This is a genomic window from Paenibacillus sp. FSL H8-0175, assembly GCF_045040615.1.
Classification (GTDB): Bacteria; Bacillota; Bacilli; order Paenibacillales; family Paenibacillaceae; genus Paenibacillus_AQ; species Paenibacillus_AQ odorifer.
In genome coordinates this window covers 1326444-1383942 of the sequence record NZ_CP150299.1, presented here as the reverse complement: position 1 = coordinate 1383942, position 57499 = coordinate 1326444, and the positions used below count along the sequence as shown (strand labels likewise).

The 57499-nt window shown below is 43.7% G+C and carries 61 protein-coding genes, 5 tRNA genes and 1 pseudogene (2 of these 67 only partly in view); 11 read left to right on the top strand and 56 right to left on the bottom strand.

What is annotated here, in order from left to right; genetic code table 11:
- From MHH46_RS06045 to MHH46_RS05985, 13 genes are all read right to left on the bottom strand, one after another.
- Positions 1-1506 carry the 5' portion of a PKD domain-containing protein gene (locus tag MHH46_RS06045; protein ID WP_076194737.1) on the bottom strand. Its footprint begins 753 nt before the window's first position, so only the first 1506 of its 2259 coding nucleotides appear in the window; its start codon is at positions 1504-1506; its stop codon lies off the left edge, out of view.
- Between the two features lie 13 nt (positions 1507-1519).
- A complete protein-coding gene (locus MHH46_RS06040; RefSeq protein ID WP_076194735.1) occupies positions 1520-2164 on the bottom strand; it encodes a hypothetical protein in 645 nt (214 codons plus the stop codon).
- A 35-nt stretch (positions 2165-2199) separates the two neighbouring features.
- Positions 2200-2697 (bottom strand): hypothetical protein, encoded by a 498-nt coding sequence (locus MHH46_RS06035; RefSeq protein ID WP_076128182.1) that lies wholly within the window; start codon positions 2695-2697, stop codon positions 2200-2202.
- Between the two features lie 20 nt (positions 2698-2717).
- Complete coding sequence (locus MHH46_RS06030; RefSeq protein WP_036681716.1) at positions 2718-3098, bottom strand: hypothetical protein; 381 nt, start codon at positions 3096-3098, stop codon at positions 2718-2720.
- Between the two features lie 15 nt (positions 3099-3113).
- A complete protein-coding gene (locus tag MHH46_RS06025) occupies positions 3114-3257 on the bottom strand; it encodes a hypothetical protein (protein ID WP_162636675.1) in 144 nt (47 codons plus the stop codon).
- 5 nt (positions 3258-3262) lie between these two features.
- Entirely contained in the window at positions 3263-3472 is a 210-nt protein-coding gene (locus MHH46_RS06020) for a hypothetical protein (protein ID WP_076128184.1), read from the bottom strand.
- A gap of 57 nt (positions 3473-3529) precedes the next feature.
- A complete protein-coding gene (locus MHH46_RS06015) occupies positions 3530-4399 on the bottom strand; it encodes a hypothetical protein (RefSeq protein ID WP_076194733.1) in 870 nt (289 codons plus the stop codon).
- Positions 4400-4410: 11 nt separating this feature from the next.
- Positions 4411-5460, bottom strand: a complete 1050-nt coding sequence (locus MHH46_RS06010) for a hypothetical protein (protein WP_076128188.1) — start codon at positions 5458-5460, stop codon at positions 4411-4413.
- A gap of 13 nt (positions 5461-5473) precedes the next feature.
- Positions 5474-6817 (bottom strand): ATPase, T2SS/T4P/T4SS family, encoded by a 1344-nt coding sequence (locus tag MHH46_RS06005; RefSeq protein ID WP_405132577.1) that lies wholly within the window; start codon positions 6815-6817, stop codon positions 5474-5476.
- A 98-nt stretch (positions 6818-6915) separates the two neighbouring features.
- On the bottom strand, positions 6916-7980 hold the full coding sequence (locus MHH46_RS06000) for a hypothetical protein (RefSeq protein ID WP_076128191.1): 1065 nt from the start codon (positions 7978-7980) through the stop codon (positions 6916-6918).
- Between the two features lie 12 nt (positions 7981-7992).
- Positions 7993-8742: an SAF domain-containing protein gene (locus MHH46_RS05995; RefSeq protein ID WP_076128193.1), complete on the bottom strand. Its 750-nt coding sequence runs from the start codon at positions 8740-8742 to the stop codon at positions 7993-7995.
- Positions 8743-8917: 175 nt separating this feature from the next.
- Positions 8918-9817, bottom strand: a complete 900-nt coding sequence (purU, locus tag MHH46_RS05990) for a formyltetrahydrofolate deformylase (protein ID WP_076128195.1) — start codon at positions 9815-9817, stop codon at positions 8918-8920.
- A 65-nt stretch (positions 9818-9882) separates the two neighbouring features.
- Positions 9883-10992, bottom strand: coding sequence for a deoxyribonuclease IV (locus MHH46_RS05985; RefSeq protein WP_036681702.1), 1110 nt, complete (start codon positions 10990-10992; stop codon positions 9883-9885).
- A 172-nt stretch (positions 10993-11164) separates the two neighbouring features.
- Here MHH46_RS05985 and MHH46_RS05980 point away from each other — a divergent pair, with 172 nt between their 5' ends.
- Together MHH46_RS05980 and MHH46_RS05975 are read left to right on the top strand one after the other, a co-directional pair.
- Positions 11165-11626 carry a DUF2621 domain-containing protein gene (locus MHH46_RS05980; RefSeq protein ID WP_076128197.1) on the top strand — a complete coding sequence of 154 codons (462 nt, stop codon included), beginning with the start codon at positions 11165-11167 and terminating at the stop codon, positions 11624-11626.
- A gap of 48 nt (positions 11627-11674) precedes the next feature.
- Positions 11675-12577: a TIGR01777 family oxidoreductase gene (locus tag MHH46_RS05975; protein WP_305953557.1), complete on the top strand. Its 903-nt coding sequence runs from the start codon at positions 11675-11677 to the stop codon at positions 12575-12577.
- Between the two features lie 27 nt (positions 12578-12604).
- Here the strand turns inward: MHH46_RS05975 and MHH46_RS05970 are convergent, their stop codons facing one another.
- The 15 genes from MHH46_RS05970 to MHH46_RS05900 form a co-directional block, all read right to left on the bottom strand.
- On the bottom strand, positions 12605-14182 hold the full coding sequence (locus MHH46_RS05970; protein WP_076128201.1) for a DUF6382 domain-containing protein: 1578 nt from the start codon (positions 14180-14182) through the stop codon (positions 12605-12607).
- Between the two features lie 16 nt (positions 14183-14198).
- On the bottom strand, positions 14199-14708 hold the full coding sequence (locus MHH46_RS05965) for a prepilin peptidase (protein ID WP_076128203.1): 510 nt from the start codon (positions 14706-14708) through the stop codon (positions 14199-14201).
- A 25-nt stretch (positions 14709-14733) separates the two neighbouring features.
- Positions 14734-15720, bottom strand: coding sequence for a pilus assembly protein (locus tag MHH46_RS05960; protein WP_076128205.1), 987 nt, complete (start codon positions 15718-15720; stop codon positions 14734-14736).
- An 18-nt stretch (positions 15721-15738) separates the two neighbouring features.
- A complete protein-coding gene (locus MHH46_RS05955; protein ID WP_076128207.1) occupies positions 15739-17967 on the bottom strand; it encodes a hypothetical protein in 2229 nt (742 codons plus the stop codon).
- A gap of 27 nt (positions 17968-17994) precedes the next feature.
- Positions 17995-18666 carry a TadE family protein gene (locus tag MHH46_RS05950; RefSeq protein WP_076128208.1) on the bottom strand — a complete coding sequence of 224 codons (672 nt, stop codon included), beginning with the start codon at positions 18664-18666 and terminating at the stop codon, positions 17995-17997.
- The gene (locus MHH46_RS05945; protein ID WP_076128210.1) at positions 18663-18851 is read right to left on the bottom strand and encodes a Flp1 family type IVb pilin; all 189 of its coding nucleotides are present in this window, start codon (positions 18849-18851) and stop codon (positions 18663-18665) included. Before MHH46_RS05945 ends, MHH46_RS05950 begins: the two co-directional genes overlap by 4 nt.
- A gap of 13 nt (positions 18852-18864) precedes the next feature.
- On the bottom strand, positions 18865-19740 hold the full coding sequence (locus MHH46_RS05940) for a type II secretion system F family protein (protein WP_076128212.1): 876 nt from the start codon (positions 19738-19740) through the stop codon (positions 18865-18867).
- Between the two features lie 10 nt (positions 19741-19750).
- Entirely contained in the window at positions 19751-20554 is an 804-nt protein-coding gene (locus MHH46_RS05935; RefSeq protein ID WP_076099050.1) for a type II secretion system F family protein, read from the bottom strand.
- 30 nt (positions 20555-20584) lie between these two features.
- Positions 20585-21817 (bottom strand): CpaF family protein, encoded by a 1233-nt coding sequence (locus MHH46_RS05930; RefSeq protein ID WP_076099051.1) that lies wholly within the window; start codon positions 21815-21817, stop codon positions 20585-20587.
- Positions 21810-22973, bottom strand: a complete 1164-nt coding sequence (locus MHH46_RS05925) for a hypothetical protein (RefSeq protein ID WP_076099052.1) — start codon at positions 22971-22973, stop codon at positions 21810-21812. The genes MHH46_RS05930 and MHH46_RS05925 overlap by 8 nt, the downstream gene beginning before the upstream one ends.
- A gap of 185 nt (positions 22974-23158) precedes the next feature.
- Positions 23159-23593 carry a DUF6526 family protein gene (locus MHH46_RS05920; protein WP_076128213.1) on the bottom strand — a complete coding sequence of 145 codons (435 nt, stop codon included), beginning with the start codon at positions 23591-23593 and terminating at the stop codon, positions 23159-23161.
- Positions 23594-23628: 35 nt separating this feature from the next.
- Positions 23629-24534, bottom strand: coding sequence for a copper amine oxidase N-terminal domain-containing protein (locus MHH46_RS05915; RefSeq protein WP_076128215.1), 906 nt, complete (start codon positions 24532-24534; stop codon positions 23629-23631).
- Between the two features lie 79 nt (positions 24535-24613).
- Complete coding sequence (locus MHH46_RS05910; protein ID WP_076128217.1) at positions 24614-25033, bottom strand: thiol-disulfide oxidoreductase DCC family protein; 420 nt, start codon at positions 25031-25033, stop codon at positions 24614-24616.
- 94 nt (positions 25034-25127) lie between these two features.
- Positions 25128-25406, bottom strand: a complete 279-nt coding sequence (locus MHH46_RS05905) for a hypothetical protein (RefSeq protein ID WP_036681678.1) — start codon at positions 25404-25406, stop codon at positions 25128-25130.
- 190 nt (positions 25407-25596) lie between these two features.
- A complete protein-coding gene (locus tag MHH46_RS05900) occupies positions 25597-26019 on the bottom strand; it encodes an organic hydroperoxide resistance protein (RefSeq protein WP_076194731.1) in 423 nt (140 codons plus the stop codon).
- A gap of 180 nt (positions 26020-26199) precedes the next feature.
- Between MHH46_RS05900 and MHH46_RS05895 the strand changes: the two genes are divergently transcribed.
- Both MHH46_RS05895 and MHH46_RS05890 read left to right on the top strand, forming a co-directional pair.
- Positions 26200-26679, top strand: a complete 480-nt coding sequence (locus MHH46_RS05895) for a glutathione peroxidase (RefSeq protein WP_038569095.1) — start codon at positions 26200-26202, stop codon at positions 26677-26679.
- A gap of 79 nt (positions 26680-26758) precedes the next feature.
- Positions 26759-27268: a GyrI-like domain-containing protein gene (locus MHH46_RS05890; protein ID WP_076194729.1), complete on the top strand. Its 510-nt coding sequence runs from the start codon at positions 26759-26761 to the stop codon at positions 27266-27268.
- A 66-nt stretch (positions 27269-27334) separates the two neighbouring features.
- On the opposite strand, the gene MHH46_RS05885 is transcribed toward MHH46_RS05890, so the two are convergent.
- Positions 27335-27417 (bottom strand) — tRNA-Leu (locus MHH46_RS05885).
- Positions 27418-27505: 88 nt separating this feature from the next.
- Positions 27506-27871, bottom strand: coding sequence for a helix-turn-helix domain-containing protein (locus MHH46_RS05880; protein WP_036681672.1), 366 nt, complete (start codon positions 27869-27871; stop codon positions 27506-27508).
- Positions 27872-28097: 226 nt separating this feature from the next.
- Here MHH46_RS05880 and MHH46_RS05875 point away from each other — a divergent pair, with 226 nt between their 5' ends.
- Positions 28098-28721, top strand: coding sequence for a hypothetical protein (locus MHH46_RS05875; RefSeq protein WP_076128220.1), 624 nt, complete (start codon positions 28098-28100; stop codon positions 28719-28721).
- 87 nt (positions 28722-28808) lie between these two features.
- On the opposite strand, the gene MHH46_RS05870 is transcribed toward MHH46_RS05875, so the two are convergent.
- From MHH46_RS05870 to MHH46_RS05805, 14 genes and pseudogenes are all read right to left on the bottom strand, one after another.
- Positions 28809-28891: transfer RNA gene (locus MHH46_RS05870), tRNA-Leu, on the bottom strand.
- A 6-nt stretch (positions 28892-28897) separates the two neighbouring features.
- Positions 28898-28969 (bottom strand) — tRNA-Glu (locus MHH46_RS05865).
- 137 nt (positions 28970-29106) lie between these two features.
- Positions 29107-30297 (bottom strand): ABC transporter substrate-binding protein, encoded by a 1191-nt coding sequence (locus MHH46_RS05860; RefSeq protein ID WP_076099058.1) that lies wholly within the window; start codon positions 30295-30297, stop codon positions 29107-29109.
- A 71-nt stretch (positions 30298-30368) separates the two neighbouring features.
- Positions 30369-31070 carry an ABC transporter ATP-binding protein gene (locus MHH46_RS05855; RefSeq protein WP_076128224.1) on the bottom strand — a complete coding sequence of 234 codons (702 nt, stop codon included), beginning with the start codon at positions 31068-31070 and terminating at the stop codon, positions 30369-30371.
- A gap of 6 nt (positions 31071-31076) precedes the next feature.
- Positions 31077-31859 carry an ABC transporter ATP-binding protein gene (locus MHH46_RS05850; protein WP_076195260.1) on the bottom strand — a complete coding sequence of 261 codons (783 nt, stop codon included), beginning with the start codon at positions 31857-31859 and terminating at the stop codon, positions 31077-31079.
- Positions 31828-32796 (bottom strand): branched-chain amino acid ABC transporter permease, encoded by a 969-nt coding sequence (locus MHH46_RS05845; protein ID WP_076128228.1) that lies wholly within the window; start codon positions 32794-32796, stop codon positions 31828-31830. Before MHH46_RS05845 ends, MHH46_RS05850 begins: the two co-directional genes overlap by 32 nt.
- A 10-nt stretch (positions 32797-32806) precedes the next feature.
- Positions 32807-33634 carry a branched-chain amino acid ABC transporter permease gene (locus MHH46_RS05840; RefSeq protein WP_370511630.1) on the bottom strand — a complete coding sequence of 276 codons (828 nt, stop codon included), beginning with the start codon at positions 33632-33634 and terminating at the stop codon, positions 32807-32809.
- Between the two features lie 548 nt (positions 33635-34182).
- Complete coding sequence (locus MHH46_RS05835) at positions 34183-34644, bottom strand: DinB family protein (protein WP_076128231.1); 462 nt, start codon at positions 34642-34644, stop codon at positions 34183-34185.
- A 34-nt stretch (positions 34645-34678) separates the two neighbouring features.
- Positions 34679-34976 (bottom strand): annotated as a pseudogene (locus MHH46_RS05830) (macro domain-containing protein).
- Positions 34977-35242: 266 nt separating this feature from the next.
- Entirely contained in the window at positions 35243-35848 is a 606-nt protein-coding gene (locus MHH46_RS05825) for a class I SAM-dependent methyltransferase (protein ID WP_076128233.1), read from the bottom strand.
- A gap of 102 nt (positions 35849-35950) precedes the next feature.
- Positions 35951-36397, bottom strand: a complete 447-nt coding sequence (locus tag MHH46_RS05820; RefSeq protein WP_038574166.1) for a hypothetical protein — start codon at positions 36395-36397, stop codon at positions 35951-35953.
- 177 nt (positions 36398-36574) lie between these two features.
- A tRNA-Ser gene (locus MHH46_RS05815) sits at positions 36575-36663 on the bottom strand.
- A gap of 7 nt (positions 36664-36670) precedes the next feature.
- Positions 36671-36746: transfer RNA gene (locus MHH46_RS05810), tRNA-Asn, on the bottom strand.
- Between the two features lie 143 nt (positions 36747-36889).
- Positions 36890-37642, bottom strand: coding sequence for an MBL fold metallo-hydrolase (locus MHH46_RS05805; RefSeq protein WP_076129514.1), 753 nt, complete (start codon positions 37640-37642; stop codon positions 36890-36892).
- Between the two features lie 129 nt (positions 37643-37771).
- On the opposite strand from MHH46_RS05805, the gene MHH46_RS05800 reads away from it, so the two are divergent.
- Positions 37772-38200 (top strand): Lrp/AsnC family transcriptional regulator, encoded by a 429-nt coding sequence (locus MHH46_RS05800; protein ID WP_076129515.1) that lies wholly within the window; start codon positions 37772-37774, stop codon positions 38198-38200.
- 421 nt (positions 38201-38621) lie between these two features.
- Here MHH46_RS05800 and MHH46_RS05795 read toward each other — a convergent pair whose 3' ends face one another.
- Positions 38622-45467 (bottom strand): S-layer homology domain-containing protein, encoded by a 6846-nt coding sequence (locus tag MHH46_RS05795; RefSeq protein WP_076129516.1) that lies wholly within the window; start codon positions 45465-45467, stop codon positions 38622-38624.
- Positions 45468-45670: 203 nt separating this feature from the next.
- On the opposite strand from MHH46_RS05795, the gene MHH46_RS05790 reads away from it, so the two are divergent.
- Positions 45671-46309: a pentapeptide repeat-containing protein gene (locus MHH46_RS05790; RefSeq protein WP_076129517.1), complete on the top strand. Its 639-nt coding sequence runs from the start codon at positions 45671-45673 to the stop codon at positions 46307-46309.
- Here MHH46_RS05790 and MHH46_RS05785 read toward each other — a convergent pair.
- Complete coding sequence (locus tag MHH46_RS05785) at positions 46299-46760, bottom strand: SprT family protein (protein WP_081383508.1); 462 nt, start codon at positions 46758-46760, stop codon at positions 46299-46301. The genes MHH46_RS05790 and MHH46_RS05785 overlap by 11 nt on opposite strands.
- A gap of 120 nt (positions 46761-46880) precedes the next feature.
- Between MHH46_RS05785 and MHH46_RS05780 the strand changes: the two genes are divergently transcribed.
- The 3 genes from MHH46_RS05780 to MHH46_RS05770 all read left to right on the top strand — a co-directional run bounded on the left by MHH46_RS05780 (position 46881) and on the right by MHH46_RS05770 (position 48021).
- Complete coding sequence (locus MHH46_RS05780) at positions 46881-47243, top strand: hypothetical protein (protein WP_036686808.1); 363 nt, start codon at positions 46881-46883, stop codon at positions 47241-47243.
- Between the two features lie 64 nt (positions 47244-47307).
- Complete coding sequence (gene cmpA, locus MHH46_RS05775; RefSeq protein ID WP_094903512.1) at positions 47308-47439, top strand: cortex morphogenetic protein CmpA; 132 nt, start codon at positions 47308-47310, stop codon at positions 47437-47439.
- A 96-nt stretch (positions 47440-47535) separates the two neighbouring features.
- Entirely contained in the window at positions 47536-48021 is a 486-nt protein-coding gene (locus MHH46_RS05770) for a hypothetical protein (RefSeq protein WP_076129519.1), read from the top strand.
- A gap of 26 nt (positions 48022-48047) precedes the next feature.
- Here MHH46_RS05770 and MHH46_RS05765 read toward each other — a convergent pair whose 3' ends face one another.
- From MHH46_RS05765 to MHH46_RS05735, 7 genes are all read right to left on the bottom strand, one after another.
- Positions 48048-48242, bottom strand: coding sequence for a hypothetical protein (locus tag MHH46_RS05765; protein WP_036686806.1), 195 nt, complete (start codon positions 48240-48242; stop codon positions 48048-48050).
- Between the two features lie 121 nt (positions 48243-48363).
- Positions 48364-49254: a carbohydrate ABC transporter permease gene (locus MHH46_RS05760; protein WP_076129520.1), complete on the bottom strand. Its 891-nt coding sequence runs from the start codon at positions 49252-49254 to the stop codon at positions 48364-48366.
- A gap of 13 nt (positions 49255-49267) precedes the next feature.
- Positions 49268-50149, bottom strand: a complete 882-nt coding sequence (locus tag MHH46_RS05755; RefSeq protein ID WP_036686803.1) for a carbohydrate ABC transporter permease — start codon at positions 50147-50149, stop codon at positions 49268-49270.
- A 101-nt stretch (positions 50150-50250) separates the two neighbouring features.
- Positions 50251-51573 carry an extracellular solute-binding protein gene (locus MHH46_RS05750; RefSeq protein WP_038569072.1) on the bottom strand — a complete coding sequence of 441 codons (1323 nt, stop codon included), beginning with the start codon at positions 51571-51573 and terminating at the stop codon, positions 50251-50253.
- A gap of 111 nt (positions 51574-51684) precedes the next feature.
- Positions 51685-52473: a response regulator gene (locus MHH46_RS05745; RefSeq protein ID WP_076129521.1), complete on the bottom strand. Its 789-nt coding sequence runs from the start codon at positions 52471-52473 to the stop codon at positions 51685-51687.
- On the bottom strand, positions 52470-54230 hold the full coding sequence (locus MHH46_RS05740; RefSeq protein ID WP_076129522.1) for a sensor histidine kinase: 1761 nt from the start codon (positions 54228-54230) through the stop codon (positions 52470-52472). The genes MHH46_RS05745 and MHH46_RS05740 overlap by 4 nt, the downstream gene beginning before the upstream one ends.
- A gap of 300 nt (positions 54231-54530) precedes the next feature.
- Positions 54531-55025 carry a DinB family protein gene (locus tag MHH46_RS05735; protein WP_036686798.1) on the bottom strand — a complete coding sequence of 165 codons (495 nt, stop codon included), beginning with the start codon at positions 55023-55025 and terminating at the stop codon, positions 54531-54533.
- A gap of 220 nt (positions 55026-55245) precedes the next feature.
- Here MHH46_RS05735 and MHH46_RS05730 point away from each other — a divergent pair, with 220 nt between their 5' ends.
- The gene (locus MHH46_RS05730) at positions 55246-55809 is read left to right on the top strand and encodes a CGNR zinc finger domain-containing protein (protein ID WP_076129523.1); all 564 of its coding nucleotides are present in this window, start codon (positions 55246-55248) and stop codon (positions 55807-55809) included.
- Between the two features lie 310 nt (positions 55810-56119).
- On the opposite strand, the gene MHH46_RS05725 is transcribed toward MHH46_RS05730, so the two are convergent.
- From MHH46_RS05725 to MHH46_RS05715, 3 genes are all read right to left on the bottom strand, one after another.
- On the bottom strand, positions 56120-56647 hold the full coding sequence (locus tag MHH46_RS05725) for a GNAT family N-acetyltransferase (RefSeq protein WP_076129524.1): 528 nt from the start codon (positions 56645-56647) through the stop codon (positions 56120-56122).
- 61 nt (positions 56648-56708) lie between these two features.
- Complete coding sequence (locus tag MHH46_RS05720; RefSeq protein WP_076129525.1) at positions 56709-57194, bottom strand: DUF6933 domain-containing protein; 486 nt, start codon at positions 57192-57194, stop codon at positions 56709-56711.
- A 61-nt stretch (positions 57195-57255) separates the two neighbouring features.
- Positions 57256-57499: the end of a translation factor GTPase family protein gene (locus MHH46_RS05715; protein ID WP_076129526.1), read on the bottom strand. The gene runs 1736 nt beyond the window's last position; 244 of the gene's 1980 nt are visible here — the last part of the coding sequence; its start codon lies off the right edge, out of view — the gene reads right to left on this strand; the stop codon is at positions 57256-57258.

Sequence of the window (57499 nt, the reverse complement as noted above, 5' to 3'; positions counted from 1 at the left end):
ATCGTCCATTACAGTCAAAGCAAGTGTTTGTTCCCCCAAATGGTCTTTATCATACCAAACCGTTCCCCTTGGCAAAGTGCTCATTTCTCCCTTAGCATTAGGGGTATCCCAAAAGTAATCCGTAATATAACCATCGGGGTCATACGACCCTGCTGCACTGGCTACAAACTCTTGTCCTGCTTTTACAGTTTTCGGTGCATTTATAAGAGCTACTGGAGGTTTTAACTCTCTCGGTAGTTCTGGCGGTGATGTAGGACCTGGAAACCCTCCTCCCGGAGGACCTGAGGTTGTATACACTCCTGCTTTGACTGTAAAAGATTCTTTTAACGAATCGAACTTACTTCTTTTGGTCACGACTTCATTCTTAAATCTCACTACTATACTTAGTTCGTACTCTTGACTGTAGTTACTTTTACCTGCCACTTTCTCCTTCGGAATTTCAAACTTGAAAGTTTCGTTTGCCGTTAGAGTTTTGGTATACACCGTTTTTGTCTGGAGTGAACTGTCATTGCCTTTCTCTTTGGCATAAAAAATCCATTCTGAAATATTCGAAATATCTTTATAGGATAGCAGTTCACCCTTCAAAGCGATTTTAACTGGCACATTCTTATTATCAAACTTAATTGGGTTTGGATTAGGTTGTTCTAGAATTGCAGAACCTGTGAGTGTAGCTTCATCTGGGAGACCATATTCAAAGCTGACTGTTCCCCCGTAGCTGTAGGTGGTGACTTTAGCGTCTGCAGTGTAATAATAGGATGCGAATGCTTTATACTTTCGTCCTTCCGCTTTACCAGATAATCCGTCATTACTTTCTTTATCCCAAGGAACACCGTCAGGGATCATATAATTCAATATAATTCTCCCATTTTTAAATTTAGGATCGTCTGCATATGATGATTTTTTAAAAGGAATAACTTTTATAGTAGATTGAATGATATCTTGATCATTAATAACATCATTTACCGATCCGTTATACCATTTTAGATATTCTTTATCTTGATAAGGTCCTGCCGTTACCTTTGTTCTAGGTGGATTTTTTGAGGGATACCCATCAGTGGCAATTTTATCATCTGTCACCATCCGATCATTTCTTTCATCGTATTGATTTATTTGCCATCTTCTTCCGTCTGAATACAACCAAATCGAGTTGTATATGTCTGTTCTATACATTGCTTTCCAAGAAGCTTTATATCCTACTACATTACTAATATATTTTTGATTAGGCACTCCTTTAAGTGCAACTTTGATTTTCCCATTTTCCAACGAGATGCTTATTTTTCCATTAGATCCAGTATATTTTAAAGTGCCTGTTTTGATAGAAGAGCCAGTTATACCATTAGGTAGCTCCAAATAAAAATCTTTAGCTGAATTGTTAGATCCAAGCAAACCAGTCGTAATAGGAACAGAAATTGAAGTTAATTTTGTTTCAGCAGCTTGCACAGATGTGGAGAATGCAAAAGGAACAAGTAACAAAAAGCACATACATATTAAAATATCTTTTTTCATATTGATTGTCCTTTTAATAGTTGACTATTAATTTTTCATCAAATCCACCAGCATGATACATACGAATTGCAAAATAGTCAAAATCTTTTTCATATAAAAATGCTTGATAAGTGGATAGTTGTTCCCCTGGCTTGAGCGTGTAGTAATAGAATGCACTTTTATTGTTGATTTTCTCTTCATTTACCTTCGGCCAAATCGGGTCTAATTCCCCCCCATCTTTTAGTGATAAAACCCATTTATCTTTTTGATCATACAATGCTCTTTTCACAATACTTTTGCTGTTGTTTTTAATTATTATCTTAGTCCAAACCAAGTATTTAGGATTGCTAACCATTACTCCAAATGAGTCATATTTAAATTGTTTCACTAAATTTTGTGCATCTTTTGACTTGAAATCATAAATCATAAACTTCTCCAGCGTATAACTAAGCCCACCCGCCGTAACCGTAACCGGCAACTCTAAATCCTTTTTCAAACCATATTTACTTAAGTTATCCCTCATAATGGGTGCTGGTGTAGCAGCAGGTTTTGCTGTAACTGATGGTGTAGCTGCGGCTATTGGTGTAACCGCTGCTGCGTTAGTAATCACGTTTTGCCCCGATACCATGCTAAGTAACATTGTTGTAGTCAAAGCTGCTCTTAAAATGTTCTTCTTCATCACTGAATCTCTCCCTTTTCTTTAATTGGCTTTTCTTACTTATTGAACTTATACTCCTGAACTGCTGGCACCCTGATGGGCTGTTGTGTTTTGGATCTGAAGATCAGAACCGGGTGTTCCGTCTCTATGACGGCAATAACCGAAGGACCTGCGATGTATTTGGTTATGCCATATTCGCTATCCTCGTATAAAAGTGGAAAATTCACGCCATCGGAATCGTCAATAATATCGAACTTCACAATCTTTACTTGTGTCTTAAAACGACTGCCCCCTTGGGGGGAAAGGCCGCTATCAAGGCCTAGATTGTTCTGTAGGGTTTGCTGAAAAGTATCGTACGCATCTTCGGGATCTATAATCAGACGACCACGAGTCAATTCGGTCTCATCTAATTCCTGTGCGGCATCGTGAACAGCGATATTATTTGCGTCTTTTAACATGCTGCGCAGCTGGTCCCACTCCTGATTCTGGATCTGAAAGAACCAGGAGTAGATAAAGATCAGTAGGACAAATGCCAGCTTAATAATGTAATCCATAAATTACGCTCATCCCTTAGTCAATCGAGATACTCACTCATAATTGATCCATGCCCATAATATCGAGTCGGCTGCGAAACCGTAGAAAAATTATAAGGAAACAGATTTATCCGCGGCGCGGTTACATACACATCAATTCGTTGCTTTCGCTCTTGAACGGTGTCTGTACTGCTAGTAATTTCTATCGAAGCTTCAGAAAATCCAATCGCTTTCAGATTTGAAATTACTTCATTCCGCATAGAAGCTGTAACCATCCCCTCTGTTGCTGCTTTTTGTGTGATATAGGACGTATTAGCTTTGACCTGTAAATCTAGCAGATAATCTATGTAGGTAAAGATAGGCTGCAGGATAATAAACAGGACTAGCCACATGAACAATGCCCGGAGGACGGTCTCCTTCATTAGACACGCCTCCTTCTAATACTGTTCCACTTGCTTAGTATGTGAGATGATATCGTCCTGACTGCTGCCGATCATATGCGTAGCTACCGTGACAAACATCCCCGCAATTACAAAGCCAATGGCCAAAAACATAGCGACGGAAATAGAGTCTTTTTTCATCTGACTTATACCAAAACGTGAGTCATGGACATAGTTAGTGCAGTCTGGCTGGAATCCAGCGGTTGAGTTAGAGATACCCCCGGGATCGTCGGTCTATTATCATCGGCAGCATTAATCACGTCACGCACCAGAGGAATCAAAATGGCAATTACGATGGCCACACACAAAAAACCGATAGCGATAAACAAACCTGTAGAAATAGCGTCTTTTTTCATTGTTAATTTCTCCCTTTTTATTTTAGGTTTTAAAAATAAGGTTGAATATACAATTTTTCACTGGAACATGCCGACTCCATTAAAATTTCCTTTGATTAGCAAAATGTACTGCATCGCCATGGCAACGATCATCAAAAAAGTAGCAATCGATGGAATAACATTAATAATCGTCGATAGATCACCGATGAAAGACCATTTTTTCAAATACTGATCGCTGGAGATTTTGGAGATAATCTTGCCTTGTTCACGCAAATAGTTTGCAGCTTCCGTGTCATCATCCATGCCTTCTGTCGCCAGTAAAATGGACCGGATGTCATTAATAAAGTGATGGTTATCCGGAAATTTGGCACAAAACCATTCAATCGCCCCCTCCACACCCTCATCTACTGCCCGTTCTGACAGCTCATACAAATCCTGACGTATATATTGAAAATGTCCCGCTGTACTCCCACAAAAAGCACCAAACTGCACATATCCGCGCTTACGTAGGCGATTATTCTCATAGAGACGAATGAAGGAGATCAACTCGCCATCTTTTTGAATATTCGTCTTTTGGTGAAGCCACGCCAACACCCAACCAAGCGGAAGATAACGCATCGGACTGCTGATTACGAGAATAAGTAGAGCAATTAGAGGGTCATAGAATGAAAAAGGAACAGATCGGATGAAATCGCTGACGACTTGGCTAAATAAATAGATGATTGCCGCTGAATAACGAAATAGCGTAACTTTTCGAGCCGAAATTGATAAATTGCATTCATTCAACAATTGCTGAAATCTATCACTCTGCACGTGTTCACCCAGCGAATTCCACCGGATGCCCAGTCGGACAAGATATCGTTCCTGCTTACTGCTGCTGCTCACAAACACAAGTAATGCGACATACACGATTCCGATCACTGTAATTAGTAGCAATAATCTATCCATAGTTCATCACCTTAGTGGTAGTCCAGTTTGGGCCTGGCAAGAATAGTACTGATCACAAAAGAGATAAAAAGACCGGAGACGATCACCATCAAAAAGGAAAGGCCTACCGTAGTTTCGAACTGCAGTTGAAAATAGACATCGGGCTTCAGCATATACATAAAGGTTCCAACCGTAGATACCAGCACCAGAAGATTCCCATATAAGCCAAGGCTGATCGCATCTCTGCTTCCTGCTTTTACAGTTAAAATCGTCTCTCTCTGCTGCTCCATAGAACGATTCAACAGCATTAGCGAGCTTTTTAAATAACGGGTTCCCTCCTTCTCGGCATAGAGCAGATCTGATATAAACTCTAAAGCGAAGGTGGTGCCAATCGCGCTGGAGAATCTCCCTGCCTCCTCAACAAGCTCCTTCTCATTACTGTAATTAGAAAATGCGGCACCTAGCAGCTTCAGAGGGCTTTTTAGTACATTTTTATCTGTAAGAAAATCCGCTGTCCGATCAAGGATCGAATCTACCGACAAATGTGTGAATTTAGTGGATATTTTGACTACATCGAGGAGATCGTAGCTTCCATGTACCTTCCGCTGTGCATAGATGTATCTCATACGAAAATAAGGAATCGTCGCAGATATTACAGCTATAAAAAGCGGAAATCTCCACGCCCCCTGAATCGGCTGTCCTTCATTAAAAGTAATCCCCTCCAAAAAAGGATTGTTAAAACTCAACCTTCCAGGGAGCTCACTAAGTGTCAGTAGTCCTGATAAGAAAACCGCAATAAACAAAATGGCTGTACGCATAACAAAACGCATAACGCTAATACCCGGTTCATACTTCCGGTGTACGAAATACAGAAGCTTGTCCAGATGGCGGTAGAGCCACAGCCTTTTTTTAACCGAGCTAACTCTTTTGCCAAAAATACTCATCTTATGTTTAATTCGAAAATCGAATTTCTGGACTACCTGCCGTAAATGCCTTTCGATGAGCAGTTTGGTGAGTAACCACAGTCCCCACACAATCCATAAATGAAGGACAAAACGAAAAATATAAAATAGTAAATCCATAGCTGTACCTCCTTCACTCATTAAGTACTATCTTAGATTTCAAGCTTTCTTTAAGCGGCTGATCCATCGGCTTTGTTGATGCAAGTCGCCCCAGCTCTTTCTGGACAATCTGTGTAGCCTCCGCATTTTTCTTAGTCATTTTCAGCATCAGATTTTTCGTCAGCTTGTCATTATAAGACCAACACATTTCCTCCGGCTCCCAGCGCATAAGATCATTAGCAAACACTGAATTTCTATCCTCTTCGTAAAAGATTTCTGATATTCGCGCCAGCCGCTTCTTCCCGTTCGGGACACTCTCCAAAATAAACACCAGCTCGCATGATTTCAGCGCAGAAATCAAATGCCCCTTTAGACTCCCGCCAATTCTTGTCGACACAGCAAACGCACCTTGATAAGGAATGTCCTCCGAATCCACGGTGTGGAAGGTTCCGGTGATCCCGTCGTATCCTTTTTCCCCACTCCACAAATAAAATTCCCACTCGTTATAACGCATCTCCGTCATATACAAAATATTTGGGTCATGCCGCAGCGACTCTACTCCCACCTCCATCAGTTCCTCATTCGCAGCTTGAATTGGAATAATCCGATGCCCTTTAATTTGATACGGTAAAATGGATTCCGGATGTTTCTCTATCATCACTACTCCCATGCAGGAGGAAGAGCCAAGCAGTTGCTCACCAACGATCGTATTGGCAAAGGTTGTTTTTCCTGACCCTACAGCACCCGCAATAATGGTATTGCGAAACGTGGACGATAACGCCCGAATGAACTCAACCGCCTCGGCAGGAATACATTCCGTACCCGCTTGATCCTCCAAATCCAGAAATTCCACAACCTGTCGCCGCAGTGATATCGTAGTAAAACCCTCCCAGACCCTAGGTGATACCCAAATCGCAAGCCGAATAAATCTACCTGGCCAAAGCGGATCATCCATTTTGAACTCCACCGAAGGATTATCCTTGTTCAGCTTTTTATTGGGATCACTTTTTAGCAAGGAACGCTTCAGCTGCTCCACCCGATCCAGTGAAGGCATCTCATACGGGTAAGCTATAAACTCACCTTTATGGTTATAAAAAATTTGCTTCCCAATCATTTGTAATCCGGTTGACTCGCTGTATGCACGATCAGTAAACCAACGATACGCTGGTCCAAAACCCTTCCACTCGTGATACAGGGCCTCTGCCGCCGTTCGGTACGCTTCTGGAACCTTTCCAGTAAAAGGTGTTTTTCGTAAGTACTTCTCAATCTCATTCATAAAAAAGCTAACTGCCTGCGGATCGCCAATTAATGCCTTTGCATTTAGCTCGAAGTAAGCGTCATCCTCACGTTCTAGCCCTTCGTTCATCTCGGTTTTCATTTTTTGTAAAAAAGCATAAAAATCTTCCTTGCCCGGTTTGCTAGTGCGCAACACGCTTTGTTTTAGAGAAAAGAGTGGACGACTCGCGAGAGTTTCAATCATAGAAATATCCCTTTCTTTTTGGCCTCTGGCGCTAATCCCATCGACACCAATAGAGAATGTACCTTATCATCCACATGCTGTAGCTCTTTTTTGCCTAGAGGCAAGCTTTCCTGCAAGGGCTGGTAATACGGTAGCTCCAGCAAGATTTCAGTGCCAAATCTAAGGGCCATATTTTTGGACGAAGATATTTCCTCCACATTACTGCGGTTAATGATCAGCTGGAAATCATGCGGACGCAGATCTATATGCCCCGCAAGCTCGAATAGAGGTTCTAATCTATGTTCATGTTTAGGATGAGTGACAATCATGCGTAACGACGACTTTTGCATACCGACATACCACGCAGCACTCTCGGGAATTGAACCGAAATCAGCAATAACCACATCCGCATTTGCTCCAGCTCTAGCCAAGAAATATTCGATCTCTTCCTCCAGATAATCCTGGACACTCAAGTAGTCGTAATTCCCCGGTAGATACAAATAGCCATCCTGCCTAATCAATTGCTCGAAATCTTCATCATGAATCATCTTCCCTGTAAGCTTGGGGCGCAATTTGTCTAGACTTATCGTCGCTTTGCGGTCATACCCGGGGTCATATAAATCCAAACCAAGTACAAGAACACGTAGACCTGCCGCAGCAATTCGTCTTGCGAACAGCTTCGCCACACTCGTGCAGCCAATGCCTGGACCTGAGCCAAAAAAGCCAACCAAATTGCTCCGTTCCTCGCCATCCTCTTCCAGGATAAAACGAATCTTCTCTATCACTGCTGACGAGGTAGAACGAGGAGGAATAAAATATAGACCTAAGCTTTCACATAACATATGCACAGCTTGATAGCCGCGAATTCCCTTTTGCAGATATAAATACAGGATCATAGAGCTTGGATATTTGTATCGCAGCTCGCTAAGCGCTTGAACAGATACCTGGTCACTAGTAACCATTAACATATGACCTTCGGTATGCGCCGGATCGGGATACACGTTTTGTGTAACTACATTAAATCCCGCGTTTTTGATATCATTAATCGTTAACTGATCTATGCCCAGACTAAATATTTTCAAGGCAATCTCCCCCTACTCTACCCGTACGATCCACAGTTTTTTGCCCTGCTCCAAAAATTGCCCTAGCCGTTGACCCTCACTTTTCTTCAGCTTCAATTCTGGTGTCGCCACCTTGCCAGTAGAAGTGAATCGGTTATTGTTGTTGCCTTTCTCAGAATCCTGCACATCATTATTGTCTTCTGTTCGCACATAGTTCACGGTAACTCCAGATAAAAAGATCTCTTTAGCAGGATCGCTAAGCAAGCTTTGTTTTTTCACCTGTTCCTCGTTTTCTTTTTTAACTGTATTTGAACCAAGCGCCTCTCGCTGCTTCTCTCGCTCACCTTCTACAAGATAAATGTCTACCTTATCCCGGCTTCGCAACGAACCATTGATGGCATAAATAGCCTCCTTCGGAATAGGAAATATACCTTCATCCTGCAAAGGCTCTAAATCACTAACATCCACCAGTGATGCTGTCAAAATACTACCGTTAGTCAGATTCACATTCGTAATTTTGTACTCCACTTGTGCGATTTCCGTAATTACACCAGAAGGTATATCCTTGGTCTGAACAGAATCCAGATACAAATCACTTGCTTTCAGCTCATAATTTTTAGGTAGAGATTCCCCAGCTCCCACCTTAACTTTGACCACGGTTTGGGAAAGCACGTAGGGCTTGAAATAGAGATCATAACCTAGCAAACCCCCGAATCCAGTAATCAAAATGAGACTTGCGAAAAAATAATTACGTTTTAACAAACGTCCCCGCTGTAACGCCAAACCTTCCACCTCCTTAACTACATGATTTTTGAGAACGACAAAAAGCACCTTGGCATAAATAGCCAAGCTGCTGGTAAAATGCTTTTTTACCTGATAGAGATTTAGTGAACTATTAAATTAAAGGGTTCCGGTGAAAGCCCTCGGGCATAACCGTTGCTTTCACCGGAGAATACCTTTATTTAAATACTACAGTTTTGTTCTGATGGACGAGAATCCGGTCCTCGATATGCCATTTCACCGCACGAGCCAGAACAACACGTTCAATGGTACGCCCAATCCGTTTCAGCTCAATAACATCATCACTGTGGCTTACCCGCTGCACATCCTGTTCAATAATCGGTCCACCATCTAGTTCTTCAGTAACATAGTGAGCGGTTGCCCCGATAATTTTCACCCCACGTTGGTACGCTTGGGCGTATGGATTGCCGCCAATAAAGGCAGGCAGGAAAGAGTGGTGAATATTAATAATCTGATGGCGATAATGCTCAATAAAGGACGGCGAGATAATCTGCATATACCGTGCCAATATAATCACATCGATATCGTCTCCGATGACCTCTAACTGGCGTTTTTCTGCTTCAGCCTTAGTATCCGCTGTGACTGGAATATAATGAAATGGAATGCCAAACGACTCGACATAAGATTTCATATCCAAATGGTTACTAACGACGAGGGCAATATCGGCATCGAGATCGCCCGCTTGCCACTGCCAGAGCAGTTCAACAAGACAATGGTCTTCTTTAGAGACGAATATGGCAAGTTTCTTCTTATGACGAACATTAAAGATCTTCCAGTCCATCTTAAAACGCTCCGCCACTCCGCCAAATTGAGAGCGAATCTCTTCCAGACGATCGCCTAATTCAGGTAGGTCAAACTCGACTCTCATAAAGAACATTCCACCATCTGGATCCATCGTATACTGATCCGACTGCACAATATTTGCGCCATGCTGATACAGAAAGTGTGATACAGCCGCCACAATTCCCGGTCCGTCAGGGCAGGAAATAAGCATACGTGCCCGGTTGGAATAATGCTCGACACCCGACGAATTGTTTCTTTTTACGTGTAATTCCATGACCCTCTTCCCATCCTCTCATCTACATACGCAATCTGAAGTATAGCTTAAGCGTTCACGAGCACTTAATTGCCTGCTAACCAAGCAATTAAACGATGATTAATAGCTTCCTCGCTTAGTTGCGGGAACAGCTGGGCAGCGACAACTTCATCGTATAAACGCTCCAGTGGTTCACGTGGATCAGCTTTTTTAGCTTTGGCATCGTTCTTCAGCAGCTCCCAGACATTAAGTACATATTGACGGGAATCAATCTCCTGCTTGGCAAAAAATTCACGTAATGTTTCAACATCCTGCACGAATTCCGGTCCAAAGCGTTCAGCTACGTTACCACGCAGCAAAGCGATCTCCACCTCATACATCGGACGTTGTGTCTTAGCATCTTTACCAATCCATGGGGTCTCCAGAATGAAAGGCAGACCTTCCAGCTTTTCATGGTGTACGATTTTGTTAATCGTATCAAACCCAATCCAACCCGAGCCAATTGGCGTGTGACGGTCTTTGCGAGCGCCACATGGATTTTTACTGTCATTAATGTGGATTACACCAAGACGATTCAACCCGATAGTCTCATCAAATTTGTTGAGAACACCGTCCAAATCATTAACGATATCATAACCAGCATCATGAATGTGGCAAGTATCAAGACAGACCGATAGACGTTCGTTATGTTCGACCTTAGCAATGATAGAAGCGATTTCTTCAAAACTGCGGCCGATCTCTGTTCCTTTGCCAGCCATAGTTTCTAGAGCGATATGCACTTCCGTTTCATTCGTGCCTCCAAGCACCTCATTCAGGCCATCTGCAATCCGCTGAATACCATATTCAGCATCTTTATCAGTGAACGCACCAGGATGTAATACAATATGCTTGACCTCAAGTGCATGGGTACGGCGTATTTCCTCTTGCAGGAAATCAACAGCCAGTTGGTACGTATTCTCTTTATAGGAAGCGAGATTAATAATGTAAGGTGCATGGACAACAATCTCCTCTACACCATTCTCTTTCATAACTTGCTTCCCTTCGTTGGGATACATGGCATCAATCGGCTTGCGGCGCGTATTCTGCGGCGCTCCTGTATATATCATAAACGAGCTGGAACCATACTCATTTGCTTCATTTGCTGCGGTCAAAAGACCCTTGTCCGAGCAAGACACATGTGAACCTATTTTCAGCATACTTCTTCCCTCTTTCCTTCACGAATTAACCCCTATTCTACCGTGATCGGAAAAATAAATCTAGACGAGGCCAATATGCCGGGTTCTGCTTCGCAAAACTTTGGAAATAAGCTATACTTTAATATGAGAATAATTCGTGTGAGAATCCTCATTGCCAAAAGGTGGTGTATGCATGTTTATCCAATCAGGACTTGGTTTATTATCCACACCGAGCAATTGGTTTATGAACTCTATCGCTTTCTGGACATTTATGCTGCTTGGTTCCATGTGTATCGGCGGTTTTTTTATGTTCCGCAAATTCCTAAAGGTCCTGCCCAAAGCTGATGGAAAGTCAAAGCTAGACTGGCAAAATTACTGGGTGGAACGTAGCCGCCCGCTCTGGAGTGACGAAACAAAAGCCTTTTTGGACCAGCTTGTTCAACCTGTACCTGGGCCATTTCGTGATATTGCGAAGCATTCTATTGCTGCCGAGATCGGAAAGATCGCCGTCGAGAGCAATGCAAAAGAAGTTACTCGCGATCACTGCATTAAAGGTTACATAGTTGCCACACCGCGGCGCGATAACCGTTTTCTTATCAATTTTCTCGAGAAGAATAAAATCGATTACTCTGCTTACCAGCATTTGTTTAAGTAATTTTTAATGAATTGTACGATTTAGAACGGAGGCCCTCCTTTGAAATATGTGATATGTGGCGGCACCGGTTTTATAGGTAGCGAACTAGCAAAATACTGGCTGCAAGCAGGTAATGAAGTTGCTATTGTAGGTCGGAATTTACCAAAAGACGCAACAACAATTCATCCTAAACTGAGTTACCACACCTGGGACAGTCTAAGTTCTAATCCCGATCCAGTGGAAAATGCAGCTGCCCTAATTAATCTCGCCGGAGCTTCCCTTAGCCAGCGCTGGAGTCCAAGTGGCAAAAAAGCGATTATGCAGTCCCGACTTGCAACCGTTTCCGCAGCAGCTAAGTTAGTAGATCAAATGAAGCAAAAGCCTTCCGTAATCATTCAGGCTTCCGCCGTAGCGATTTACGGTACCTCTTTAGAGGATACTTTTAGTGAATCCTCACCAGCCCAGGTCATGGATTTCCCTTCAGAAGTAGTTAAGACATGGGAAGAGGCTTCAGATGAAACCTACCATGATATCCGCGTGGTCAAGCTGCGTACCGGAGTTGTGCTCGGCAATGAGAGCGGAGCATTCCCCAAAATGAAGCTGCCTTATTTATTAGGTTTTGGCGGCAACATTGGCTCTGGAAAGCAGTGGCTCTCTTGGATCCATCTGACGGATATTGTGCGTCTAATTGATTTCTGTACGCAAAATCCAACGATTAACGGACCTGTTAATGCGACTGCTCCACATCCGGTAACGAACGAAGAGTTCGGCAGAACGATTGGCAAAGTCTACAAACGGCCGCACTGGTTCCCTTTGCCAGCCTTCCTGTTAAAAACAGCAGTCGGGGAATTATCCGAAATCTTACTCAAAGGTCAGCGCGTCCTGCCCGCAGCGGCATTAAATCATGGCTTTGACTTTACCTTCCCTACACTTCAAGTCTCTTTAGAAAATTTGAAAAAACAAAAATTGTAGAGCCACATTCATCGTTGGAACTCACCTTCATGCTGTATGAAATGTGTAGCTTCCTTTTATAATTTTAAATGTGGTTCCCTCTGTAAGTGGATACTCTTTATACGGAACCATGGCTTCACCTTGAAAAAGCGTTCCATTTCTGGAGTCAAGATCCTTCAGAATATATCCGCTGGTGCTTCTAGATATTTCAGCGTGTACTCTAGAGGCTCCTTCTGATCTTTCCACATATTGAGCCACCTCTGCCGATCGGCCGATAATGAAGCTAGTTCGATTTAACTCGATCATTTCCACCTCTTCACCCTCCTCACCGCTTCTTTGGAGATAAGGAATACTCCGATCCAGCTTTTCGATTTGTCGTCCTTGCTTAGGCGGTTTCTCCTGTGATAATAAAGTTGTTGGTGCTATGGCTTCTGGTGCTTTAATAGAACAATGTTCCTCTGTTAGTGATTCATGACGGGTTACCGGAACGTTAGCTGCTGAATCTGAGAATTGCGGAGTTACCTTTGGGATTGTTGCTGGAGGACGTGTAGAAGCCACAGGGTTCCTGCCAAAATTCCACTCCAATTCTTTCCGACTCGGATTACAGTTAGTATCTTCAGAATCCTCACTCAGACAATCCTCATCTTCTTTACCAACCTTTAGCCTTCCGCTCCAAACCATCCAGCTTAAAACAGCCAATACAATCGTCACAACTCCACAGACGGCAAGCCATAACGGCTTTGGTCTATCCAAATATAGAAACTTCCACAGGAGTGCATCGCCTAATAGACACCCTAGCACTATATAGGTTCTTGAGCTTGAGGCTTGCGGATTCGTTACCTGTTCATCCTCCAAGCTTAGAGACAGGCTCTCCTCCTCTTTTATCTTAAGATTAGGATAGCTGCTGATCCAAGGAGTAGCAGTCGGCTGCTCCAATCCCTTATCTTCGCGATGCTCATATATTTTTCTTAATGGTGGAGCTGCTGCCTCTTTCACTAGATATTCTTTTACGCCTTCATGAAGCTGTCTTTCAGGTGTAACGGGCTCTCTTTCTGTCAGCAACTCTGATAAAAGAATCTTTAAGCCAGCTGGAGTAAATCCCTCTTCACTGCAATATTGCAATAGTCTTTGCACACCACTGCCAGTAAGCTCTGTGATAGATGCCATTAACACCATGATTAGTGACTTGAGTGACTCTCCAAGCTTTGAACCAGACTTATTCTCCTGAATGGGTATGTAGGTCAGGTATACTTTACCGCTCTGTAACGACCCTTCAATAAAAATGTAATCTGCATGCAAAGCATACTGTTCCGCCCGCAGCATATATAACCTGCCATCTTCCATGCCTTGGGCAATTTGCAGCAATAACCCGAAAAATGAGCTCATACTTAGCTTCTCTCCTTTGAGTAGATGACTAAGCATTTTTTTGCGTAAAACAGCGTATTCCATAGTAACCTTCATATCTATTTCTCTAAGTAATAGCCTCAAATGATGAGGAATGTCGGTGTTCATCAGCATGCGCGCCTGAATCAAATTAAGCTTCTCCGCAGGTATTCCTTCGGGTTCACCAAGGATCATATATATACCATCCTGTTGTATAAAATCACGAGTTAATCCGAACAACAAAACATCACCTCCCGAACTAAAAGTATAGATAAGCGCATATGGAACCAGGGATAACAGCCAGCATGAAAGGGAATTTCAACAGTTCACTATCGTTATTTTTTAATAGAAACGGGCTCTTCCATAAAATAAATCCAGAAATTCTGCTGATGATCTTACGCGAACGACTGACCGCCTCCCGTCTCTTTAAAACAATTAACCAGCCTATTAAGGCACCAAATAGTACGGAGTACATGACGACTTGCAGCGTAAACAACATCCCTGTCCACGCTCCGATTCCAGCAAAAAGCTTAACATCCCCCGCGCCAACCGCCCCTAATAAATGCATGATCAGAAGGACTGTAAATCCTACAGCAGCTCCCCCGAAAGCCCTCAGCAGTCCATGCCAGCTATTGATCACCCCTTGTGCAAGCAGACCGGTGAGCAAGCCTGACAAGGTGATCCAGTTTGGTATTCTCATCGACTTCAAATCTGTAATCAGTGCCGCTGCTAAAAACGGTAGACATCCCCAAAATGTCCACTCTGCCATTTATTACACTCCTTTTTCCACCCTTTCACTTCACTACTGTGAACATAACCTCAACAGATCTACCATCATCCAGTTGTATAACAAACGGCCACGAGCCCGGTGTGGTATTTACACCAATTTTCCATTCCCACTCGATATATCCATCTGCATCCGCTTGTTTCCAGCCTAAATATTTAGCAGTACTGCCCCCGCTCTTATAAAAGACTGACAAGCTGGCAGAAGCATTCGGCGGTATTCTGGCACGAACCTTGCCTTGCTTATTCGCTACAGCCGGGTTCGGCTTTTCTAAGATTTCAATAAATTCATCTGGTTGGCCAGTACCGTTCCCCTCCTTGGCTATGCCTTCTCCCGTATCCCCGATCCAGAGGCGCTCAACAGCACTTGCTTCTAAAACAATACTTTGGTTTAGAAAGGGGACCTTCATCGGCAGCTTATAACTAACCACTAGCCCAAGGTAGGGACGAGTACCCTCTTTTAGCTCCGGCACCATAACATTAGATACATGAATTCGCTCATAATCCAGTAAATCTGATGTCAGGTATGGTTTCAATAAAGGTTTGATCGCAAGATCAAGTACACTTTCACTAGTCTCTGCCTGAAGCTTCTGCAACGGTCCCTCACCACTTTCTAAAGCCGACATAACCCACTCATTTAACGGCTTGGGTAAAGACTCAGCATAACTATCGCCCCAATCAGTAAGTGACAAGCGAGGAATAGTCCAATTCAGGCCAGCAGAATGATCACTGTCATCCCCTCCTGAATCATCACTTACTTCGCTGGATGTTCCCCATTTCTGCACCGCCAAAGCCGCAGGATACATATGAGTTGAGATAGACTTTACAGTGTCTGATGCTGTACTTTGCAAAGCTGTCGAATACAAGGTCATCTGTACGATAGAAATCAGGAACAGGACGAATAGCAGGAAGAACGGAAGAACCATCGACGCTTCTACTACCATGCTACCTTCTTCCTTGTCCTCCCCTCTGATTCCATACCCATACCCATCCCCCATCTCCTTACCAACCTCCCGCTAATAAGAATAATCAGCTTTTACTGCCCTCAGATACTTATTCCCTTGTACCTCTCCCGGAAAACCAGCAGTGTAATTCAACATTTTAACTACACCTGGCAGAAACCATAACTGCATTTGGAGCTTAATGTCCGATGATACATAGGTGTTTCTTTCCGCTGGATTTATTCCTGTGTTCAGTTGAATTAGAGCCAGCATCCGCGATAGCTGCACTTCCCCGCCTCCATGCATTATCATGAACAGTCGCAGATGATCACGGTAAGTCAGCTGCGCCGGCATATATTTGGATAAAGGAATCGCATCCTTCTCACAAAGCTGCAACATATCCTGAATGGCATGCTGGATTCCATACAACAGTGCCGCCGCTAGAACAGCCAGTGGATTTCCCAAGGTTGCCTTCTCTATAAATCCTTCCATTGTGCGAATGGACAACCTCATCGCGAATATTTCGGCATAGGCTGCGGCCACATTCCCTGCGGGATTATGAAATCCGTATAAAATGTATTCCAGCTCCTGAGCGCGAGGATCAAGCTGATCTGTGAGCTCACTAGTGCCTTTCAGAGAATTCAGTGCCAGACTAGCTAACTTTGAAACATCAAAATGCTGAAAATAAAGCGCGGAATACTCTGTTTGAAAAAGCCTGTCTCTAGCGCCCCCCATAATGCCACTCATTGCTGCATAAATCCCGTCAATATCCTTCATCGCCGAGCTTCCAGCAGCATAGGGATCTGAGGATACTTCAGATTTATCAGAGGATTGAGACTCCAATCCGTTGTTAAATGAAACATTGTCCTCATACAATTGATGAAGGATTTGATAACGTTCCATCGAAGCTGCCGCTCCGCTACCTAGCATTCTAATTTTGTCCAGCAGTGCTCTAACCTCGCCCAGCTTGGATTTGGCTTCCCACTCTACTTGCTTACGTGCTTTATCCGAGCTGCGATGCTCTTCAAGAAAAGCCAAATCACTAGCGATAACACTTCCCTTCTTACCGTATTTTTTATAATAGTTGTCCACTACATGCGAAGCCCCTAGAACAGAGGAAATCATTTGGTAGGAATCGCCGTTGACTCCCAAAGCTTCATGCAACACTCCTGATAATCCTGTTACCGTCGGTTCAATGGACTCGTACGCACTTTGCTGCATAAATAAACCATTCTCCATACTACTAATGTCAGCCGAAGAGAGGATCAAGGCATCTTCCTGTTCATGCAGCTTTTTAAGTGGCTCAGCGCTTATTTCCCCCGAGTTTCCCGGAATATCCCAGTCCTTAGCAGGATCGTCTGCCAGATTTACGCCACTTATTCGGGAAGCTGCCAAAACATCTCTCATCTCGTCATTCAATTGCTGCGCTTTGTTTAACGCATCCTTCGCTTCCTCCATTGATTGTCCATGTTCTTCATGAAAGGTTGTTAATAAGGATGGGAGCCGCGACAACATCTCTGAAGTTCGGCTCTGATAAAGTGCCAACTGATAAGTGTACTTTGCAGGCTTTTTACTATCACGATATAGATCTTCGTAATATTTCCCAAGATAGTCACTATACTGTGCTGGTATATCCGCGGCTGCTTGCATGCTTCCGAGCGAATGGGCCGAGATAGAATCTCCGGGCGGATTCATAATCCATAGCAGTACTCTTCTTCCACTCTCCGCCGCTTGGCTTCTCCGCTCTAACATTAGATCCAAATTCTCTTCACGTTCATCATATAAAGGTTGCAGCTTACTAAGTAATTCAGTAGCTCTTGAGGCCTCTGCCATTACGCCCGACAGCGGCTTGAATTTACCTGCCAGCTCCAAGGCGAAATCAACCGGAGCCTTATATTTCATCTCTTCCAGTATTTGATGACGAAAAACATCATAACTTCCCAGCGGCCGGCTCCATTCCAAAGAGGAGGATTCCAGTGCAAAGGGTAAGAGATTGAACGTATCCCCCCGCCCACTTTTATGCAAATTTTCATTGAGCACTTTGGACAGCAGCATATCACCATCACTATCACCGAATGCAAATAAACCGTATCTCTCACGCAATTCAACATGATATGAAGACATAACAGAGCGGATACTGGCTCTCGCCAATCGTTCCTCCTGAACGTTGAGCGCAGCGATTCGCGCATAATCAATCAGCACAGCAGTAAATAGAAAGACGAAAGCCAGCACCATGATTAGAAAAATTGTAACTGAGCCTTCTGTTTTGCCCTTAGCAGGACAACCCGTAATTATACTTTTCATTAAAACCCCCTCCCTTGAACAGAGATTTTACTTATCCTGAAGCTTGGTCAGCATAGCAGAAGCATCCTTCTTATCCATGTAAACTGCAGATCCACTACCCTCAGAGCCCCCTTTAAATTTAGCTCCAAAATAACGCATCAGGTCGACCGTACGAATAAACTCAACAGGCTCGACAATGATAGACTGGGCTTCAACAGTTGGGTTAGCCTCATCCCATAGAACGCTATCAAGCACAGGCAAGCTCAGTAGACGATTTAACTCGGCCTTTACTCTCCGTCCTGTAAGGCTGTGAGCATAACGCATAGTTCCTGGCATATTGTCCGGAATCATAGTAGACGAATGGCCCAGTTTAAGCACTGGCAAATCACTCTTCCCTGATACTTCACCGGGCAACTCTATTGTCACGCCAGCACTGCCAGCTTCTCCACCAAATAATGAGGCTAACAAGGCATCATCCCCAATTCTCCAATAAAGGGAGTCATACTCACCAGCCATGTAAGAACCAGAGACCTCCTTGTGACTGTTGTCCCAGTTGTAAGCCGCCCGCTCAGTAGCTCCTGAGGCCACTTGCAACAGCATGGACTTCTGATAGCTATACAAGCAAAAAAACAAAAGAAGCATCGTAATAAACATGACGATCGGCAACAGAAGTGACGCTTCAATAGTAAAACTGCCTTGATCACCCTTAAACTTGTTCAATCGAATACTTCCTGACTCTTTTCACCCGCCGTTTTAATTAAGGCTTCTACTACCTCTTGAATTTTGTCCTTAAACAAAAGAACAACTGCAATCAAGACAGCAATAATCAAAATCATCTCCAAAGTTCCTAAACCTTCCTCGTCTTCCCAAAAGCTCTTCATACTGTCCAACATTGTTGATACCATCAGCTTCAGCCTCCTACATTTTTAACATCAAAAATGCTGGCGTTCCCACCAGTACAATTACTATTAAAAAGATAACTACCATCGGAAAAACTAATTTAGAGGATGCTTGCTCTCCGCGCGTCCGGCTAAGTGCCTTTCGTTTATCCCACAACATCCGCGACAGATCACGTAGGGATAGCACAAAATCCGCTCCACCTCTGCGATAATTCAGCAAAACTGTCGTTGTGAATACCGATACCTCCTGTACAGCGCATCTCTTACTGAAATTTTCAAACGCCTGCTGGAAAGAATATCCGCCCTCCCATTCACTAGTCATAGTCATTAGCTCCTTATACAGAGGATGATTCGTATCCCCCCGGTGGCTTTCCACACAGCGAATAATAGCTCGTTGCACGGTCTCTCCTGCGCCAACCAACAACACAATACTGTTCAGCAGCTCTGGCAATTCGAGCATAATATTCTGCTCCCTAACTCTCACCTTTTTGTGCAGATCACTAACCATAGCGGTTGGTAGAGCAATTGCCAAAAACACACCCAATATCATACCTGCCTGTTCGCCACTAAATGCTGTAGTCAAGCTTCCACCTACAAGCAACAGCCAGCTGTAACTTAGCATCTCACCCATGAACAGCAGGGTCCGCTCTGCGCTATAACGCATCCCATAACTGCGCTGTAGAGAACGCTGAATTCTGAATAACAGTGAGGGAAACCGACTGGCGATACCACTCTTATCAATAAGCAGTAATAACGGTTCGCCTAACTTCCGAAGCCGTAATCCTTCCATAGGAAGACTGCGTAACGCGACATATCTGTTGCCGCATTGAATTCGCAGTAGAACCCAGACTATCAGCAAAATAACAGTAACCACCGCACATAGCCAGCGCATGATTTCACCCCCTTCACAGTGGAATGTCCATTATTTTAGTAGTCCAGAGATAACATAGGAATAAAGCAACAAGCGCTAATGTCGATATGGCTATACCCGCTCCTGTATACATAGGCTCCATATATTCTCCAGCCGTCAAACTCATAAACATCACCATGATCAGCGGAGCTATAAGCAGTGCCTTAGCCTCAAATTTCTTCTGAGCAATACTTACAGCAATATCCTGCTGAATATCCAGCTTCTCACCGATAATCGTTGATGTACGGCGCACCACTTCTACAAGATCACCACCAGTACGCTTACAGACCGAGAACACATCCGCGAATCGCTCGATGTCCTCCATTCCCGCTCTTTCACTAAAGTTCCGCAGCGCTTCTTCCACAGGCTGTCCATATTCCATGCGTGCACAGATAATGTTTAACTCGGAGATCATATCACTGCTTCCCTCCGGGTCGAGCATACGTAAATCCTGAACCGCCTCTCGGAATGCATTCTCCACCGAACGCCCAGCTGAAAGGGAGGAAGACAGCGAAAATAACGTCTGCTTAAATTGTAAATTCAGTGCATTTCGACGTCTTTTCAGTAGATAGTTACGCAGCATATGCGGGGCATAAGCTCCGCCAGGCATAAGCAGCAACGACAGCAGCCAATGATGATAAAAAAGATATCCAATTCCATACATCAGCAGTCCACCTGCAGTAAGGGTCAGAATCCTCTGCAGCAAGGTCAATTCGTATACCTTATAATCTGGTAATAACGAAGGACCGTCAGGATCCGCTTCTACAGGCTTTGCAGCAACAAATTTAAACTTAAGCATGACCTCCCCCCCTTCTGGAATTTTGAATCTCTATTGAGCCAATGGATAGGAGTTTACACCAGCCATCCTAAGCTTCGTTGTATGCAACAATGGGTTACCACAGGGAAGCAGCCCCCCTTGCACCCTTCCCTCTCGTTCACCAGCTTCTTGAAATTCATATAAGGGATTCAAGATCACTTCCCCGTCTTTCAACCCCGCAACCTCACTGATCTCCATCACCCGCCTGGAACGATCACGGAGACGTGATAAGTGTACGAAGATATCAATTGCCGATGAAATTTGCTGGCGAACAACAGCTACCGGAAGCTCCGCAGCACTTAGCACCATCGTCTCCAGTCGACTGACCATATCGTGTGCGCTGTTACTATGGCCGGAAGACAAGCTTCCATCGTGCCCGGTGTTCATAGCCTGCAGCATATCGAGACATTCCGCTCCCCGTACCTCCCCCACAACAATCCGGTTAGGGCGCATTCGCAGAGAAGAACGAATCAAATCTCGGATGGAAATCTCCCCTCTACCTTCCGTGTTAGCATTCCTGGTCTCCAGTGAAACAAGGTTCGGCACGGTTACAATCTGCAGTTCAGCGGAATCCTCTATCGTAATGACCCTCTCCTGTGGGGGGATATACTGAGATAATGCATTAAGAAAAGTAGTCTTTCCAGAGCCTGTCCCGCCACTAATAAAAATATTGTATTTAGCAGCCACTAAAATTTGCAGCAGCTCTGCAGCTTCCAAGCTTAAGGCTTCACGACGGACTAAATCCTGCATCGTCATCGGTGTTTCAGGAAATTTCCGAATGGTCATCGCCGGGCCTTTCAGAGCTACCGGCGGAAGCACGATATTTACACGCGATCCGTCTTTTAGCCGAGCGTCAACGATAGGAGAAGAATCATTTACAACCCGGTTCACACCGGATACAACCGTTTGGATAATATCCTCCAACCTGCTGCTGGACTCAAATTCCAAATGGAGACGACGAATCTGCCCCTCCTCTTCTACAAAAATCTCAGTATGGCTGTTAATCATAATCTCAGTGATCGCCGGATTATCCACTAAGGGCTGGAGTACATCCAATCCTCGAAAAGAATCGAACAATCTCTTCACGAGCTCATGTTTCTCCTGTGCTGTTAAATAACGCAGATTTTCGCTGTCCAAAATTGTCCTTTCAATATATTGGGTGAGTTCACGATTTCCAACTGCAGAAGTAACATCTAATCCTGCCCGGATGTCACTGCGAAGTGCCTTAAACATTTCCTCATTCATGTAAACCCTTACCAGTGAATACTTGTGGAAGCGACGGTTCTATAATCTGCTTGCACAGCTGTAAGATCTCCTTTTGGAATTGTGGTGAGTTCAGAAAAAGCTCCTCACGGTGCTGCAGCGTCCAAGATGGGATATACGGAAGTACACCTTCAACGGTAATTCCTTCCGGAGGTGCCCACACCTCTAAACCCTCTGCGGCAAAATTCACGGCAAATCTACTTTTGTCCATCACTTGGCTGGGCATACCAGAATTAGGAGCATTGCAATGGGATAGCCATCTCATGGTCTTATGAATGCTTACCTCGTCATTTCTAACTACCCACAATAGAATTCCGCATTTATGTAACACAGCTTTGGCACGTTCTTCTTCAATACTGCCGGTATCTATTATAACTACGTCAAAATTTCTTTCCGCAACCAACAGCGCCAACAAATCTAGCGTATCCTGCGTAGTCATCTGCAGCATTTCTTTTACATTAATAATTGGCCTAAAAGCAGCACTTCGAAGGTGATCATACCTAATCACGTATTGCCCCAAATCAATCGTATCGGCTCCGCCCTTATCCCGGCTGGCTTTGATTTCATAAAGGAGCCGCTCTAGTCCAGGCGTATTTCCTGCAGGGGGTCGTAAAAATAATCCACTGCTGTCCACACTTTCAAGATTCAAATAAAAGACCGAAAGCCCCAATTCACCTAGCTGCTTAGCCATATTCATAGCTACTGTAGTTTTGCCCGTGTTCCCGCTTGAGGAGACGATACCGAGCAGCAGCGTTTCATCTAATACAGAGGAACCTCTAGCTCGTTTCACTTCACATAGTTGAATAAATGCTCCCAGCAGAGAAGGCAGTGCCTGATATTTCGCAATCATGATGCCTCCAGCCAGGCTTTTAGAACCCCTGCTAAGATAAGCTCCCTCCTCACTCAAAACTGCCCAAGGCACCTTAGTTCTTCCCTCCACAAGCCAAGCCTCGATAAAAGTAACGTCACCTACAACAGCATCCGGCATATCCTCTCCCCTCATAAAATCGATAAAAGCATCCAGCCGACTAAAAGCCGTGATTCGCAGCATTTCTCCATACTCACTATGATGAAGATAGTGTAGCAATGGTTCGATATATTGGCTTTCACGCACTGCGAGTACAATCCTTGCCGCCATAAAACCTCTCTCCTTTCGCAAGAAATTCATAAATATTGTCAAAAAAAAGACAGCAAAAAAGCACCGACAATAACCGTGGATACGGTACATTGAACGGTGCTTCCGTTACTATCCCTTTAATTTACAGCTATAGTAGCATATATATAAGAAGGCAGCAATAAGTTTTTTCGCACATCAAGTGGTTTTTAGACTCTCATCGTATCTTCACGCCAATTCTTGATGGCAGACCGGATATCGGCAGGACTAAGCTTTTCCTTCACCGCCCGCTGACATAGTGCCGGAAACTCTTCATCTCCTGCATACCGAAGCGCAATAATCTGAGCTAATTCAAGCTCTGGATTTAATACATCACCTGTCAATCGGAAATACCGGAACTGCTCCTCTACCCTCACTACTCGATCCTGATTTTTTGTGGCATAAATTCGAATTCGAGTAATTGCAAATAATAGGCATAGAGATAAACCGAATAATAGCAAGGGCGCTGTTAGAGCACCATCATCTCGTAACACCTGAACGACATAAATTCCCGACCATACAAATATAATCAGCGCTAGCGGCATAGTTACAAAATGATAAGGCCAATCAAAACGCATAAAACCTTTAGGCTTCCCCTTGTTCATCATTCATCTCCATATTTATATGACTTATATATTGCTTAAAGCTTAGTCTCTCCGGGAATAGCTACGACAAAAGGTTCATTATTCCCCCAGTACAGAGACTGTCCTGAAACTTTAGTAGTTCCATCCGCATTAACCATTCCATAAATAATCTGACTTCCCCAAACACTCGTATAAAAAGAGGCATAGGATGGAGCTAGAATAGGTGCTTTACCATATTCCTTCGCAACTGGGTAACCGAATATCGCGGTAAAATCTTTATTTGTAGCCTCTTTGGACATATCCAGATCAGCTTCCCAAACTACTTTTACAATATTATCCTTGATCTCATAATACTTTACGAAATGTCCATACAATATAAAATAACCATCAGATCTGCCTTCAGGAAAATAATACGTCATAGACAATACTTCATTATCACCCGTCAATTTGGAGGGTTCTCTTTCTTCAACCGGGAATTGCAGAGCAGCTATGCGGGAAACAACTAAGTCATTACTATTATAATTCTGCACAAGTTTAGCATTGGCCCGTTCCTGAACCCAGACTGTATTCGAAGCAGCATCTACTGTTACTCTCGCTCCAAGAGCCTCCGCAATAAACCGCAGGGGTACCGCTACTCTTCCATCCACTATTTTGGCCGATACATCCAGTTGTACAGCCTCCGAGTTCTTCCAAGCCGTCCGTGAGCCAACCGTAAGCTTAATCTTCATAGAATCTCTAGCAATCGTAGCTTGCTTGGTATTGGCATCCCATTGAATAGAAGTATTCTTGAATCTTTCAAAAGCCTTCAGCGGAACCAGCGTCTTCCCCGACACAATTTGCACACCAACATCCACACTTGAATTGTTCACCATAATGCGAAGCTTGGGGGCAGCTGAGGCCGTACCGATCATACTTAAAGATAACAACATGACTATACAAAGCAGAAGCCCTTTCCGTCTCACTATTCGTTCACCCCTAGTGATAATATGAAAAAACTGTACCCATTTATAGTTTCATTATAACATTCTCCCAGATTATGGTTTACAAAAATCTCCGTTTGATCTCTGGGGTAGGGAGCATACACTGCTCATCACGTCCGAACCAACGATAGCGGTTCTTAGCTACATACCGATAAAGGGCATTGCGCAATGGGCGTGGTACTAAGATGAACACGTATGTAACAGGCCAAGGAAATCTCAATTTACGGGCAATTCTTAGCACAGCGGCCGACTCTGTATAATACACTCCGTTCTCTAGTAAAATCACCGTGTTTAATTGTCCAGGCTGAAGTCCGGACTCTTTCATTAGCTTTGCCGCAATCTCATTCTGTAAAGGTGCGAATAGAAATTTAGCGTCGGGGTCACGTGGGATAATGAAACGAACTACCCCCTGGCAAAGATGACACACTCCGTCTATCAACACGATAGACTTATCTTTCATAAGGTTCAGTTCCTCGTTCATGGCTCCCCCTCTGTCTTAAAGGCGTAAATTTCTGCTTTTTTGGGTAAACAAAAACGCGGGATAACCTCCCGCGCCATCAAGTGCCGTTCTTTAATTATTCTGCGATTGCTTTCTCAATCCATTGATCCCCGATCATTTGCCCTTCGAAATCAGCAGTGAATGCCTCCATGCATTTGCAGATGAAATCTTTGCGGCAAATTGGACATGGAGTTTTAAGCAGGCGGCTGATGTTCGTCATTTTCCATTCCGGAAACCGATGATAAAACGCGCGGCACTCCGTTCCATCAGCAAGCTTGATAATGAACTCGTACAATCCTTCCTTATCGTTGCTGCTGGCTTTGGTCACATTCGTAATATTCGGTCTGTAAGACATCTTCATCACCCATTATTTAAATTTTTGGTTGTAAATTGCACACGCAGGCACATTCTCAGATACTTAGACATATTAAAGAATTTTAAGGGTGATGTCAACCAAAGACGCCTAACACGGCAGCTATTTATTACTCTTTTATGATTTACGTCTCTATTTAGCCATTATTTCCATAAAATATATACAGATACATTTAATCGACAATCTTTAATTCAACCTCTATATTACCTCTGGTTGCTTTGGAGTAAGGACAGAATTCGTGAGCCTTCTTCGCCAGTTCCTCTGCTTTGTCGTGTTCAATCCCTGGCAGCTTCACATCCATTCTCACAGCAAGTCTAAAGCCTCCATCGCTGTCATCCTTCCCAATGGACACATTACAAGTGACCTCCACGTCATGGAGTTTCACGCCCTCTTTACGGGCGATATTCGCTAGTGCACTCTCGTAACACGCTCCATAACCAGCCGAGAATAGTTGCTCTGGATTGGTACCGGAACCTCCCGGCCCTCCAAGCCCTTTAGGCATGCTTAAATTATGCTTTAACACGCCATCCGAGGATTCAATGGAGCCTTCACGACCGCCATGGACTGTTGTAGTTGCTGTGTATAATGCTTTCATGAGTCATCTTCTCCTTCAACAAGCTGTATTGGTCATGCTCATACTTTATACTTTAAACAACAGGTATGATTTGAAACGATGATGAGGAATGATTCATAATACTTTCTTATTTGGCTCCAGATCATAAATAGTGTACAATTAAATTGTTAAAAACTTAAATTAGCTATGGAGGTGTCATCCATGAGTATTTATGATTTTGAGGTCAACACTCTTAAGGGTGAAGAGGAATCATTGTCAAAGTACAAGGGTAAAGTACTCCTGGTTGTGAATACTGCCAGCAAATGTGGATTTACTCCCCAGTATAAAGGTCTTCAGGAAGTGTACGAGAAATTCAAGGACCGCGGGTTCGAAGTTTTAGGATTTCCAAGCAATCAATTTGCTGGACAAGAGCCTGGCGAAAGTGATGAAATTGCGGAATACTGCGAGATTAATTATGGGGTAACCTTCCCTATGTTCGAGAAGATTGACGTAAAAGGCGATGAAGCACATCCATTATTCAAATACTTATCCAAAGAAGCCCCTGGTGTCTTAGGCTCAAAAAGCGTGAAATGGAACTTTACGAAGTTTCTGGTTGACCAAGATGGCCGTGTTCTAAAACGGTTTGCTCCTAAAACCACTCCACAGCAGATCGAATCCGATATCTCCAAGCTTTTGAAATAATTCATTAGAAAAAGGATACTCACCACATCAGGAATATTTTATAATATTGTTGAAATATTTTTGCTGGGAGGGACAATCGGTGACTGTTCAACTGCTTGATATACCCGAACTAAATGTTATTGGCTGGGCAAATGTAAACTCATCCGGGGAGCCATACGCGAATCTTTGGGAATATGTTTTTGGCGAGCTGGATATTGATGCAAAATTTGATGCTATACCCACAAAAGTTCAAAGCAGCGGTTGTTATCTCGGTCTATTTCAGAACCGTACATCCGTGCCTAAACTGTGGGAGCATACCGCATGGGATATTGATTTTTTCCTTTGCGTTGAAGTCGAGCAGTTAGATTGTATCCCTGAAGGCCTTGTTCATAAGAAACTTCCTGCGTCTACCTATGCTATATTTACTGCAAACGGATTCCCTCAGTTGGCTTTTCAACATACCTGGAATTATATACATAATGAATGGCTGCCGGATTCCGGTTATAAGTTCAACCCTGATGGAGTCTTTTACATCCAATACACGGAAAAGTCCGGTCCGGATGATGAAGGATTCGAAGCCAATCTATGCGTGCCGCTTGTAAAGAAGTAAGTTGTGTGATTGAGGATTGAACAAAAAAGAAGCCTTGCATCGCAAGGCCTCTTTCTTCATTCTGTATGCGGTAGAGAGGACTCGAACCTCCACGGGTATACACCCACTACCCCCTCAAGATAGCGTGTCTGCCATTCCACCACTACCGCGCGGTGTGTAAAACATAGAACATAAATTTGTTTGAGGTCAACATTCATTATTATAAATGTACTTTTCTCAAAAGTAAAGATGCAGATTTTAAGATTCTTCGTCGACCATTTTCTGTTTACGATATTCAGCAAAAGCTATATATTCCTTGATAAAATTCTTTTCTGCTGGAAGTAATTCATCTACTCGGCTTTCCGATAGCTGAACATCACTCAAATCATAGTCTACGCCGCTCTCTCGTACAGTATCCGGTGTATCTTTGCCGAGAATGAGCCAGTCCAGACTAACATGAAAAAAATCACCGATCTCAATCAGCTTATGTGTTCCTGGAGTAGTCTTCCCCCGCTTCCAATCTCCCATATTACCTGTGCTGATATTTAACTGCTCACAGAATGATTTTTTGGTCAAACCTTTCTGCTTAATCAGGTATTCTATACGTTCGTATATGGTCTGCATCGGTGAATCGCCCTCCATCTAAAAATAAATTACTTATTTACGTAATTACCTATTGCAAAATAACGTAAAAAAGTATATAATTAGTATTGTTATGTATTATCCGATTATATCATATGGCTGGAGTGACGATAAGAGGCGACTCAGGTGACAAGTATCTGTAGAATACCGTCTGGCCCCCTTTGTTAACTTATCATCCTGAATGATCTCTAGGAGGGAGCGGTGACTTTTGTCAAAATGCTTATCATCTTCCATTATCCATTCACTTGAAGCTTTACCGCACAATGCGGTGGTAATCAACAGTCATGGGATTATCCAGTTCACCAACAGCAGGTGGAAGGCCTTTAGTCATGAATATGGTCTTTCTACTAATAAGAAATGGATTGGCGCGTATTACTCAGAGCTCATGCAAGATGTGATTGTCGATCCCGATCAATGGGCCAAGCTTTATGAATCAGTGAAATATATACTCCGCAGAGAGCATCAGGTTTATACTTCCGAATTCTCCATACAAACCGCTAATAAAGGGAAACGAATCTTCCGTTTGGAGATCTACCCATTTCTCTCAGATCCGCACCCAGAAGCCACTTTTATAATTTCACTATATGATGTGGGCCCCTATAAAGAAGAACCTCTTCATCCGGAGATCATAAACCTCCGTTCAACCTTACCATCATCTTTTGAGCTAATCCCAATCTGCGCTTCCTGTAAATGTATTCGTAATCCTAAGGATGAATGGATCACCATTGAACATTTCTTAAAGCATCAGCTTTCTTTGCAATTCACTCATGATATCTGCCCAGACTGCATAAGACAGCTCTATCCCCAGTATGCTGGGGCTTTTAAGAGATGACCTGACGTCACTGAATTTCACTTCTAATCTTATAAAAAAAAGTAAGAAATCCTCTGCGAACAAAGGGTTTCTTACTTTTTATTTGTATGCGGTAGAGAGGACTCGAACCTCCACGGGTATACACCCACTACCCCCTCAAGATAGCGTGTCTGCCATTCCACCACTACCGCATAATATGACCCGTATGGGATTCGAACCCATGTTACCTCCGTGAAAGGGAGGTGTCTTAACCCCTTGACCAACGGGCCATGCTTTACAAGTTATTTCTTGTCACAACAAAAATGAGTATATCAAACCATAAGAATTTTGACAAGCCTTTTTTTAAAAAAAGTTTAAACTAAAAGAAACGCGCACCAATAAAGGTACGCGCCTCTAATCACAACGCTTATGGATTTACTTTTGCCTCAAAGGTTTGTACCCCATCTACAAACTTTAGCACCACAGCTGCTTTTACCGGGTCATGCGTTTCATTCATTGTGATTTTACCCGTGGCCAGTTGTAAATCCTTTGTCCCCGCCAGTGCATCCTTCAGCTTCTCAGGTTCTGTGGAATCCGCACGTGTAATCGCGTCTGCCACTAGTTTCACAGCATCATATCCAAGCGCAGCCATCCCATCTGGAACAAGATCACCGTTAGCAGCCTTGAAGGCATCTACGAACGATTTTACTTCTGGCGAGCTATCTTCAGGTGAATAGTGATTGGACATAAACGTATTGTTTAGGGCATCCGCTCCGGCAATCTCAGCCAGCTGAGGTGAATCCCAGCCATCCCCGCCCATAAACGGAACGGTAATCCCCATTTCGCGAGCTTGCTTTACGATTTTGCCGACCTCCTCATAATAGCCCGGAAGATAAATAACATCGGGATTAGCTTCTTTAATACGTGTTAATACAGCTTTAAAATCAGAATCTTTTTGTTGATAGGATTCTTCGCTTAAGATAGAGCCTCCGTTCTTAGTAAACGTTGCTTTAAAGAAGGTCTGCAGCCCTTTGGAATAATCGCTTGAAGCATCCGTATAAATAACAGCCGTCTTCGCTTTAAGTGTATCCTTAGCAAAGTTAGCCATTACTTCACCTTGGAAAGGATCAATAAAAGAGGCCCGGAATACCCATTCGTTCAAATCTCCAGTACGTTCATCAACTGTTACTTTGGGATTGGTGGCTGAGGAGCTAACCAGCGGGATGCCTTTTTCTTGAGCAACGGGAACAATCCCGAGTGTATTCGTAGATGTAGTTGCACCTATAATAGCTACAACTTTATTGGTAGTAATCAGCTTTTGCGCTGCGCGTGTCGCCTCTTCCGACTTGGAAGCATTATCCGCTTCAATCAGCTCAAGTTTTTTGCCGAGTATTCCACCTGCGTCATTAATTTCTTTTACCGCCAGCTTTGCCCCTTTGAGTGCAGAATCACCGAAGGAAGCCTGGCCGCCTGTAAGCTCAAGGTCTGCTCCAATCTTGATGGTCCCTCCACCAGCATTCCCACCTTCAGCAGTAGTGTTGTCTGTCTTGTTCCCACAGCCTGCCAGCAATCCACCAGCCAGTAACGCAGTCAGCAATATGGCCCCGATTTTCTTCATCCTCTTCCAGCCTCCCAAAATAAATATTTTATAGGTTCTTTCTGTGATGCTGTTGTGAACTAGCCGATGAATTAATGTCCCAGATAAGCCATTCTGATCTCTTCCGAATCTGCCAATTCCTTGGCATCTCCCTCAAGCACCACTCTGCCCGTCTCAAGAACGTAAGCCCGATGAGCAATTTTTAGCGCCTGATGGGCATTTTGTTCTACAAGAAGTACTGTTGTTCCAGAGGCATTTACTTCCTGGATGATCCGAAAAATATCCTGAACGAGCAATGGAGCAAGCCCCATCGAGGGTTCATCTAATAATAAAAGCTTGGGATGCCCCATCATCGCGCGCCCCATAGCAAGCATCTGCTGCTCCCCGCCGGATAATGTGCCGGCAAGCTGTTTTTTTCTTTCTAAAAGACGCGGGAAGGTGGAGTAAACCTTGGCAAAATCAGCAGCTAAGCTGCCTGAATCCTGTAAAAAAGCTCCTAGCTCCAGATTTTCTTCCACAAACATATTAGCAAATACACGCCTGCCTTCCGGACAATGAATAAGCCCCTGTTTTACGATGGACTGAACACTCTGATTCGTAATAGATTTATCCATGAAATCTATACTGCCTGTTTTGGGTTTCAGCAGTCCCGAAAGCGTCTTAAGCAACGTGGACTTGCCTGCTCCATTTGCGCCGATTAGAGTTACAATCTCGCCTTCTTTTACATTCATACTTAAATCCTTCAAGGCATGAATAGCCCCATAATATACATTGATCCCCTGTACGCTAAGCATGGTCCACTACGCCTCCTGTCCCAAATAGGCTTCTATCACTTTGGGATGATTCCGTATTTCAACGGGCGTACCTTCAGCAATCAACATTCCGCGGTCCAGCACATAAATCCGGTCACACACCCCCATAACCAGGGACATATCGTGCTCGATAAGCAGGATCGTCAACTCAAACTCTTCACGGATCCAGGCAATAAGATTCATTAGATCCCGAGTTTCATTCGGGTTCATCCCTGCGGCTGGTTCATCCAATAGCAAAAGCTTAGGTCCTGCTGCAAGCGCGCGAGCAATTTCCAAACGCCTTTGATTTCCATAGCTAAGATTCCCGGCACATTCAGCACATTGATCGGCAAGATTAAATATTTTGAGAATATCCATAGCCTTTTGCGTAATTTCGTTTTCTTCTACAAAATGCTTAGGCAGACGGAGCATGGAAGTGAACATTGAATGTCTGGCATGCTGGTGAAATGCGATCTTAACGTTATCCAGCACCGTCATAGAAGTAAATAGACGGATATTCTGAAATGTCCGCGCTGCCCCTTTTCGGTTAATCCGATAAGGCTTCATCCCGCCTACTGCCTGATTGCTGAGGATAATATCGCCACTGGAAGGCGGGTATACACCTGTCAGCAAGTTAAAAAGGGTTGTTTTTCCCGCGCCATTAGGTCCGATGAGCCCAATCAACTCGCCTTTATTAATATGGAGAGATACCTCGTTAAGCGCCTTAAGCCCGCCAAATGCACGACTTGCTTGTTGAACATCAAGAAGCACTTCCACTGTTGATGCTGTCACTTGGCTTGACCTCCTTTTTAGACCATTTCAAGAAAGAAAAACCCGTGCTGCCAAGCAGCCCTTTAGGCCGAAAAATCATCATCAGAATTAGAATCGCCGAGTAAATAATCATCCGCAGCTCCGGATATTCCTGAAGCACCGTGAAGAGCACCGTCAGTACAATCGCACCCACGATGGCCCCGCTTGTACTTCCTAGCCCACCTAACACTACCATGACTAGAATTTCGAATGATTTCAGAAAATTAAAGCTGCCAGGATTGATGACGTAGAACTTATGAGCAGAGAGACCACCCGCTATTCCCGCAAATAATGCTCCAAGTGAAAAAGCAATGACTTTGTACAAAGTTGTATTAATCCCCATCGCTTCAGCAGCAATTTCATTCTCCCGAATCGCTATACAAGCCCGGCCGTGAGTGGAACGTATAAAGTTATTGATCACAACAATCGTGACCAGTGTGAACAGAAACATAATCGTCCAAGTCGTTTGATTGGGGATGCCGCTAAGACCTGAAGCTCCGCCCACATATTCTGTATTGAGCAGGACAATCCGGATAATCTCACCAAATCCCAGCGTAGCAATCGCCAGATAGTCTCCATTCAGCCGCAAGGTCGGAATCCCGATAAGTACACCGAAAAATGCAGCAACCAGTCCAGAGATCACTAGCGCCAGCACGAATGGCATCTCAAAGTTTAAAGTTAAAATGGAAGAAACATAAGCACCAATAGACATAAATCCAGCATGCCCGATTGAGAATTGCCCCGTTATCCCATTAATCAGATTCAAAGACACCGCCAGCATGACATTTATACAAATTAGAATTAGCGTAGACTCCATGACATCATCAAATATTCCCGTTGTTAGAAGAACTTGAATGACGATATATAGCATGACAGAAAATACAATGCCTATCCAAAATGACTTGTTTATCTTCTTCATAGGCATCTCCCTACACTTTCTCGCGGACATTTTTACCAAATAGCCCGGATGGTTTAAAGATAAGGATTAGGATGAGTACAGCAAATGCCACACCATCACGCCATGAAGAGTATCCCAGAGAAGAAACCTCTGTCTCAACTGTGCCCAGCAGAAGTCCCCCTACCAGAGCACCAGGAATACTGCCAATGCCACCTAGAACGGCAGCCACAAAAGCTTTAAGACCCGGAAGCACCCCCATCATCGGATCCACTGAATTATAAGTCATTCCGAAAATAACGCCTGCTGCTGCCGCAAGTGCAGATCCTATAGCGAAGGTGGCTGAAATGGTCCGATCTACATTAATCCCCATCAACCGTGCTGCTTCCATATCAAAAGAAACGGCCCGCATCGCTTTACCAATCTTTGTTCGGTGCACAATATACTGAAGGATGATCATCAAAATAACCGTCGTCCCCAAGATCATGATTTGATTGGAGTCCACCTGAATCGAGGAACCAAACAAGTTGTATTGCTGCTTATTAAGAATCTCCGGAAATCCTTTAGCCTGAGGACCAAGCACAAACACACCGCTGTATTCCAGCAAAAAAGAAACGCCAATTGCAGTAATCAACACAGCGATTCGTGAAGCTTTTCGTAGAGGTTTGTATGCTAGCCGTTCGATTGACATCCCCAGCAACGCACTGATTGTCATAGAAATCACCAATGAGATAAGTAAGACCAGTATCGGAGGAAGCCCTGCTGAAGCCAAGTACCTGGCACTGAACAATCCAATAAACGACCCAACCATAAACACATCTCCATGGGCGAAATTGATCAATTTAATAATCCCGTAAACCATGGTGTACCCTAGTGCGATCAGAGCATAGATGCTCCCTACAGAAATCCCGTTAATTAACTGTTGAATGAAATACTCCATCGCCGTCCCCCAATCCCCATATTTATTTTTAAAAACACCTTTCTTTAACTTACATTCATTTTCATCGTTTTATGTCACTTATATTAACACAGTACTATACATGCGTCAGTAAAATTTGTGGTTTTTACTATAATATTCAATATTTAATGTTATATTACATAACATTTTGAGTTAAACCTTTGGGATGTATAAAGATAGAAAGTGGGTAAAGAGAAGAAAACAGGAGAATTATGGAGATTTTTAAAGTTTGATTTTCAGAGGGGGAGTCTTTGATTTTACCTACAGATTGCATTTAATGATAAATAATATAACATTTGTCTCTTTGGATATGTGTTTTTCGAGTTTATTATGAGTTACTGGTCAAGTTGTATCTCTATTTTTGCGCAAAAAAAGCTCTGTCCCACACAATAATCGAGTGAGAGAAAGCTAATTAGGGTGGTCAGTTCCATTCTTTGCACTTCCGTCACGAGTCAATTACTCATCATTTTCTTTTTTAATTCTTTAATCTGCATCATATGATGTAGGTCATGCGATATAAAATCCTTTAAATAGGACTCAAAGGAAAACCTTCCGTCCACATATTTGCCTGAGTATTTTCCCTCCTCAAGACTACTTATACAATCTAATATTAAGTTACGATACTTCACAGTCAATTCTATTAATTCGTCTTTGGTTTTTGTTTTACCATATGTAACAGCATCATTATTGAATTGATCGAAATCAATAAGTTGAAGTGTTATCGCTTTATCGTATGCTATCGGTTCGATCGTCGATTCATAGAAGTATTTATCCCATAACAAAATATGACTAACAACATCATGAATGGTCCATTTTCCTTCAGCGATGGGTGTTTTCCAATCTAAATCAATAATTTCTAGAACAAATCCATTCCATTCCTTAAACTGATTTAGCAAATCTGATCTGTTATTCATTGGCACATCTCCTTTTTTGGTAAACATCAAAATTCTAACAAAGTCTCTTTAATTCATTCCTATATAGTTCATAGTTCGCTTCATCGAAACATATAAAAACAATCTTATTTATTTCCGACTTATTATTTATAATATATTTTGAAACTTCATCTATAGCTATGCTACAAGCAAGATCTTTCGGAAAATTATATATTCCTGTACTTATATTAGGTATCGCAATACTTGTTACTTCATTAGATTCATCCGCCTCCACCCATCAAGCTTGTGTTTGCTGCATTGACGATAGCATCAACATCTAATTTAGTTATATCTCCTTGAATCAACTGAATCATTGAGTTATTTATAATTACATCCATCTGAAATCCCCCCCGAAGTATAATGGTTGCGAACAAGCATCAAGTGCTGATTGACATTCAAGCGGCTTAAATCACCCTAGGAAACAGTAGTTTGCACTAGACTCGTGGGGTTGTCCACCTGGCTAACTCTTCTTCAAACCTTTACCTTCTATCGAACCAACACCTCGTGGTCCACAGCGTGAACGTATTGTTCGCAGATATCTAGTTTTTTCGGAGCTACTAATATGTTCTTCAGCATCCAGCTATTTTTTATATATGTAATCGATAAATCCTTGTCGTATCCATTCGCCTTCAAACTTTCTTTCCAGTACTCGATCTTCTTTGTATAATAACTGCAAATCATCAAACATAGAATCCGCCTCATGATAATCATAATATGAGTGTATTACGAATTCATCGTCTTCCATTTGTTCAAACTGATTATCCCCCAAATCAACTCCATCGCCGACTCTAAAATCCTTTAGGGTTAAAAAATTCACAAATAATAATCCATTAGGTTTTAGAACGCGTTTCATTTCATTTATCGCTTTTTCCACATCTTGTTTTCTCATATGAAAAATAGAGTTATATGAATACACAAAACTCATCGACTCATCACTTAGTGCCAACTGTCTCATGTCGCCTTGTTGTATATTTAGATTCTGTCCTCTTTCAGTTGCGAACTGACTAGCTCTTTTAATTTGTTCGTCATTCATCTCAATACCGTATGTACTGTATCCATAGTTTGCAAACAAACTTAGTGGAGGTGAATCCCCTCCCGCTCCGCAGTCTAATATGTTTTTTTCCATACCACTTTCATTGCATAATGCCAAAAATCTGTACAAGGGGATCTGCTTAAACAGTTCCATGTTGATTCCACTCCTTTGATCATGTAGTTATTGGATTCACTCATAGATCTTTCCCATATAAATTATTTGAGCACATCTCTTCCATGGGTTTTCAGGTTTACTTTATTGAATCCCCGCAGTTCCAAATGTCTCTTTAATAACTTTTTCGTATTCATCCCATTTAAAGCAAAAAGGGCCTATATCAATAGTCTTATTACCGGATTCTAATTTGAAATCTCTCCATATGATAAGATCCTCTTCTTTCTCAATAAATACGGATATAAAGCCACACTCTTCATCGCCACACCAGGGACAGACTAATATTGGGTACCTGTAGTACAAATATTCATGCATTTCGTTTAACAAAAAATAATTAATCATTTTCCTTTGATGCTCTTCACTACCCCACCCGAGGGAAGGAACCCTATCATATTTTTTTAACATTTGGTAAAGAGATCTACCATCAATTATTACGTCGGCAAAAATAGTATTTTTATTCCCCTCTTGATCCGGATCAAAACTATCATATCGGCTTGACGGTTTTGTTTGTATTTGATTTATTGTTTTCATGCTCCCTCCTTTAAACTCTTCACACTTATCAATTAAACATTCGATCCCTCCACACCATTCCCCTTCCAAAATATTGAATACACCGTTTCTCAGAATCGCATATAGCAACCGAAAAATAAATTCACACACAACAAAAAAGAGCTCCCAGAATGGAAGCTCTTCTTATGTAATTCAGAACGGAGAGAGTGGGATTCGAACCCACGCACCGCTTACGCAGTCTAACCCCTTAGCAGAGGGTCCCCTTATAGCCACTTGGGTATCTCTCCATGAAAATGGCTCCCCGAACAGGACTCGAACCTGTGACAACTCGATTAACAGTCGAGTGCTCTACCAACTGAGCTATCAGGGAACATTACAAGTGAACATGAATTAATTTATCATGATTTCAAGGTCTAGTCAAGCGGGCAAAATAATTTTTGTGATCGTTTTCAAATTTATGCTATTATTCGGCCGCTTGCTAGATTTTTTAAAGAGATTTCCATCCCTCTCCGTCTATAGATTACACCATTCTCCATCCTGCGGAAGCTGTACCCGATCCCCCAACGATTCCTTCTCTAAATGAGCTTTTAGCTTATCTCGGGTAACCAAACAATGGTTAATGGCGTCCATGTGCACAGCAATCACTTTAGTAGAAGGAGCATATTCACATAGGTCTACGACATCCTGCTCATTCATTGTAATATGGCATCCGCTTAAAAACTGCGCACCACCAGCATTCACAACGGTCACCTCAGGTTTAAAAGCATCCAATGCCATTTTCACCTTATCACACCAAATCGTATCCCCAGCCACATATAGAACAGGTTCACCTTCCGCCTGAAACACAAACCCGGACACCTTTCCCATAAGTTTACCAGTCACTCCAGTGCCATGCCGTCCATCAGTACGTGTTATAGTTATTCCATTAAACGTCAGTGAATCGCTAATTTCCGTGGTATGCTCAAACCCCTGCTTCGCTAATTTATCTCCATCTCCTTCCTGACATAATAGTGGTAGATCATGCGGCAACAAAGAAATGGCAGCAGCATCCCAATGATCCTGATGTAGATGTGTGACAAGAATTGCATTAGGACTCAGCCATTGTTCTACGGCTCCCGGCAAAGGAACGAGCGGATTGCGGCGATCATTGTCAGTATTAAAAATAGGTGGATTAGCACCCTGTTCACTCAACATAGGATCAATTAAAAATGTACTGCCACCATACTCTAGCCATAGGGTCGCATTGCGGATATGCTGTATTTTCATCGGAAGCCCTTCTTTCTTTCAGATATCTTCTGCTACAATTAATTATAGTTGGACCTTGAAACAGAATACATTGAGATTGGAAAAAGATTGGCCTGTTCTACTTTCACGCAGAAAGGATTTTAGATAATAATGAGTTCTTATTTTATAGATGATGTGGATTTTCGCATCCTGCAGCTTCTAATTGAAGATTCCAGGATCAGTCACAAAGATATTGGGCAGCAAGTGCATATGACCGGTCAGGCTGTGGGCGCACGTATTCGCAAAATGCAGGACACCGGAGTGATTGAAGGCTACACGGTACGCTGGAATCCGGATAAGGTTGGGGAGACTATTCATGCCTTTATTACTGTGTTTTTGGGTTCGAATACGGTTCACCCAGCCTTTCAGACATTCGCAAAGCAGCATGATAGTGTAAAAGAAATACATAGGGTCAGCGGAGAAGGCTGCTACTGGATACGTGTTCGTACCGGAAGCCAAAAGGAGTTGAATAGCTTTCTCGACGAACTGCTGAAGTTCGGAAATTACAGAGTCAATCTATCGATGGGAAAACTGAAATAAGTCTGTATCGGAATCGGATATGAAGCTACTATCGGACCCAGTTGACCTTATACTCAGCATAATCGCATATTTGGCATACTATCGGACCCCATTGCCTCTATTGGCACGAAAAACACCAAATATGAGCCTCTTTCGAACGAATAGCGTCACTTGAGTCCGAAACCCTGCCCAAAAGGCTAAAAACTTGCCAATAGCGTCATTGGGGTCCGTAAGCCTCAGCCAATGATGGCTCTGCGATGTTGGTGCAGGTGTTTATGCAAGTGAATGGGTTACTCAAAGTCAATGAGCTTTCGCTTGCTCATAAGCTTTTATAGCAGGCCAGCCATCGTCAAAAACGCAGAGCAGCGATCCTCCAATAACCGGAGGATCGCTGCTCTGCTGTCTTTTTACTTATGCCATATTGTAGCTTCTACTACGGTAGCTAATTCAATAATTCAGCTGATCTAAGCAACCGTACAAGAATTACGGCGGCTTCTGCACGGCTAGTATCACTGCTAGGTGCAAAGCTGCCTGATGGTTGACCTTTCATAATACCTTTTGCAACCAGGTCAGACACTGCTTCTTTAGCCCATGAGGAAATAGTTGAAGCGTCTGTGAAAACATCTGTAGCATCGTTTGTTCCAGATCCTTCAGCTTCTAGGTTCAGCAGCTTCATTGCTCTGGTCGCCATAACAGCCATTTGCTCCCGTGTAATAGGGGCGTTCGGACGGAAGGTTCCATCCTCATAGCCTTGAACCAGTCCTAAGGCTGCAGCAGCTCTGGCGTCCGCTGCATACCAAGATAAATCGGACACATCACTGAAGGTCTTCGTCGTGTTCGCAGCTACAAGACCTAACGATCGAATCAGCATAGCTGCGAACTCGGCACGACTGACAGATTTCTGAGGTGCAAAGGTATCTGTGGATTGTCCGGTCAAGATCAGTCGGCTGGCAAGTCCCTCAATCTCATTTCTCGCCCAATGTGTAGCAATATCCCCAAAAGTCACAGGGTGCAGCGCAGCGACAAATACACCGCTCGCAATACTGCTCTTAACCGTAACCTTGGTCATCCCATTAACGAGCTCATACAATGCAGGTACATAACGGAAGGAACCCGTCTGTTCATCGTAAATAAGGACTACACCTGTCTTCGCATCCAGCGCCTCCTTAAGCATAAATGTACGATCTACATAAGTGGTACCGAACCCGCTTGCTGCTACAGAGGTTTTTCCATCCGTTACCTTTAGAGTGAAATTAGCCGGTGTTCCTTGCACAGTAAAGCCTTGCTGCTTAGCTTTGGCAAGCAGTTGCTCCAATCCTTTTCCGCTTAGCGAATTTACATTGAACTCCAGTGTGCCTGCCGGCATTTGTGCGGCTTTGAGCACACTCTCCACAAGCTCTAACGGGAAGCGGTAGCTCATCCCCCCACTTTCAATAACAAGCACAGCTTTGGGGCTAAGTGCCGCCGCCTTACGTAAAGCATCTGCACTAAACCGGGCTGTGCCGTCACCGTTAGCTGAAATCTCGATAACAGCCTGCCCTGCAGTCGCCTTAGCTTTTAGCTGCGCATCATGATTAGCTGCTGGCGTAGGTGCTGGTGTAGCCGTCGGTGTGCCGGGTTGAACAGGGTTCACTGACCCTGTAGGGTCTGTTGGACCAGGAGTACTTGTTGGTTCTGGAGTACTCGTCGGACTAGGAGTACTTGTTGGATCCACAGGATCGATCGGGTCTACAGGATCTATCCCGCCAGGTGATAGCACCTCAATTGTATAGACCCTCTTCTCGCTGCCCACAGTTACCGTGAAGTCTGTGATACCCGCTTTAATTCCATTAAGACTGTCGTTGGTAAATGTAGCAATCTCATTGCTCATAATATTTAAAGTAGCTTGTGCGGTAATATCTCTGCCTTCTTTATCTAGTACCTTAAGCGTAGCTGACTTACCCTGCTCTAATACCACAGGCCCGCTCTGTCCATCTGCTAGTTTGATAGAGAACGGTTTAATGGCTGAGGCTATTCCTTGATTTTGTTCTTTAATGCTTAAGTCAGGAGAGGCATTGGTCAGTAGGTTCATCCGTTCACCACGAATAATCATGTTGTCGACCAGCAGACTCCCTTTCAGATTTTTCGTAACTTCTATACCGCTTGTACCTGCGCCATCCAATACATTATTCGTCAGCACAACTCCATCAATGGAAGTGAGAGTATCTCCCTCTAGATCACCTTGAGCAATCAACCCCGAATAAGTGCTGTCCAGTGCCGTATTGTTGCGAATGAGTACTTTTCCTTTCAGATCACTCTCACCAGCATAAAGCCATAACGCACCCAGATTTACGCCGTAACCGGAATCGTAGCTGCCAGTTCTAAGCAAGGTATTTCGCTCCACAACCGTTGTTCCTTGGAAGGGCTCGGCGGTGAAACGGGTAGAGACTGCAATCCCGGCTCCATTAGTCACAGTGTCTTTTACCACGTTGTCCTGGACTTTGTTATCTTTCCCCCCAAAGATTACAATGTTATCCGCTAACCAAGGCAAGGATACCGTATTAAAACGTGCCGTGTTATTATAGCTCGGTGTACGTTCCGTACCATTCACATCCGTCAACTTGCCGTCTGTAAACGACCACATTGCGATTCCATCATCCCCTGGATAGCGGATGTCACTTTGTTCCATCATGCTGTTGCCAGTCCCTACGGCAAAGTTAATTCCGTCTGCCATAAGATTGCGGATCCGCAGACCTGCCATGTACAGACCATTCGTACGCGCCTTTTCACCCATCGGCTGAGTTAACCACAAGCCTGCTTTGGTATGTTCTATCCAAACGTTCTGTATAATCGAACCTTGGCCAAAAGCACCATGGAAAGCGTTGGTGATCGCTTCATCATCCCGTTCGTTAATACCGCCTTCAATCATCAGATCGTAAACACCAACCTTACCGCCGTGACCATAAAACTTAGCTCCATTCAGAACCGTATACCACATGCCGGCACCACGTATTTCAGCGGTATCCAGATCCAGCAGACCCTCACCGACATTAAAGGTACCCGCCGGGAACCACACACCTTTACCTGTCGCATTCGCTTCGGCAAGGGCTGCCTTGAAGGCTGCGGTATCATCTCCCTCATCATTCGCTGCCGCTCCAAAATCCGTTACGGAAATAAATCCGTCCGGGCGAGCCAACTCAGGGGCAACCTGCTCCATATCCACCAGGTCAATGACGTAAGAAGCTGCGTTGTCTCCTGTTCCCTTCTCTAAGCGAATAGTTGCTCCGGCAGGAGCATCGCCGATCAGAGCATGGATTTCGTCAAAGAAGCGGTGTCCACTGCCTTGGCGAGGGTCATTTGACCATGGGTAGCTGCCATATTCCCAAGCATATTTGGATGTCAGCTTAAGCTGCTTCTTAATTCCATCCACATATAGAGTCAAGGTTTCTTCCGCACCAGCCCCATCTGGACTATCAGGAATAGAATATCGAAGAACGATGGAGTTAGCTGATTCTGCAAGCTTGAACTCTAGATAATCTCCCGTATTCTTTAAGGCCACCGCTTGTCGTCCAGAAGCCTCGGAAGCCATGCTGAGATATTTTCGCGACGAGCCAATCAGCGTTCCGTTTGTTGCCGCATCCTCAGCCTCATAGCTGATATATGGAACCGTTGCTCCACGGTATGTTTTGTTAACGCTGTTTTTTACGGTCAGGCTATCAAGGGTTACTTTACTCCAATCCACGTTATCACTGCTTAGAGAAACCGTATTGATGCCTGCACGAAGCTGCAGTTTTACCGCTACAGTCTTCCAAGAGGCAGACTTGCCAAAACTAACCTTGCCCCCTTCGTTTAATCCATTCACCTCTAGTGCCAGATCCGTTGCGGCAGCAGCGGTATTTTTGTATCGAATAACAGCATCGTATTCCCCAGCCTGCTGGGCGTTGACTGCAAACCGTATAACACGTTCCCCTTTGAATGCTTCTCCTCCTGCATAAATTGCATCAGCAGGGATAGGTAAGAAGCTCCAGAGCTCACTATCAGTTCCATTTGCAGCAGAACCAAGCTGAACAGCCGATGTGCTGTGAGAAAGAAGACCTGTTCCGTTCGCACTTAGCAGAAGAGCATAACCTAACTTCTCTTCCAGCTTCCATTGGGATCTTTCTGTATCTCCAGCAGCTAACAAGACCACTTGGCCCGATTCATTGAGCGAAAGATAATGTTGTGTCTGAACATTCATAATCCGTTTGCGTCCGTTTATCTCCTGGACCAGCCACTGGGATTGAGCCGCCATATCGGAAGCATCTGCATATAGGACAGCCCCCTCTTTTTCGGCCAATACTTTACCAGCCATGCCTTTCGGTACAATGGTTATGATGTTGGTATCATCTTGAACTGGAGTTGTTGTATTGTTATTACGCAGTTCTCCAGATGGAGTAGTAAACTCCTGTGGAGCTGCCTCAAGTGTCCATAGTGCCGTACCCTCACTTTCTAGCAAAAGCGCACGTTCAGCATATCCTGTCTTATTGGCAATGTTTATTAATTCATCGTCGTATTCTCCAAAGAGACTACGAATGGTGTAATGTGTATAATCGGAAGCCAAGCTTACTTCCCAGGCAGAGGCTCCGTCTACAGCAGGTTCTGTACTACTGCTCTCCAAATATGAATAATCACCATTCAGCGTTAAAAAATGACCTGTTGCCCGGTTGGTGATCGTCTGTTTACCCTCCTGCATAGTTACATTCCAGTGCGAAAATCCATTGTCTGCTGAAGGCTGCCCATACAGAACAACCCCATGCTCATTTTCGTATAAATACTCTCCGCTGCTTGCATTCTTGAATCTTACAGGGTAATCAGGCAGTGGAGGAGCAATCGCTTCAACCGCTTCAGCAGTAAAATGTGCACTGCTTTTTTCCGCTGTATCTGCAGCTTTACTGATTCGAAGAATTGGGTTGCCGTTATCATCAGGCGCACCATAGATATAGTGACCAGCCCATGAGCTCATAATGGTAGTCACACCGGACGGTTGCATATCAACCTTCCACTTAATGCTGGCCCATACATCGTACACTGTTTGCAAAGTCTGAACGCTAACTTTAGGATCAATCTCATCTACAGCCCCACCTATATGCTCAAGGGAGAGATAACGTCCAGTGCCTTTATTTTTTATCTTCACCGATCCATTGCTGCCGGCTATTTCTTGCAGCTGCCAGACAAAGGAATCGTCATTCAAATCAAGTGGACCATAAGTAGCCTGGCCTACTGTTACATCCTCGTTGGCAGCTGCTAGAGGTGCAAGATTTTGGTTAGAGTGTGCAGAGTCCTGGTCAGCATAGACAGCTTCAGTAACCGTCTTGGATTCTGGCAATTCCTCTATTGCAGCTGGAGAAGTCAGCAAAGGACCGTCCTTAAGATATTGATCCTCTCCATTTACAGCATCTAGCTGAAAACGGAACAAATCTTGTTTTTTCTCGGTGACCGGAACAAATCTCCACTGCGGACTGCCCCAACCTGGATTGATCACTCCGTACTCAGCATATTTAGTGAGGTTTTGAAGTGAAATATACTTCTCTGGGATTTTATTAGGTTCCTTGTCGAGAACGCTACTGATTACGTAGGTGTTGTTCCCAACATTTTTGCCTGTCCAGATGTATTCTCGTTCCACATGATTTCTGTCTGGAAGCTCTGTGACCTGAAGGTGGCCATTTGGCATATTCATCGTGTTCATGTAATGGCCTGTTTTCTTGTTTTTGAACAGCTTGCGGCCGTTATATTTCTCCACGAGCCACTGATCGGAGCCGTCCTTCTGCATATTTCCATATTTTAAAAGACCATCAACACTCTCATACCAATAAAATGACTTCCAGCCATTCTGAATCCGGTAATAGGGCACGGTGCCGTCAGTCGGTGTGTTAGGATCTAAAAGCTGCCACTGAGCGCTCAAAGAAGTCGCATCCCCAATCGCACCCGCATGTTCTCCACCCAATGTAGACAAATAAATGCCTGTGCTTTCGAGATTCTGAAGCGTCTGGTAATCATCATAATCATCGGAATCATTAAAAATCCATTGATCCGACGGCTGACTTCCGCTAATCTGCAAGGCCTTTGCAGTACCTTCACTATAAGAAACATAATGATCGGTTGCCGCATTACGAATACGCTTATTGCCGTCATAATCTTCTATATACCATAGATAGTCAGAGGTGTTAGCGGCATCTGGTGTAATAATTCCATGCTTAAGCTCGCCGTTTGCGGATTCATATAAGAAATCTGTAGCCACTTGTGCATCCGTATAAGTTGCCAGACGTACAGGCTGTAATTCGGAAATAGGCACGATTCTCCACTGCGCGCTTGGATTAGAGGCTGAGCCCGGCCAGCTGTTAGATCGCACATTATTGTCATCGCTGAATTGTGGATTTAGCCATAATGGACTCCCCTCTTCAGTTAAACCACTGTTACGAAGGGTAATGAAGCCCGTCCCATCAGGGCCTGGTGCATGCTCTTGGACCCATTCACTTAGCTTCACGTGATCCATATCGACTTCCTGCGAAAAAACACCAGCCCAGGTCACTTCATTTTGCTTAATATAATGACCTGTCGCACGGTTGCGAATCATTATTGTTCCGTCATCCGTCCCTGATTCAAGATACCACTGGGCCGCTTCATTGCTGACAGGCTGTTTACCGTAAAGAACGTTTCCTTCACTTTCATACATTACCTGACCGGGGCGGAGACGACTCTCTAGCCGTACAGGTGCTGCATTTGGATCTATAAAAGCCCACTGCGGACTCTCAAACGTAACATTGATATCCGAGCTTACTTGCGCATAACCAAGCTGATTCTCCTCGTGGATAACCAATTTCCCCTCTGGCACAGTCGCACTTCGGATGATCATGTATCCATTGCGATTGGAAGTATTGATTAGCCACTGATCCGCAACACTTCCTGAACCTTGGTGTTCTGCCGCCTTAAGTGAATCCTCTTTGCCGTTGTTACCAGCCATTGTAATGTAATGGCCTGTCTTCACATTCTTGATTCGTGACAGTCCGTTCACCGTCTCAACCGTCCAATGCGCTGAAGCATCGGCTGGATTGGTCATGCCATAACGCACGATTCCTGCGGATGTCTCATATAAAAAGTTGTTTTTCCACTTATTCTTGATGAGTACCGTACCTGATGGAATTTGCTCAGCGCCTGTTCCTCCAACCCCTTCTGCTCCCACGGAACCACTACCGGTTCCCATTACAGGCAAGCTTGAAAAAATCAGCAGCAGCGCGAGCAGACCCGCCATTGCGGACCTGATTCGTTTCATACATGTGCCCCCTCTAATTAATATGGACTTCCTTTTCATATTAGTTTGGGAACGCTTACAAAACGATGTGCGATTTTATCCAGAAAAAGGTGTATTTGTACGGATATCCAATCCCTACAACCTTCATGAAGATTGACAAATCGGTTTAACGCGATGATAGTTAGTTTTAGCTACCCGCAAGGAGTAAACAAACGGAGGTACATATGAATTTCAAAATTGATTCGCCAAAAATAGCAGATCCAGACTCTCTTCTTCCTGAGCAAATATATTCGCTGCAAACCAAGGACGAATTCAGCTGTTGCAGCATCAGCGATACGGTTATTGATAATCAAGAGGCTAATAAGGTCAGCTTTGATCGCGTGATTTTTAAAAATGTAACGATTACGGAGTGCTCCCTAACTGGGATCGAGCTTATGGACGTGATATTTGATCGCTGTGATCTATCTAATGTGGATTTTACGAATGGCATTATTCATCGAACTGAATTTAGAAACTGCAAGCTCATTGGCACAGACTTTACAAGAGGCAGATTCCAGAATGTTCGTGTAGTAGATTGTATCGGGGATTTTGCTACGTTTCGATTCGCTAATCTGAAGCAGGTTTCTTTTGAGAACAGCTCATTAATGAGTTCCGACTACTATCAGTCAAATTTCCAAAAAATCAGCTTCAGCGAGTGTAATATGGATCAAGCCACATTGTCAGGATCAAAGCTTAATGGGATCGACCTTAGTGACTGCGAGTTCAGTGGCTTGATCGTGGATATCAAAGATTTAGAAGGATGCATCATTTCGCCTCAGCAAGCTGTTTCTTTTGTCGGATTATTAGGTTTGGTTATAAAATAAATAACTTCAACTTGCCCGAACATTTACCGCAGCGATAACGCTTAGGGTCTACTTTTCGCTTACGCGGATACTCCATGGCACAGGCACTGCATACAAGCTTATATCGATAGGGCAGCGGCTTCCGAGCTTTTGCACCCGGCAGTGTCTGACAGTAGCGGCTTCCGCCGACTTGCGCCAGCAGGCTTTTGAAATCAGCGTCACGATGCATATACCCTCGCTTAGCCAAATGCAAATGATAATGGCAGAGCTCATGCTTTATAATCCGCTCCGTCTCTTCTCTGCCAAACATGGCAAGCTGATGGGGATTAATCTCTATATTATGGCTTTTGGTAAAATATCGGCCACCCGTTGAGGACAACCGGCTGTTAAAGCTCGCCTTATGCCTAAACGGCACGCCAAAGCTGTCCCGTGATACCTGCTCAATCCACAGCTGTAGCTCTTCGTTGCTCATAGTTTCCATAGCGTTCTATCACAAGTCCTTTCCACGGGAAATAAGATCTCTACTTGAATTGTAACTTGTGCATAGGCTAAACTGTCAAGAAGGAAGACAAGTACGGAGGGAGAATGAACAATGCCGAAAATGCGGTATGTAATTTTGCAGCAAAATCAAGAATTACAATTCGTGGAAATGCCTGAGGAATATGCGTACCAACTAAGTGCGCTCAATTTACGCCTGAACAAAGAAATCGACAAGCTGACAGCCGATAATGTTCCGGATCTGCCCTTAGCCATCGCCGAGTGCGATTCGCTGGATCTGTTACGTGAGGATTACTCCCTGGAGTCCGGTCTGGATTATATCAATAGATTGGAACAAGCCTTCGCCTCTGTTCAAGAGCAGAAGAACTACCCACTGATCTCCCTGCTTACTGAGATACGAGCACTACAGGCTCAATTGGAGCAGTGGTACGAAGAGGAAGCAGAAAGCCTACTGTAATCCGCACCTTTAGGCTTATTTCTCCATATTCTAACTTACGTAAGTTGTTAGAGGAGGGATTCGCTTGCCACAGTGGCTCTGCCATCAGCTAATGAAAGCTTATTACAAAAAAGACCGCCGTCAGATCAAGCTGCTGAATGAGTGCTGGTTCTTTTATCGTAATTCTGCGGAATCGAGTAATGAGATGAAGTTATAGCCTCGGATGATTAAGATCTAGGTCATATTTAAAGCAGCGGATACCGTCTTTTAAAAAGACGGTATCCGCTTTTGTTAAGAAAGGGGACTTATAATCATGATCAGTAGAACAAGACATATACAGCTGTCTCCGGAAAGTGAGACTGAGGAAGAGGATAATTATAATCTCTATGTCATAGTCACATTCCCTGACCGCTCCCGCTGGGCATCGGATTTCTACACCTTCAAGAACATCGAAGCGATCCGACAAGACTACATCCAAAGTGGTGCTTGTCTAAATGGGGCCTACTGGAGTGCACCTAATTATCTAACTGTCGTGGATCATATTGATCGCAAGCGAATTGAAGAAATCGACGATTTATATATTTCGGAAGGTACATTCGAATACGCCTTTGAATACATAGGACAGGTCACGGAGCGGGATCTGAAGATTATCGATTATCCAGAAGGCTTTTTCAACCCTTTAGAAAAGCTTGAGCACAGATACGTTATGCGGCAGTTCGCTGCAATTGAGTTTATGCTGGAGAATGCTGCACCAGAAACTATAGCAGTAATAAAAAAGATCATCGCAGAGAAACAATAAGACTCCGCCTTAAGAATCAATCCTTATTAAAACTTAGGAAATACATATTTAACCAAAAAGAACAGAAAACCAAAAAATATAATAATGTAAGCAGCATATTTAATAAAGGTAGATGCGACAACGCTGGAATCCGATTTCCGTTGTACCTCCCTATGCTCCACCTCAACACTTCTATCCTTATAGCCCGGTTCCATCAGCAATCTCTCCTTTCGAATGTTCATCTTTGATAGCCTCCATTAACCCGAGGCTTTCAAGATTGAATCAAAATTCTAGATTGGATTAAAAAAAAGACCGGAATTCTCTTCAGCTTTTCGAGCTGAGAAATTCAGGTCTTCTTTCTACTTACCCTTTAACCGAACCCGCCGCAATTCCCTCAACGATACGGTTACTGAGGAACAGGAATGTAATCAGAATAGGCAAAATACTGATCATAAGCGTTGCCCCGATCGCACCCCAATCCGTCGTATATTGACCAATGAAGTTTTGCACCCCCACGGTCAGCGTCTTGTAAGAATCAGAACTAATAAATGTGTTTACAAAAATAAATTCGTTCCAGTTATAGATCATATTAATAATGGCTGTAGTCGCGATCACCGAGCTTGTCATAGGAAGTATAATTCTAAAAAACATTCTGTTCACGGAACAACCATCAATTACTGCAGCCTCTTCCACTTCGCGTGGCAGTGCGTAATAGAAGCCCAGCAAAATCATAATCGTTATCGGCATGTTAAAAGCGACATAAGACAAAATAAGTGACAAAGGGTGATCCGTTAAGCCAATCTTATTGAATATACTAAATAACGGAATAAGCGTGGAGTGAACAGGAATCATCATCGCTACCATAAACAATCCCAGTACGAACGAGCTTCCCTTCCATTTCATTCTGGTAACTGCATACGTAACCAAGCTCCCGAAGATAACCGTTAACACCGTAGCCACGATGGTAATCCATACGCTGTTGAAGAAATACACGTTGATGTTCCCTACATTCCAGACCTTCGCGTAATTCTCCCAATGAGGATTCATCGGCAACGATAGAGCAGGAAGGTTGAACACTTCCTGATTATTTTTTAATGAGAAAAACAGCAGCCATACAAGCGGAAACAATTGCAGAACAGCAACGGCAATCAACACGATATATAGCAATGAGTAGCCTAATTTACGTGTGATCTCCGCACCTGCGCCGCCTGGCTTTGGCCCGATTTCTAGCCTTCCTGCAGTTCCAGACATCATGAAGCGCCCCTCCTTATGAGTATTGGATCGAATCTTTCGTAGCAGTTAATTTGCGAATGACCCAAGTAATGACGAGACAGATGACGAGCAGGAAGAAACCAATTGCGCTCCCGTAGCCAAAATCATAAGCCCGAAAAGCCTGATGATACATATAAGACGCCATCACTTCACTAGAGCCATTAGGACCTCCATCCGTCATAACAAAGATTAAGTCAAAATACTTCAGAGAACCTACAACGGCCAGAACAATCGTAACTTTAATGACTTCCATTGCGAGTGGAAGCTTTATTTTCCAAGCGATTTGTAAGGCAGAGGCTCCGTCAATCTTTGCTGCCTCTTCCAGAGAGGTCGGGATATTCTTGAGTGCTGCGTAATAGATCAGAATATAGAAACCAGCATATTGCCACAGAATGGGAATAAATAAAGCAAACAAAACTAATGTAGGCTCTGCAAGCCATGCAGGAGGATTAGCAAAACCAATGGATACTAATAAGCTGTTCACAATTCCGTTCGTCGGATGATAAATTCTTAGCCAAAGCTGCGCAATCGCAACGGACGATAGCAGCATCGGAATCAGATATATTTTGCGAAACAAGTTAGCTCCCTTGATCCGGGCGGCTAATACCATAGCAATTGCCAAATAAATAATGAGACTTAGGGTAGAAAACAACGCTAACTGCAGAGAATGCCAAGCACTATTCCAGAAGGTTTGGTCTGTTAGCAAAGCTTTATAGTTATCAAATCCGATAAAAGTCAGAGCACCTATGCCATTCCATTTATTCAGTCCATAATAACCCGTTAGAACAATCGGAATATATACAATAGCCAGAATTAGAAGCAAGGCGGGAAATACATATAACGCGATTATTTTTTTGTTAGACATCACTTTATCCAAAGTGTCCGACTCCTTTCCTTCATAAACCGTTTGAGGAAAGGCTTATCCGGCATCACGCTGCCGGATAAGCTAATTGTCCCCTTCGCCTAGTTGTCGAAGCTTTAGTTGCCTTTGGAGATGGCCGCGTCATGCTCCTCGGAATACTTCTCTGGCGTCACCGCTTTGCCAAAAAGAGCCTGGATCATATTCAGATGCGTTTCTGCTGCATTGGCACGCATTTGAACATCTGCGAATAAAGTGATGCTGCTAGCTTTGTTCATTTCGTTAAACAAATCGATGTAGAGCTGTGGTAGATCCAGTGTGGCGGTGTCCACCTTCGTAGCTGGAATAACGCCTGCTCCAGTTACGGATTGCTCTCCCCATTTGGATACGAAATACTCGACGAATAATTTTGCTTCTTCTTTTACCTCAGAATTCTCAGCAACAAATAATCCTACACCTGGTCCACCTACCCAGCTGTTAATGTCTCCCTTCCCGCCTTCCACTGTCGGGAATTTGAAGAAACCAACACTATTACGGAATTCCAGTGGAATTTCTTCATTCGTTGTGAAGTTTGGCAGATCCCATGATCCCATCATGTACATTGCCGCCTTGCCATTTACGAACTCTGATTTTGCCTCTTCATTTGATAAACCGTTGAATCCCTTAACAAATGCATTGCTGTCTACAAGTGATTGGACCTCTGATGCCGCCTTTACTAATCCTTCATCCATAAATGAGCCTGATCCACTGATCGCACCTGCAAGTGCCTGTTGGCCTGCGATCCGATCAGCCAGATACATATACCAAAGCGATCCTGTCCAGCGATCCTTATTGCCGAGAGCAATCGGTGCAATGCCCCCATCAGATAGTGTTTTTACAACTTGCTTAAACTGATCGTAGGTTTGTGGAACCTCAAGATTATACTTTTCAAAAATAGCTTTATTGTAGTAGATAGGTGCGATGTTAAACTCAAGTGGAAGCGCATACGTTTTATCGTTAATAGCATAAGCTTCTGTAGTTCCTGCGACGAACTTGTCTTTTAATTCACCATTCAACAAGTCATCTACAGGTGCGAACAGATTTCCTTCAACGTAAGGCTGCAAAAAGCCAGCGGCCCAAGTTACCCCAACGTCTGGCAATTCGTTAGAAGCAGATAATACCTTCAACTTATTTTTGTATTGCTCGTTGTCCAGAACCTCTTGCTTGATTACAACATTGGGATGCTCTGTTTGATATTCTTTAATGATTTGATTAACAATTTTATTTTGTCCGGCAGAAACACCTTCTGGCCATAAATGCATGAAGTTAACGGTGACTTTGTCGCTTCCCCCATTTGCACTACCTTTAGATTCACCTGCATTGTTATCTTTTTGACCACAACCAGCTGTGACAAGAACGAGGCACATCGTTAAGAACAATATTGTCCATTTTTTATTGCGCACGCTTACAACCCCTTTTCTATTGTTGTCTAGCGGCCTTGTAACCGCTTAACTAAATTGTAGCTTGGATCCCATGATGTCGTAAGGTCATAAGGATTGGGACTAATACCATTATTATTGGATTCTTTCCTCCGTGGTCATGACGTTCTGGCGGTATTGCCCTGGACTAACATTTTCGAGTGCACGAAATACCTTCACAAAATATTTGGCCGTCTGATAGCCTACTTGTTCCGCGATTTCAGCAATGGACAGCCGGGTGCTCACCAGTAGTTCTTTGGCTCGTTGTACTCTCCTTCTCGTTACATATTCACTGTAAGTCAGTCCCGTCTGCTCTTTGAAAAGGACGCTGAAATAACTGGCATTCATGTGTAATTGATCCGCTATATCACGCATGGATATCGATTCGTGAAGATGTTCGTCTAAGTATCGGAGTGCCTCACGCACTTGAGTGCTATACACTTTCTCCTGCTGTACCGTTTCCATAAGCTTGGGATCGATCAGCTTCTCCATTCGTTCGATTCGATAAATATCATCCTTGCGTTTCAATGCTAATTCCACTGCTCGGACCAGCTTCGTTTTGTCGAGTGGCTTCAGTAAATATTCAACTACACCAAACTGCAAGGCTTTCTGTGCATAGTCAAATTCAGGATGGCCGGAGATCACAATAACCACTGGAGGATGAGGCATTTCGTTCAGCTTTCCAACTAATTCTAGCCCTCCAATCTCAGGCATGCGCACATCGGTAATAAGTAGATTAACTTTGTTATTTTGCAGCCATGCCAGTGCTTCAACACCGCTTGCTGCGGTTTCGATGCGATATTGACCGGATGACCAGGCTTCTAATGTTTTACGAACCCCTTCTCTTGTTCTCGGTTCATCATCTACGATGAGTATAGTTTTCACGTGTTTTTCCCCTCTCCAGGTTCATTCGGTATTTCAAAAGAAATGCTAGTTCCATAACCTTCTTCACTTCGTATTTCAAGCCCGTCCGTATTGTCTACGTAGCTGAGTTTCAGTCTCCGCTCTATATTAGCAATACCAATCCCAGTCCCTTTGGAAGACCTCATGCTCCCCTTCTCCATGGTGTGATAGATAGACGATATCTTTGCTGCATCCATCCCTGGACCATCGTCAGTTACCGTAACCAATGTATATCCCGGACGACTTGAAGGTCTGACAATTAGCATGACTGTCCCCGGTCCAACCCTTTGCTCTACGCCATGAAGAATCGCATTTTCGACAAGAGGCTGGATTAACAGCTTCGGTAGCGGGACACTTCGGCAAGTTTTATCTGACTCAATCCGCCAGGATAACCTGTCGAGCATACGCATCTCCATAATCTTCAAATATCTTTCGGCATGATCGAGCTCATCGCCGATAGTCACCCATTCATCATCATCAGTTCGATTGATGACATAACGAAAAAGCCCCGACATATCAACCACAATTTGGGCTAATTCCTCCTCACCTTTTTCATCTAGGGCCCAGTAGAATGCTTCTAATGTATTAAATAAGAAATGCGGATTGATTTGAGCCTGAAGTGCCTTTAATTCTGTGCGACTCTGGACGATCTCCTTCTGATAGACGACTTCAATTAGTTCATTCAGAGAGTGAACCATCTGGTTGTAAGTATTATTGAGCTCATTGATCTCCATAGTGGTAGAAGTGACTGAAATCGGTTTCAAGGTTCCAAATCGCGAACCACGCATCACTTTAATCAAATTCAGTATGGGCCGTGTAATCATCGTGGATAAAATAAAAGTAAAGATGAGAAACAATAAACTGCCAACAACACCGGATACGATGATCGCTGTACGAAGGACAGATATCCCCTCTGTCGTATAGTCAACTGGAGTGAGGATTACTAGCCTCCAGCCTGTTGCCTTGGACTGCTTCTGAATTACAATGTAGTCTTCTCCGCCAACCTCAACCTTTTCTCCTCCATGATCCAGTATCTTATTTGCATTGACATTTACGGAAAAATCGGAAGAAATTTGCCGTCCCGCTTCATCAAATAATCTCATTAATTCACGCGTTTCCGCCTGTGAGCTGTCCACCTCATCCGTAAGCTGGAAGTAACTTTTCTCAATTTGAACCATAATATAGCCAGCTTTCGTGAATGAATGATCAATCAGCCTAATATTACGAATCGCAATGACGATATCCGAATTCCGCGGGTCAAGTCCAAACCATACGAGACGTCCTTTGCCCTCGTCCACCCGGCTGATCCATTCTTCGGATACTCGATTGTTCAGGCTGGCGTCATCAACCGAAAGTAATTTCTGATAATCACCTGCATACAGCTCAATGGAACGAATCCCTGTCGCATACGCCTCATATTTACGTACTTCCTGCTGGATGGTTTGACGTTCGGCGAAACTGATCGGCTTTCCTTCAGCCTCTTGAGCGAGCAATCGCTGAATGGAGGCGTTGGTTGCCACTTGCGCCGTCAACGTATTAATCTGCCGGATCAGTACATCCAATTTGCCCGTTGCCTGAACTGCAGTCTGTTCAATGTGCTTCTCCGCACTATTGCGTAATAGAACCGAAACTTGCCCGTACATAAAAAAACCAACCGTGGCGAGTACGATCACCATGACAAACATGAAACCCAGGAAAATTTGATTACGCAATGTGTTTAACTGTCCAAACCTCGTCAATCTTTACACTCCCTTCCGCCTGATAGACTTGATTCCTCATCAAAAAAGATGACCCTTGAATCTTCAGGAATCATCTACAGCTCTAGTTATTTGTTAATTCAGCCTTTGGATTATATGATATCAGTGATTAGTTTCTGAGCCCATATCCATATCGCGTTTTAATTTATCCAAATCAACCAAAAAAAACATATATAATATATACTCGTGCCTACCAGAGTTGCACACAAAAAAACCGTACCTCCGCTGACCCGGGTATACCGGAATAGCAGTGTACGGCTTGTATTTTTAAATGTGGAGGTTCTAATTAAAACTACGGTTGGACACCCAAGAACCCTGCAGTTTACGCAGCATAATAATTTGTCCAGTATGGTAAGAATCGTGTAGGATAAGGCTCATTACCTCTTCCCCTGGCGCATGACCCGAACCGCCCCAATCATACGCGCCTTCTTCCAACGCTTCAATGATTTCTCTAAGAGCAGCATGCACGTCCTTCAGGTCTGCAACGGCTTTCGCCCATGCTTCTTCTCCTTCAGCTGTTACAGTAAAGGTATCATCGTTGCTTTCAGCATCGGGTTGTTTGGGCAACCCTTTTAGCTTTCGCAGCAAACGCACCTTATAATAAGTTAGATGGTTAACCGTTTCCCAGATAGAATTGGCCGCCCCACCCTCTGGCTTCCAGAGAGCCTGTTTGCTATCCACACCTTCCAGCGCATCGCTAAGCGGCGGAGCCCAATCCTCGATATCCATGCAATAATCCCAATTTTGGAGCAAGACCTCACTGATTTTATTTTGCATGTTCAACCTCCTAAAAATTTGTGTAAACATAAACTTCATGGTGTAGCTTCAAAAAGAACTACTTCAAAGCGAACTAATATGTAACGACTTAAACCATAATATAGTGGTTACAAAAGAAATGTAGCATATTTCCAGATTGTATTCAAGTAACTAGCTAAACTTATTTTTAACTGTTACAATGATTTGTAATGAGCGTTGAATCGGAAAGGATGAACAGACCGTGTTGTGGGAGGATTTCATTAACAGCTACTGGCGGGATTGGCGAACAGGAGATAAGAATAAAGATCGGGACAGGCTCGATGAAGAAGAATGGGTTTTTAAATGGCTGAAGGAGTATTCTCTTTTAGAAACACAGATGCCGAACACGATAGAAATGGCGCAGCTTAAAAAGCTTCGCTCACTACTATGGAACTGGGTACAGGCTATTGTGCAAGGAAACTCGGTGTATGGAGAAATGCTTGAACAGCTCAATATCTATTTGGACAAGGGTCCTGTTACACGGCGAATTGTATGGAAAAGCGACGAGCAAGCGGAAATAAAGCTGTTGCCACTCCATAGCGGTTGGGAACAGGTGATGGCGGAGATTGCGGCGTCTTTTGCCGAGGCATTGCTTGAAAAAGAACCCACAAGATTCCGCATCTGCGAGAATCCCGATTGCCTCTGGGTCTATTACGATGATACACGCAACCGCTCCAAGCGGTACTGCGATGACAAAGCTTGTGGCAACCTTATGAAGGTGCGGCGCTTCCGGGCGCGGAAGAAGGCTGAGTCTGAGGGGGAATAGGCGGTTGTAGCAACGATACTCCGGTTTGCGGTGGCTTGCTACGGCAGATTATGGGCAAGTGGAAAAAGGCTGGCAGAGCTTAATGAACTCGTAAAATAACTGCATTTCATACACTTATTCCGCATCCAAAGGGGATCATCAGGACTTTAATTGTATTCTGTACACTTAAAAACTATAAAATGTGCCCATAGAGTAATAAATCACAAAAATAGGTGTACGAAATACAGTTATATCCTTTGGCGGGTTATTTGTGGGATTATAGTTGTACAAAATACAGTTAAAAGCTTCTGCACATCGCTCTCCTTGGCTCTTAATCCCCAACAACCCCAATATCCCTCCACCCGATCATGATCTCTTCAACAATCTCATTCCCAATCTTCACTTCTTTTGTCGCAACAGATTGCCCACGCACTTTGTGGTAGAAATGAATCGCGGGATTTCCTGTTACCACCCAAGTCATGAATGAGCTATAATTTTTCTCCAATAAATTCTGTGCTACGCTTCTTATGAGTTGCCTTCCAAGACCCCTTCCTTGCTGTTCCTTAAGCAAATAGAGTGCATATAGCTCCGCATCATAGAGATCAGAGAGATCTGACCCTCTTCGCGCTCCTCCATTTGCAAAACCAATAATCGTCCCAGCCCCATCTTCGGCCACATACATAACCTCGTCTTTATTGGGGTTTTCAAAATTCCGAATCCAGAGCTTTCTTCTTGCTTCCACTGTGATTTTATCGAGAAACTCGTCCGAAATTAGCCCTCTGTACGTGGTTTTCCAACTCGCAGCGTGGACAAAAGCGATCCCGTCTATTTCACTAGCTGTTGCTTCTCTAATCTTCAATTTATTTCCCCCTCAGATTTCCGATAAAAGCTTCAGCTAGTCCAAGATTGACAGTACTTGCTTATGAATAGTAACTATTTAAGGATTCTCTAAAGACATTAATGGGCTCTTTATAATCAATAGGTTTATATATAATAGTGTTCAACCACTTATTCCTCTCAAGCAAGCTGAAATCACTTTGAGCTACCGAATTGTATAGTGTTATTTCATTCATTGTTCCAAGTACACTTTTATTATTTGTACGGGATATAGTGATTTCTCCGGCCTCTAGTAAATACTGATTTATGAGCTGCTTCTTAAAACCCTCCTGCAATAAATACTCCTTAAGTTCTATTCTGAACTTTTCAACCAATTTATCAGCTTGACCGCTTCTTATTCCATCCAATAATATACATAACCGGCTTGCATCATGTACAAATAAAATATGTTTTTTTCTGAGTTGCATAATATTCACATGCCAACTAAAAAAGGAGGAGATGTCTTCTACTTCTACTGGAGCTACTTTCATATCTTTTAATAATTTCTGAGTATATCTTAGTACTAACATCGCTGACACGCTCCTTTGTCTTCACCCTGCCTATTAGTCTCAATAGTCCTTCTACCTCAATTTACCCTTGCAGTGCCTTTCGCACGCTTAATATATATTTCGCCTGATCAAGTGGGTTCACGCCCCGGCGGGTGCGCTCAGCAGATACGTCTGGTGGACATTCTTCATAGCCGGCAAAAAAAGAAGTAAACGTGCTGCGCCCCTTCGTGTAGGAGCTTAAGCTGACAGGATAATCGAGTGACGTTGCCAGCGGCAGACGTCCTTCGATAATCATCCGTTCGCCTTGCAGCACGGGAGGCTCGAAC

What these genes read in the sequence shown, in the direction of transcription:
- MHH46_RS05765 (WP_036686806.1), bottom strand. Translation starts at nt 48,242, where the DNA reads ATGAACATTCGAAAGGAGAGATTGCTGATGGAACCGGGCTATAAGGAT.
- MHH46_RS05800 (WP_076129515.1), top strand. Translation starts at nt 37,772, where the DNA reads ATGAGTTCTTATTTTATAGATGATGTGGATTTTCGCATCCTGCAGCTT.
- MHH46_RS05795 (WP_076129516.1), bottom strand. Translation starts at nt 45,467, where the DNA reads ATGAAACGAATCAGGTCCGCAATGGCGGGTCTGCTCGCGCTGCTGCTG.
- MHH46_RS05920 (WP_076128213.1), bottom strand. Translation starts at nt 23,593, where the DNA reads ATGAACAAGGGGAAGCCTAAAGGTTTTATGCGTTTTGATTGGCCTTAT.
- MHH46_RS05935 (WP_076099050.1), bottom strand. Translation starts at nt 20,554, where the DNA reads ATGCTTAAGTTTAAATTTGTTGCTGCAAAGCCTGTAGAAGCGGATCCT.
- MHH46_RS05825 (WP_076128233.1), bottom strand. Translation starts at nt 35,848, where the DNA reads ATGGAACTGTTTAAGCAGATCCCCTTGTACAGATTTTTGGCATTATGC.
- MHH46_RS05805 (WP_076129514.1), bottom strand. Translation starts at nt 37,642, where the DNA reads ATGAAAATACAGCATATCCGCAATGCGACCCTATGGCTAGAGTATGGT.
- MHH46_RS05845 (WP_076128228.1), bottom strand. Translation starts at nt 32,796, where the DNA reads ATGAAGAAGATAAACAAGTCATTTTGGATAGGCATTGTATTTTCTGTC.
- MHH46_RS05945 (WP_076128210.1), bottom strand. Translation starts at nt 18,851, where the DNA reads ATGGTATCAACAATGTTGGACAGTATGAAGAGCTTTTGGGAAGACGAG.
- MHH46_RS05720 (WP_076129525.1), bottom strand. Translation starts at nt 57,194, where the DNA reads ATGTTAGTACTAAGATATACTCAGAAATTATTAAAAGATATGAAAGTA.
- MHH46_RS05835 (WP_076128231.1), bottom strand. Translation starts at nt 34,644, where the DNA reads ATGAATAACAGATCAGATTTGCTAAATCAGTTTAAGGAATGGAATGGA.
- MHH46_RS05960 (WP_076128205.1), bottom strand. Translation starts at nt 15,720, where the DNA reads ATGGGGGATGGGTATGGGTATGGAATCAGAGGGGAGGACAAGGAAGAA.
- MHH46_RS06035 (WP_076128182.1), bottom strand. Translation starts at nt 2,697, where the DNA reads ATGGATTACATTATTAAGCTGGCATTTGTCCTACTGATCTTTATCTAC.
- MHH46_RS05840 (WP_370511630.1), bottom strand. Translation starts at nt 33,634, where the DNA reads ATGGTTTACGGGATTATTAAATTGATCAATTTCGCCCATGGAGATGTG.
- MHH46_RS05900 (WP_076194731.1), bottom strand. Translation starts at nt 26,019, where the DNA reads ATGAAAGCATTATACACAGCAACTACAACAGTCCATGGCGGTCGTGAA.
- MHH46_RS06015 (WP_076194733.1), bottom strand. Translation starts at nt 4,399, where the DNA reads ATGGATAGATTATTGCTACTAATTACAGTGATCGGAATCGTGTATGTC.
- MHH46_RS05910 (WP_076128217.1), bottom strand. Translation starts at nt 25,033, where the DNA reads ATGAACGAGGAACTGAACCTTATGAAAGATAAGTCTATCGTGTTGATA.
- MHH46_RS05770 (WP_076129519.1), top strand. Translation starts at nt 47,536, where the DNA reads ATGATCAGTAGAACAAGACATATACAGCTGTCTCCGGAAAGTGAGACT.
- MHH46_RS05965 (WP_076128203.1), bottom strand. Translation starts at nt 14,708, where the DNA reads ATGGCAGAGTGGACATTTTGGGGATGTCTACCGTTTTTAGCAGCGGCA.
- MHH46_RS05785 (WP_081383508.1), bottom strand. Translation starts at nt 46,760, where the DNA reads ATGAGCAACGAAGAGCTACAGCTGTGGATTGAGCAGGTATCACGGGAC.
- MHH46_RS05860 (WP_076099058.1), bottom strand. Translation starts at nt 30,297, where the DNA reads ATGAAGAAAATCGGGGCCATATTGCTGACTGCGTTACTGGCTGGTGGA.
- MHH46_RS05980 (WP_076128197.1), top strand. Translation starts at nt 11,165, where the DNA reads ATGTTTATCCAATCAGGACTTGGTTTATTATCCACACCGAGCAATTGG.
- MHH46_RS05925 (WP_076099052.1), bottom strand. Translation starts at nt 22,973, where the DNA reads ATGGCGGCAAGGATTGTACTCGCAGTGCGTGAAAGCCAATATATCGAA.
- MHH46_RS05930 (WP_076099051.1), bottom strand. Translation starts at nt 21,817, where the DNA reads ATGAATGAGGAAATGTTTAAGGCACTTCGCAGTGACATCCGGGCAGGA.
- MHH46_RS05955 (WP_076128207.1), bottom strand. Translation starts at nt 17,967, where the DNA reads ATGAAAAGTATAATTACGGGTTGTCCTGCTAAGGGCAAAACAGAAGGC.
- MHH46_RS05905 (WP_036681678.1), bottom strand. Translation starts at nt 25,406, where the DNA reads ATGTCTTACAGACCGAATATTACGAATGTGACCAAAGCCAGCAGCAAC.
- MHH46_RS05985 (WP_036681702.1), bottom strand. Translation starts at nt 10,992, where the DNA reads ATGCTGAAAATAGGTTCACATGTGTCTTGCTCGGACAAGGGTCTTTTG.
- MHH46_RS06040 (WP_076194735.1), bottom strand. Translation starts at nt 2,164, where the DNA reads ATGAAGAAGAACATTTTAAGAGCAGCTTTGACTACAACAATGTTACTT.
- MHH46_RS05880 (WP_036681672.1), bottom strand. Translation starts at nt 27,871, where the DNA reads ATGCAGACCATATACGAACGTATAGAATACCTGATTAAGCAGAAAGGT.
- MHH46_RS06025 (WP_162636675.1), bottom strand. Translation starts at nt 3,257, where the DNA reads ATGAAAAAAGACTCTATTTCCGTCGCTATGTTTTTGGCCATTGGCTTT.
- MHH46_RS05820 (WP_038574166.1), bottom strand. Translation starts at nt 36,397, where the DNA reads ATGAAAACAATAAATCAAATACAAACAAAACCGTCAAGCCGATATGAT.
- MHH46_RS06010 (WP_076128188.1), bottom strand. Translation starts at nt 5,460, where the DNA reads ATGGATTTACTATTTTATATTTTTCGTTTTGTCCTTCATTTATGGATT.
- MHH46_RS05735 (WP_036686798.1), bottom strand. Translation starts at nt 55,025, where the DNA reads ATGCAAAATAAAATCAGTGAGGTCTTGCTCCAAAATTGGGATTATTGC.
- MHH46_RS05780 (WP_036686808.1), top strand. Translation starts at nt 46,881, where the DNA reads ATGCCGAAAATGCGGTATGTAATTTTGCAGCAAAATCAAGAATTACAA.
- MHH46_RS06020 (WP_076128184.1), bottom strand. Translation starts at nt 3,472, where the DNA reads ATGAAAAAAGACGCTATTTCTACAGGTTTGTTTATCGCTATCGGTTTT.
- MHH46_RS05895 (WP_038569095.1), top strand. Translation starts at nt 26,200, where the DNA reads ATGAGTATTTATGATTTTGAGGTCAACACTCTTAAGGGTGAAGAGGAA.
- MHH46_RS05855 (WP_076128224.1), bottom strand. Translation starts at nt 31,070, where the DNA reads ATGCTTAGCGTACAGGGGATCAATGTATATTATGGGGCTATTCATGCC.
- MHH46_RS06005 (WP_405132577.1), bottom strand. Translation starts at nt 6,817, where the DNA reads ATGAAAACCGAGATGAACGAAGGGCTAGAACGTGAGGATGACGCTTAC.
- MHH46_RS05790 (WP_076129517.1), top strand. Translation starts at nt 45,671, where the DNA reads ATGAATTTCAAAATTGATTCGCCAAAAATAGCAGATCCAGACTCTCTT.
- MHH46_RS06030 (WP_036681716.1), bottom strand. Translation starts at nt 3,098, where the DNA reads ATGAAGGAGACCGTCCTCCGGGCATTGTTCATGTGGCTAGTCCTGTTT.
- purU (WP_076128195.1), bottom strand. Translation starts at nt 9,817, where the DNA reads ATGGAATTACACGTAAAAAGAAACAATTCGTCGGGTGTCGAGCATTAT.
- MHH46_RS05760 (WP_076129520.1), bottom strand. Translation starts at nt 49,254, where the DNA reads ATGATGTCTGGAACTGCAGGAAGGCTAGAAATCGGGCCAAAGCCAGGC.